Raw genomic sequence first — 46,381 nt, 5'->3', positions numbered from 1 at the left:
GTTCTTGGTGCGGCCGGCGGACTCGTGGTGGCCGGGACAGACCCCGGCCCAGGAGGCGAGGTGCTTGGCGGAGGGGAAGCGGGTCATGTCGCCGCCGGTCTCCGCGATGATCACTTCGGCGACGGCCTGGTTGATGCCGGGGATGGTGTCCAGGAGGTCGAGGGCGGGGCGAAAGGGGGCCATCGTCTCCTCGATCCGTTCGTCGAGCTGCCGGATCGCGGCGGTGAGCTGGTCGTAGTGGTCCAGGTGCAGCCGGGTCAGGAACCCGTGGTGCTCGCGGAAGCGGCCGGTCAGGGCCTCGGTGAGCTCGGGGATCTTGCTGCGGAGCTTGCGTTTGGCCATCTCAGCGAGGACCTGCGGGTCGCGTTCCCCGGCGATGAGGGCTTCGAGCATGGCCCGGCCGGAGACGCCCATGATGTCGGCGGCAACCGCGGAGAGCTTGATCCCGGTGTCCTCCAGCAGCTTCTCCAGGCGCTGCACGATCTGGCCGCGCTCGCGGGTCATCTGGGTCCGGGCTCGGGTCAGATCCCGCAGCTCGCGCACCGGCTGCGGCGGGACGAACGAGGCACGGACCAGGCCGTGGGCGCCGAGCTGGGCCAGCCAGGCCGCGTCCGAGACGTCGGTCTTGCGGCCGGGCAGGTTCTTGACCTGCCGCGCGTTGACCAGGATCACGTTCAACTCGTCGGCCAGCAGATAGTAGAAGGGCTTCCAGTAGTCCGAGGTCGCCTCGATCACCACCAGGGTGACCTGGGCGGCGAGCAGGTGATCGCGCAGGGCGAGCACGGCGTTCGTCGTCGCGCCCCAGGTTGTGGTCTCAGTGGTGAACGACCCGCGCCGTTTCGTACTCGGAGTGCGGATACACGCCTTGGCGTCCTTCTTGCTGACGTCCACACCGACGCAGCGTTCGTGCAGTACGTCCATGTCCAAAGCCCCTCCCCAGGCGGCCGAGCGGTACGCCGTTCCGGGAGGGCCAGGGTGGATCAGGAATTCTGACGCACGTGCTCACAGCAACACTCCACGGTTCCCGTGGACGGCCCTCGGCACCATGCTGACCTGCGAGCTCACCGGCATCACAGAGACCTCGGTTTCGGCCGGAACGAACCCCTCCAGCGTCCCGGACCCGTAGCAACTCACGTCAGGGCAGACAGAAGCACCCCCGGCGCACGCCACGGGATTTACCACGCCCACGGCGCGCGCCGAAGGCGCGCTGCGCTGCTGACCTGCTGCTTTAGCGTGCCCCCGGCAGGATTCGAACCTGCGACACCCGCTTTAGGAGAGCGGTGCTCTATCCCCTGAGCTACGAAGGCGAAGGTGTGGATCTCTGCGAGATCCGGCGTCTAGCCTAGCGGATCCCGGCCGCCGCCCGGCAAGATTCATGTTTCTCCTGTTCAGGGTGTGTGCGGGCCTGGATCGGGGTGGAGTCGGGCCGGGGGTGAGGTCTGGTGGCTGATCAGTCTGGGCTGGGCGATATGCCCCTGTTATGCGGGGAGGTCGCAAGTGGCCGCACGCGTGATCGCCCTCAGGCCCGGCCCCACCCTCTGGGTCGGGACTTCCGTCCCACCTCGCCTACATCGCCACGTCGTCCGGCAGCGGCTCGTCGGTGGGGTCCGGGCTCCGGCGGTTGCAGGAGAAGGTGCCGCCCGGAGAGGGGAGATCCAGGCCGTCGAAGAAGCGGGTGACGTCGGCCGGGGTGCGCTGGGTGAGTTTCGGGGTGCCGTGCTCGTGCCAGAAGGCGACCGCCGCGTCGACGTCCGGTATGGGGGGCTGGTCATGGTGCGGGAGAGCACAGGATGGTCGGCCGTCGGGAGCGTGTCCATGAGGTGCCGTGCTGTCCGGTCGGGACGTCCGCCGGGGCCGGTGAGGCGGTTTCGGTGTGCCTCGTCGTCCCGCACCCGGTTGCCCGTTGCCGCAGGTGGGCGGGGATGTGGAAAGGTCGGTACGGGTGCCGGGCTGCCGGCGGCCGACCAGGGCCCCCGGCCTTGACGGGCCACCGGGCGCGGCATAGCGTCGGCCCGCGAGCTGAGCGAGCGCTTAGGGAGGGACCGTTCATGCCGTTCTCCGGAGATCCTTCGGACCGCCTCACGGCCCCGGGCGCCCCGTTCGCGGTCGAGGACGGGGTGTACGCGTCGGGCCCGCGCACGCTGCGCGAGTTCGTCGAGGCCACGTGGGCGTTCGGGGACCGGCCGTTCCTGGTCGCGGAAAGCGGGACGTACACGTACGGGGAGTTCTTCGCGGCCGCCTCCGCGCTGGCGAACCGGCTCGTGGACGTGCACGGACTGCGGCCCGGGGACCGCGCAGTCGTCGGCATGCGGAACCACCCCGAGTGGCAGATCGCCTTCTGGGCCGCGCAGTTGGCGGGACTGGTGACGGTGCCGCTGAACGCGTGGTGGACCGAGGAGGAGTTCGCGTACGCGCTCGACGACTGTTCGCCGGGCGTGCTGCTCGTGGACGGCGAGCGGCTGCCGAGGGTGCGGGCGTGGGCGTCGCGCAGTCAGGTCCCCGTCGTGGTCTTCCACGACGAGGGGCCGGCCGGCGGTGGTGCCGGGCTGCCGGCGGGTCGGGAAGGGGTCGAGCGCTACGAGGACCTGCCCGTACCGGACCCCGGCACGGCCCCGCCGGATGTGGACGTACGCCCCGAGGACGACGCCACGATCATCTACACCTCCGGCACCACGGGCAGGCCCAAAGGGGCCGTCGCCACCCAGCTCGCGCAGGCGGGCGCGGCGATGAACCCGCGCTACACGGCCGCCGCCTCGGCACTCGCCAGGGGGGTGCTCCCCGGACAGGGCCCGGCGCCCGTCACCCTCATGACCTTCCCCTTCTTCCATGTGGCCGCGTTCACCACGGTCTACTCGGTGATGGCCGTCGGCGGCACGCTCGTCCTCATGCGCAGGTGGGACGCCGAGCAGGCGGCGGCGCTGATCGAGCGGCACGGGGTCACGCACTACTCGGGTGTGCCGACGACCGCGCTCCAACTGCTCGACGCCGTCGAGCGGAACGGGAGCGGGCTGCCGAGCCTCACCCACCTCAACACCGGTGGCGCCGCAGCTCCGCCCGGACTCGTCGCACGGCTCACCGCGCGCTTCGGCGAGCGTGTGGAGCCCCGCAACGGCTACGGCCTGACCGAGACCTGCGGGGGCGTGACGGCCAACTTCGGCGCCTCCTACCGGGAGTTCCCGGACAGTGCGGGCCGGCCGACCCCGGCCACCGAGGTGCGGGTCGCCGGACCGGACGGCGAGCCGGTGCCGGAGGGGGCGGTTGGCGAGCTGTGGCTGCGCGGCCAGTCCCTGGTCCGGGGCTACTGGCGGGACGAGGACGCCACGGCCGGGGCCTTCACGGCGGACGGCTGGTTCATGACCGGAGACCTCGCGACCCTGCGGGACGGCCGGGTCTCGATCGTCGACCGGCTGAAGGACATGGTCGTCCGCGGCGGTGAGAACGTCTACTGCGTGGAGGTCGAGGCCGCCCTGCACGAGCACCCGGCGGTCATGGACGCCGCCGTGCTGGGCGTACCGCATCCCGTCCTCGGCGAGGAGGTGGCGGCCGTCGTCCAGTCGGCGCCGGGCGCCGTCGTCACGGCCGACGAACTCCGGACGCACGTCGGGCGGACGCTCGCCGCGTTCAAGGTCCCGGCGCACGTCCTCGTACGGGAGCAACCACTGCCCCGCAACCCCACGGGGAAGATCCTCAAACGGGAGTTGCGCGAGCCGCTTGCGCGGCAGGTCGCGGGCGGGGGTCACGGGCGGCGGGCTCGCATCGACGGACAGGGCGCGGCGGCGGGCTGAGGCGTCCGAGGCCGTGCCCCTCCGCACGAGGCGCGGAGGTGGGACGCGTGAGGTGGGACGCGTGAGGTGGGACGCGTGAGGTGGGACGCGTGAGGTGGGACGCGTGAGGTGGGACGCGTGAGGTGGGCCGGTGTAGGGCCCTCATGCTCCGCCGGGGTGGTGGTGCCGTCCGGGTGGGGCCGCCGGGCCCGTACGCGTCTTCACGGTGTCACCGGGTGCTGCGTCCGCGCGAGGCCACCGGCTCCGTGCGGTGCCGCTGCGGGACCGCCATCGGGGTGTGCCCGGCGTCGCCGGGCCGCCGCGCGGTCGTGCCGCGGTCAGGAGCGGGTGATCCGCACCCGGTAGGTCCCGTTCGCCTTCTCCGAGAGGACCGTGATCCGGAGCCCGTTCTTCTCGTCGGTGAACGTCTCGCCCGGCCGGTACGGGGCGTCCGACAGCTCCGCGTGCACATTGGGCCGGCGGGTGCAGCCCCCGCTGTTCGTGTCGCTGTCGGCGACGGCGACCGGCCCCTGGCCCGTGTCGACGTCCGTCTTGACGTGGTAGACGAGGACGCCCGGTTTGCAGACGGCCTCGTCGTTGCCGGCCCGGGTGCGGACCTCCAGGGCGTATCCGGTCTCCGAGTCCAGGGGGACGACGACGAGCTTGCGGCCCCCCTTGAGGGCGAGCGGGGTGAGGTCGTACTCGCTGCTGCCGGTGGCGGCGGCGCACTGGATCTGGTCGTTGTCGAGCCAGCCCAGTTTCCACTTGTGCCAGCCGAGGAGATCGTTGTTCGCGCCCCAGTCCTCGGACATGATGTCCCAGTGGCCGACCGCGCCGCCGCCCTCCGCCGTGTAGAGGTCGGGGAGGCCGAAGACGTGGCCGTTCTCGTGCGGCAGCACCCGGTACCCCGTTTCGGAGTAGCTGCCCGAGCCGTCGTCCTGACGGCTGTAGACGAAGCTCGTGTTCGCGAGCGGCACCCCGTCCGCGTACGGCGCCTCGTGGTTGCCCGAGAACGTCACGGACAGCACGGTGTCCAGTGCCGACGGCCCCGCGTTGGGCGTGACCAGCACGTTGACCAGGTCGTACGAGCTGAAGTCCACCTTGTGGTCGGTCGCGGCCACGAGGTCCTGCACGAGCTGGCGGTAGCCCGGCTCGTACGGCGAGCCGCGGTCGATCCCGTAGGCGCTGAACGCCATGGGCATCCGCAGCCAGTCCGGCAGCGGCGTCTCCGGGCGGTAGTCGAGCCGTCCGTAGGAGCTCGTGGCGAACCACTGCTCGGTCTGCGGGAAGAACTCCGCGAACCGGTCCAGCGCGGAGCCCGCCCCCTCGGCGTCCGGGAAGTCGATCATCAGGTTCAGGGCGCGGATCTCGCCCGTGGAGCGCACGTAACCGGACGGGGTCGGGACGCCCTCGGACATCTGCACGCCGGTCGTGGAGGTGAGGCGGCATGGTTCGAGGGCCGATTCCTCCGCCGTGGCGATGGGGCCCGCCGTGGTCCGGGACCCGCCGGGGAGCATCGAGCTCGCCGAGGTGAGGGTGGCGAGCGTGATGACGGCGAGGGCGCCGAGCGTGCCGGGTCTGCGTATCCGTCGGCGGGTCTGCTGCATGCGGTCGTCCGCCTTCGGCTCGGCGGCAGCCGGCCGGGTCCGGGCTGCGCTCGTGCGTTCAGCCTGTTCGGAGGTGTGGCGGGGCGCGCGCCGGGAGGGCCGATCGTGGGACACGCCGGAACGGCAATGTGATTCAGGTCACATCGGATAGTTCGGTGTCGCGGAAATAACCGGGGATCCCTTCCCCGTTTGCCTTCATGTCCGCAGGAACCGGGGGCCCCTTCCCCGGTTCCGCGCGGGCGCCGGACGCGGCCGCAGTCAGGGGCCGTGTCACCCGGTCGACCGAGAGGACATGGAGCCGTGAGCCCCGCCACCGACACCGCGACGCGGCGCGCCACCCGGCCGCGGGCGGACGCCCTGCGCAACCGGGAGCGGATCGTGACGGCGGCCCGGGAGATGTTCGTCGAGTTCGGCCCCGAGGTGCCGCTCGACGAGATCGCCCGACGCGCAGGCGTCGGCAACGCGACCCTGTACCGGAACTTCCCGGACCGTTCCTCCCTCATCCACGAGGTGGTCCTGTCCGTCCTCCGCCGCACCGCCGAGCGCGCCGAGGAGGCGGCCGTGACGGAGGAGGATCCCTTCACCGGGCTCAGCCGCTTCACCCACGCGGCGGCCGACGAACGGGTCGCGGCCCTCTGCCCGCTGCTCAGCGGCGACTTCGACGGGGACCATCCCGACCTGGTCGCCCAGCGCAACCGGCTCGAAGGGGCGGTCCAGGCGCTCGTCGACCGCGCTCACGAGGCGGGCAGGCTGCGCGCCGACGTCGCCGTGGGGGATCTGATGGTCATGCTCTCCCAGCTCACCCGGCCGCTCCCGGGCACCGCCTGCCTGGACATCGACCGGTTCACCCATCGTCATCTGCAGTTGTTCCTGGACGGGCTCGAAGCGCCGGCGCGCTCCGAACTGCCGGGTTCGGCCGTGACCCTGGAGGACCTGAGGCGCTCTCGGTGAAACACACGACCTCGTGACCGGCCGGCCGCGCGGCCGCTTCCGCGCGGCCACATGGCCTCGTGACCGCCTGACCGGCATCGAATCCTTCCGTCCGTTCCATTCCTTCTCCTTTCCGTTCTTTCCCTTCCGTTCCTTTTCTCTGCTTCGCACACCTAGGTGGCTACCCCCATGTCAAAAACGGCCGACACGCGCCTTTCCGACGGTTCCGACGGCTCCGCCGGTCCCGATCCGAGCCGCTGGAAAGCGCTCGTCTTCATCGCCCTCGCCCAGCTGATGGTCGTGCTCGACGCGACGATCGTGAACATCGCACTGCCCTCCGCCCAGCAGGATCTGGGCATCTCCGACGGCAACCGGCAGTGGGTCATCACCGCCTACGCCCTGGCCTTCGGCGGACTGCTGCTCTTCGGCGGCCGCATAGCCGACCTGTGGGGGCGCAAGCGCACCTTCGTCGTCGGCCTGGTGGGTTTCGCCGCCGCGTCCGCGCTCGGTGGCGCGGCGACCGGTGAAGCCATGCTGCTGGGATCGCGGGCCCTGCAGGGCGCCTTCGGCGCGCTGCTCGCACCCGCGGCCCTGTCGCTGCTCGCCGTGATGTTCACCGACGCCAAGGAGCGGGCCAAGGCCTTCGGCGTCTACGGTGCGATCGCCGGCGGCGGTGGAGCGGTCGGTCTCATCCTCGGCGGCTTCCTCACCGAGTACCTGGACTGGCGCTGGACGTTCTACGTCAACATCCCCTTCGCCGTGGTCGCCGCCGCGGGTGCCTGGCTCGTCATCCGCGAACCGGCGGGCGGACGCAACCGCTCGCCGCTCGACGTCCCCGGCGTCCTCCTGTCCACCCTCGGCCTGGTGGCCCTGGTCTACGGATTCACCCGCGCGGAGTCGCACGGCTGGACCGACGCGACGACCCTCGGCCTGTTCGTCGCCTCCGCCGTGCTGCTCGCCGCCTTCGTCGCGGTCGAGGCGCGGGTGGCGTCGCCGCTGCTGCCGCTGCGCGTGCTGACCGAGCGCAACCGCGGCGGGGTCTACCTCTCGCTGGGGCTGGCCGTCATCGCGATGTTCGGCCTGTTCCTCTTCCTGACCTACTACCTGCAGATCGTGAAGGGCTACTCGCCGGTGCGGACCGGGTTCGCCTTCCTGCCGATGATCGCCGGCATGATCACGGGCTCCACGCAGATCGGCGCCCGGCTGATGACCCGGGTGCCGCCCAGGCTGCTCATGGGTCCGGGCTTCCTGGTCGCCGCGACGGGCATGCTGCTGCTGACCCAGCTGGAGGTCGACTCCTCCTACGCCGGCCTCATCCTCCCGGCGCAACTGCTGCTCGGACTCGGTATGGGTACGGCCTTCATGCCGGCGATGTCGCTGTCGACGTACGGCGTCGAGGCGCGCGACGCCGGTGTCGCCTCCGCGATGGTGAACACCTCGCAGCAGGTCGGCGGAGCGATCGGCACGGCCCTGCTGAACACCGTCGCCGCCTCCGCGACCACCTCGTACCTCGCCGCGCACGCGGCCGGCGCGACAGGTGCCGAGGCGCAGCGGCTCCTGCAGTTGGAGGGCATGGTGCACGGGTACTCGAGCGCCATCTGGTGGGCGGTCGGCATCCTGGCGGCCTCGGCCGCCATCGCCTTCACGCTGATCAACTCCGGGCGGCCCGGCGCCACGACCGTCGCGTCCTCCGCCGCCGCTTCCGAGGACGAGGTGAAGATCCCGGTCGTCGCGCACTGACGCCGCACGGGACGAGCGAGCAGTGACAAGAGAGCGAGCGGTGACAAGAGAGCAGTAACGAGAGAGCGAGCAGCGGTAACGGCGGGTCCTCGCCGGTGCGTACGGCACCGGCGAGGACCCGCTCGTGCCCGGGTCGGCGGTCCGCTCGCACCCTCGGCGGTGCGGCTCGCCCGTGCCCGGTCCCGGTGGGGCTGCGGCGGCCGGCGGCCGGCGCGCCGGGAGGGCCTGCGGTCAGCGCGGCGGGGCGGGGGCGGTCAGCGCAGCCAGGGAAGATCGGCGTCGCTGCCGTCCGGCTGGAGGCTCTCCGCCATGATCCGGGTGATCTCGCCCAGCTGGCGCACCTGCTCGGGGCTCAGCCGGTCGAAGACCGCCTGCCGTACGGCCGTGACATGGCCCGGCGCGGCCTTCTCCAGTACCTCCAAGCCCTGGTCCGTCAGGCAGGCGTTCTGGCCGCGCCGGTCGTTCGGGCAGTCCTCGCGCCGCACCCAGCCGTTGTTCTCCAGCCGGGCGATCGCATGGGAGAGCCGGGATCGGGTGATCTTGGCGTGCTTGGCGAGTTCGGTCATGCGCAGACGGCGGCGCGGAGCCTCCGCGAGCTGGACGAGCAGGCCGTAATAGACGTGTGGCATGCCCGCGTCCCGCTGGAGCTGCCGGTCGAGACTGTCCTCGAGGAGCGTGGTGGCATGCAGGTACGAGCGCCACACGTGCTGCTCCTCGGCGGTGAGCCAGCGGGGTTCGCCCGAGTTCGGTGCCGTGGTCATGCATCTATCCTACGAGCCAATTATTGAAGGTTGAACTAGCTTGGCGTAGGCTGTCCCCGGGAGCTTGAAGCTTCAAATCTTCGCTACTCCGGCCCGGGAGGTTCTCGCGTGAACGCCGCTGAGGGGACCCGCACCGCCGGTGCCGCGACTCCCGTGGAGCGGATGCCCGTCCTCTATCTCTCCCACGGTGCCCCGCCCCTCGCCGACGATCCGGTCTGGCCCGGCGAACTCGCCGCCTGGTCGGCGTCGCTGCCCAGGCCCACGGCCATCCTCGTGGTCTCCGCCCACTGGGAGGAAGCCCCCCTGGCGGTCGGCGCGACGCGGAGCGTGCCGCTCGTGTACGACTTCTGGGGCTTCCCCGAACGCTACTACCGGGTGCGGTACGAGGCGCCCGGCGCCCCGGGACTCGCCGAGTCCGTGCGCGGGCTGCTGCGTACCCCTGGCACTCCCGTGCAGGACGTTCCGGACCGCGGCCTCGACCACGGGGCCTACGTCCCGCTCGTCGAGATGTTCCCCGGAGCCGATGTCCCCGTGCTCCAGGTCTCCATGCCGTCCCTCGATCCGCGGCGTCTCCTCGAAATCGGGCGCAGGCTGGCGTCGCTGCGGGACGAGGGTGTCCTGATCGTCGGCAGCGGGTTCTTCACCCACAACCTCGCGGCGCTGCGGCACGCGGGAGTGCCCGGCTGGTCGGCGGAGTTCGACGACTGGGGGCGGCGGGCGCTGGCCGCCGGGGACGTGGACGCCCTGCTGGACTTCGAGCGCAAGGCGCCGGCGGGCAGGCTCGCCCATCCGCGTACGGAGCACTTCGCGCCGCTGTTCGTGACCCTGGGGGCCTCGGAGGGTGATCCTTCGAGCGGTCGCAGTGTCATAGACGGGTTCTGGAGGGGACTGGCGAAGCGCTCGATCCAGTTCGGCTGAGCCGAACGGCGGTCGCGTCACGGCGGTCGTGTCACGGGGGGCGCGTCACGGGGCCCACGCCCGGGGGCTCGGCCGAGTGACGGAATGATCCGGGTCTCCTGGGTACACGGAGCAACCAGGAGTGCGGCCCGCGTCGTCCTGACGGGTGTGGGGGATGCGGTGGCCGGAGGAGCCTCTGACCTGCGCTTGTGAGATGCGCTTCGCGGAGGCCGGCTGCGCGTGTCCGCCCCGAAGCGGGGCCAGGGTACTGCAAGATCACAAAAATCTATGCACCCGTGGGAATTCTGTCCGGATTCCAGTCGTTGTTTCCGTCGGATGCAGGGCACCTGGAAGGGTGTCGCGACCTACTCAGCAAGGGAGCACGCATGGCAACCCGTGCCGTCGCCCGTCGTAAGTCCGCCAAGGGGACCGGGGCCGATGGAGCAGACAGCGTTCGTTCCACGAGCGGGGAGATCGCCGACCGCGATCTGGTCGGCATGTACCTCGACGAGATCGCGCGTACGCCGCTGCTGGATGCCGCCAAGGAGGTCGAGCTCTCCCAGACGATCGAGGCGGGCGTCTACGCCCGGCAGATCCTCGAAGGCGAGGTGGAGAGCGACGCGGCCGGTGCCACACGCGAGGAGCTCGAGGCGCTGGTCGCAGCGGGCGAGCGCGCGAAGGACGTCTTCATCAAGTCGAACCTCCGCCTGGTGGTGGCCGTCGCGCGGCGCTATCCGCGCAGTGGCCTGCCGCTGCTCGACCTGATCCAGGAGGGCAACGCCGGCCTGGTTCGCGCGGTCGAGAAGTTCGACTACACGAAGGGCTTCAAGTTCTCCACGTACGCCACGTGGTGGATCCGCCAGGCCATCACCCGCTCGATCGCCGACCAGTCCCGTACGATCCGCCTTCCCGTCCATCTGGTCGAGGAGCTGGGCCGGATCCGGCGGGTGCAGCGCGAGTTCAACCGGGAGCACGGCCGCGAGCCCGAGCCCGCCGAGGTGGCCCAGGAACTGGGCTCCACTCCGGAGCGGGTCACGGACGTACTGGACTGGGCCCGCGACCCGGTCTCGCTCAACATGTCCGTGGACGACGAAGGCGAGACGCAGTTCGGCGACCTGCTGGAGGACACCTCCGCGGTCTCTCCGGAGCAGTCCGTGCTGACGCTGCTGCGCAGCGAGGAGCTCGACGACCTCATCGACCGGCTCGACCACCGCACCGCATCGATCATCCGGATGCGGTACGGCATCGAGGACGGCCGCGAGCGCACGCTCACCGAGGTCGGCAAGGAGCACGGCCTCACGCGTGAGCGCATCCGGCAGATCGAGAAGCACGCGCTGCTGGAGCTGAAGCGGATGGCCCGTGACACGGGCTTCGACGAAGCGGCATGACGCCGACGGGGCCCGCGCCCCCGCCGCGCCCCCTGAACGACCCCGGCACCCTTCCCCCCCGGTGCCGGGGTCTTCGCTGTCCGGCCCGGCTGGTGGACCGCGACCTGCTCGGTGGACACCCCCACCGCCCCGCGGACCGCGCCCCGTCACCGGCGACTGTGCGGACCGCGGACGGCGCTGCTCGGCTCCCCGCGCCTCGCGCGTCCGTGCCTCGAGAATCCGTGGCCCGCGCCGTTCGCCGTATCCCGCGCCTTTCGCCGAGCCGCGTCCCGCCGGTGAGTCGCGTCCCGCCGGCGGGCCGTGCTCGTCCGCCTCAGCCGCCCGCCCGTGTGAGACGCGCGCCCATCTCCCTCAGGTGCTCGGAGAGAGCGGGCGGGCCGTGGACGGTGAACTCGCAGTCCACCAGGGCGAGCCGCAGCGCGATCCACTCCAGTGAGTCCTGGGAGCGGCTGCGCAGTCGGCAGGTCTCCGGCCCCGTCGGCTCCGGTGCGCCGAGATAGCCGGGCAGCCGGGAGGCGACGCGTTCCGCCGGTGCCGCGAAACTGACGTCCAGCGTCAGTTCCGGCTGGTTCCGGGCCATGGAGGCGGAGAAGAACTCGGCGGCGTCGCCACCGGTCGGCAGCTCGCGCGGGGTGAAGCGGGCGCCGGTCGCGACCGGGTCCGCGACCCGGTCGACCCGGAACGTCCGCCAGTCCTCGCGCCCGAGGTCGTAGGCCACCAGGTACCACCGCCGCCCGGTCGAGACCAGCCGGTACGGTTCGACCAGGCGCTTCGACTCCGTGCCGTCGCCGGAGCGGTAGCCGAAGCGCAGCCGCTCCCGCCCGGTCACGGCCGCCGCGAGGGCGGTGAGGGTGCGCGGGTCGACGGTGGCGCCGTCGCCGCGGGTGAGCCGGATCGTCGCGTTCTGGAGGGTGGACACCCGTCGGCGCAGCCGAGAGGGCAGCACCTGTTCCAGCTTGGCCAGGGCCCGCACGGAAGCCTCCTCCACGCCCTCGATGGCGTGGCCGGCGCCCGCCCGCAGTCCGACGGCGATCGCGACGGCCTCCTCGTCGTCGAGGACCAGTGGAGGCATCGCTGCGCCCGCGACGAGCCGGTACCCGCCCACCGCGCCCTTCGTCGCCTCGACGGGATATCCGAGCTCGCGCAGCCGGTCGATGTCCCGGCGGATGGTGCGCGGGCTGACCCGGAGTCGTGCGGCGAGTTCGCTGCCCGGCCACTCGCGCGGCGTCTGGAGCAGAGACAGCAGATTCAGCAGTCGTGCCGGCGTGTCCGTCATGGCGGCAGACTGCCATGCTTCTAGGACGTCATCTGACCTATACCCGCCCTAGTTTCCTCCGTATGAGCTCCCACGCCGCCGTACCGGATACGGCTCCCGATCGCACCGACGCCCCCGACCGGCGCCGCTGGACCGCCCTCGCCATCGTCATGACCGCGGCCTTCATGGACCTGGTCGACGTGACCATCGTCAACATCGCGATCCCGTCGATCGAGCACGACCTCGGTGCGTCGTTCGGCGCGATCCAGTGGATCACTGCCGGCTACGCGCTGGCTTTCGCCGCCGGCCTGATCACCGGTGGCCGGCTCGGTGACATCTACGGCCGCAGGCGGCTCTTCCTGATCGGCATCAGCGGGTTCACGGTCGCCTCGGCGCTCTGCGGGCTGGCAGTAGGGCCCGAGATGCTGGTCGCCTCGCGGCTCCTGCAGGGCGCGATGGCCGCGATGATGGTGCCCCAGGTCCTCGCGATCGTCCATGTGACCTTCCCCGCCCACGAACGGGGCAAGGTGTTCGGGATGTTCGGCGCGGTCGTCGGTCTCGGGGCCGTCTCCGGTCCGCTCCTCGGCGCCCTGCTGACACAGTGGAACCTGTTCGGTCTGGAGTGGCGGCCGATCTTCCTGATCAACCTGCCCGTCGGGATCGCGGGCCTGGTGCTCGGCCGGAAGTTCATCACCGAGTCCCGTGCGGAGAGGGCGCTCCGGCTCGACCTCGTCGGTGTCGCGCTCGTGACCGCCGGACTGCTGATGCTGATCTACCCGCTCACACGCGGACGCGAGCTGGGCTGGCCGCTGTGGGGACACCTGTGCATGGCGGCGAGCCCGCTCGTGTTCGCCGCGTTCCTGGCCTACGAGCGCCACAAGGCGCGCAAGGACGGGTCACCACTCGTTGAGCTCTCGCTGTTCCGGGTGAAGAGCTTCGCCGCCGGGATCGCCGTCCAACTCACCTTCGGCGTGGTCCTGGGCATCTTCTTCCTGGTCTGGACGCTGTACATGCAGATCGGTCTGGGCTGGAGCCCGCTCAAGGCCGGCCTGACCGGCGTGCCCTTCTCCGTGGCGGTCTCGTTCGCCGCTGGTGTCTCCGTGCAGAAGCTGGTGCCCCGCTTCGGGCGGAAGGTGCTGCAGGCGGGGGTGCTGGCGATGGCGTCGGGGCTGCTCATCTACATCTGGGAGTCCGGCCGGTACGGCACGGGCATCGAACCGTGGCAGATGACGACACCGTTGGTGATCATGGGGCTCGGGATGGGGCTGATCGTGGCGCCGCTGACGGACGCGGTCCTGTCGGAGGTGCCGCGCGAGCACGCGGGCTCGGCGTCCGGACTGATCAACACCACCGGGCAGATGGGCAACGCGCTGGGCCTCGGGCTGGTGTCGGTCGTGTTCTTCACGGTGGTCGACGAGACGCCGCTGACCTCGCAGGCCGCCCTGGGCCGGGCGTTCACGGATGCCTTCCGGGGCTCGCTGTGGTGGGTCGTGGCCGTGCTCGCCGTGATCTTCCTGATCATGTTCGCCCTGCCCGCACGCCCCAGGCGGCATCTCGAGGGTGGCGCGGCCGGCGCCGGTGTCGCGGCCGACGGGATGGGCGTGACCGGCGCCGAGGCGGACGGTGCGGGACCGGACTCCGCCGTTCCGTCGCAGGGGAGCCCGGACTCGGGGTCGGAGGGGGAGCGGCAGCCGGTGCTGTCGCACTGAGCCGTTGCGGGAGGGCACGGCAAGGGGGCTCTCGGTCCGCGGGCACGGTCCGTGTGGCGGCGGTTCCGCGGAGCTGCTGGACTGCCGCCCGCGGGGTCGGGTCGCCGAGGGGTGTGTACCGGGGCCCGGCGCGGCAGGCCGGCCGTCGGTGACGTGTCCGCCCCTCGTCGCCCGTCCCGCGCCGGCTGCCGGACGGAACCCCGCGGTTCGGGGTTTCCGCCCCGCGAGGCCCGGCACCGGGAAACCCCCCGGTGCCGGGCCTCCGCACATACGGGCCCGCACACGACGGGTGCCCGCCCGGGTCCGCGCCGGCCCGAGGGGGCGTGGGGTGGGTGCCCGGTCTGTTGCCGCCCGGTGCCGAGTATCCCTCCGGCCAGACCGGCCGGGTCTATTTGTGCCCGTTTCATGCCCGAATTTATTTACTTTGTGAATGTCGAGGCGTAGCCTGACGATGGAACCACAGATTCGGGCGTGAAATGGAAGTAAACCCACATGTATGCACCGGAGCGCCAGCAGGAGATCCTCCGTCTCGCACGTGAAGGCGGCCGGGTCGAGGTGCTCTCGCTCGCCGGCGAGTTCCAGGTCACCGCCGAGACCATCCGGCGCGACCTGAAGGCGCTTGACCGGGCCGGACTGGTACGCAGGGTGCACGGTGGCGCCATCCCGGCCGGCCGGCTCGACTTCGAGCCCGACCTCGCCGAGCGCGAGTCCACCGCGGCCGACGAGAAGGACCGCATAGCCCGGGCGGCGCTCTCCGAACTCCCCGAGGACGGCAGTGTCATCCTCGACGCCGGTTCCACGGTGGCGCGACTGGCCGCCGCGTTCCCGCTGGAGTGCTCGCTGACCGTCGTCACCCACGCCCTGCCAGCCGCCGCCCGGCTCGCCGACCACCCCGGCATCGACCTGCATCTCGTCGGCGGCCGTGTCCGGCACCGCACCCGTGCCGCCGTCGACGCCTGGGCGCTGCGGGCGTACGGGGAGATCCGCGCCGACGTGGTCTTCCTCGGAACGAACGGTTTCTCCGCAGCCGGCGGGCTCACCACACCCGACCTTGCCGAGGCCGCGGTCAAGCGGGCCCTCGTCGCGGCGGCGCGCCGCGTCGTGCTTCTCGCGGACTCCGCGAAGTACGGCGAGGAGCACTTCGCCCGCTTCGCCGACCTCGCCGACGTCGACCTGCTCATCACGGACAGCGGCCTCAGCCCCGAGGAAGCCGCGGCCGTCGGGGCCGCAGGCACGGAAGTAGTACGTACATGATTCTCACCGTCACCCCGAACCCCTCGCTGGACCGGACGTACGAGATCCCCGGACTGGAGCGCGGCAGCGTGCTGCGGGCCACCGGTGAACGCATGGACCCGGGCGGCAAGGGTGTCAACGTGTCACGGGCGGTCGCGGCGGCCGGGCACCGCACCGTCGCCGTCCTGCCGCTCGGTGGCGCCCCCGGAGCGCTCGTCGCGGAACTGCTGGCCGGGCAGGGCATCGCGACCGCGCCCGTCCCCATCGCCGGAGTGACCCGCTCGAACATCGCCCTCGCCGAGTCCGACGGCACCCTGACGAAGATCAACGCTCCTGGCCCCGAGCTCACGCCGGACGAGTCGCAGGCGCTGCTCACGGCGGTAGCCGCGCAGTCCCGCACCGCCGACTGGATCGCCTGCTGCGGCAGCCTGCCGCGTGGACTGGCGCCGTCCTGGTACGCCGAACTCGTCTCCCGTGCCCGTGAGTCGGGGGCCCGTGTCGCACTGGACACGTCCGGGCCCCCTCTGACGGCCGCCCTCTCCGCGCGGCCCGATGTCGTCAAGCCGAACGCCGCAGAGCTCGCCGAAGCCGTCGGCCGTCCGCTCGCCACCGTCGGCGACGCGGTGAAGGCGGCGGAGGAACTGCGCGAGCTCGGCGCGGGTGTGGTGCTGGCCAGTCTCGGCGCCGACGGGCAACTGCTCGTCTCCGACGCCGGGACCTTCTACGGAGCCGCATCCGTCGCCGCCGTCCGCAGCGACGTCGGGGCCGGCGACGCGTCCCTGGCCGGATTCCTGGCCGCGGGCGGCGACGGTGAGGACGCCCTCACCGCCGCCGTCGCGCATGGCGCGGCCGCCGTCCGGCTTCCGGGCAGCGTGATGCCCACGCCGTCCGATCTCGATCCCGCCGCGGTCCTGGTGACCGCGGACGTCCCCCTGGACCGCGCACTCACCCAGCAAGGGAGCCCGCGATGAGCGACATGATCACCGCGGACCTGGTCGACCTCGACCTGGCCGCCGCTACGAAGGAGGAGGCGGCCCGCTCGCTCGCCCGGCGCATGGTCGCGCTCGGGCGCGTCACCGACCTCGACGGCTTCCTGGCCGATGTGGCCGCGCGCGAGGCCCAGATGCCCACGGGGCTGGACGGCGGCATCGGCATCCCGCACTGCCGCAGCACGCATGTCACCGAGCCCACCCTGGCCTTCGGGCGGGCCTCCGAGGGCATCGACTTCGGTGCGCCGGACGGTCCCGCGGACCTCGTCTTCCTCATAGCCGCCCCGGCGGGCGCCGACGACGCGCATCTGACCATCCTCTCGGCCCTCGCCCGGCGGCTGATGGACACCGAGTTCACCACCGCCCTGCGCGGTACCGCTTCGGCGACGACCGCGGCGGCGCTGGTCCGCGGGGACGTCGAGCCGTCGGCTGCTGCGGCGAACGCGGCCGCAACGGGTGACACGGCCGCGGCCGCGACTGCGACCGCGGAGACGGCGACCGAGGGAGAGGCCGGGGGAGAGGCGTCGGACGGAGAAGCGGCTGCGGCCGCAGCCGCGACGGTACCGGCCGGCGCGGAGGCGCCGGCGCCGGGGGAGCGCCCCGAACACGACGCCACCGGAGCCGTACCTGCCGGCGTCGCGAGGACCGGGACCGCGGATGCCGGGGTGGAGAGGGGTGGGTCGGCGAGTGCCGAACCTCCGGATGCCGGGGCCGGGCCGGGAGGTGCCGGGGCCTCGGCCGCGCCCTTCCGGATCGTCGCCGTCACCTCCTGCCCGACCGGCATCGCGCACACCTACATGGCCGCAGAGGCCATCGAACGCGCCGGCCAGGAGGCGGGGGTCGAGGTCTCCGTCGAGACCCAGGGTTCCGCCGGGTTCGCCAGGCTGGACCCCGACGTCGTCACCGGGGCCGATGCCGTGATCCTCGCGCACGACGTGCCCGTGCGGGAGAAGGAGCGCTTCGACGGCAAGCCCGTCGTGGACGTCGGGGTGAAGGCCGGGATCAACCGCGCCGCCGAACTCATCGACGAGGCCCGGGACAAGGCCGCCCGCGGCGCGGTGGCGCCCGCGGCCCGGCCCACCCCCGTCGAGGGAGCCGGGGAGCCCGGTGAGGGCTATGGAACCAAGCTCCGCAAGTGGCTGATGTCCGGTGTCAGTTACATGATCCCGTTCGTTGCCGCCGGCGGTCTTCTGATCGCGCTCGGCTTCGCCATCGGCGGATACGAGATCGCCGACGCGAGGTCCGTCGCCGACTCCTTCGCCTGGGGCGACCAGTCCAGCTGGGCCGCACTCCTCTTCCAGATCGGGGGGTTGGCGTTCAGCTTCCTGATCCCCGTCCTCGCCGGGTACATCGCCTACGGCATGGCCGACCGACCCGGACTCGTCCCGGGCTTCGTCGGCGGCGCGATCGCCATCACCATAAAGGCGGGCTTCCTCGGCGGTCTGGTGGCGGGACTTCTCGCCGGCGCCGTGGTGCTCGCGATCCAGAAGGTCAGAGTGCCCACGGTGCTGCGCGGCATCATGCCCGTAGTCGTGATCCCGCTGCTCTCCTCGGTGATCGTCGGCTTCCTGATGTTCCTGGTGATCGGCAAGCCGCTCGCCTCGCTCCAGAAGGCCCTCACCGACTGGCTGAACGGCCTCAGCGGTGCGAACGCCGTCATCCTCGGCGCGCTCCTCGGCCTGATGATGTGCTTCGATCTCGGCGGCCCGCTCAACAAGGTCGCGTACACGTTCGCGGTCGGCGGCCTCGCCAGTCCGACCGAGGGCTCGCTGAAGGTCATGGCGGCCGTGATGGCAGCCGGCATGGTGCCCCCGCTCGCGATGGCGCTGGCCACGACGGTCCGTGGCCGGCTCTTCACCAGGGCCGAGCGGGAGAACGGCAAGGCGGCCTGGGTGCTGGGCGCTTCGTTCATCACGGAGGGCGCGATCCCGTTCGCCGCGGCCGACCCGCTGCGGGTGATTCCGTCGGTCATGGTGGGCGGCGCCGTCACCGGAGCGCTGTCGATGGCCTTCGAGTGCACGCTGCGGGCCCCGCACGGAGGCATCTTCGTCGTGCCGCTGATCGGCAACGCGGTCCTCTACCTGCTCGCCATCCTGACCGGCACCGTGATCAGCGCGGCCCTGGTCATCCTGCTGAAGGGGCTGCGGAGGACATCCGAGGCGTCGGCCCGGCCGACGGCCGCGCCCGACAAACCCAAGGTCGTCGCGGCGGTCTGAGCCCAGCCCCGTGGTCTCCCGCCCTTCGGCTCCGGGCACCACGATGTCAGGCCTGCGGTCCCACGATGCCAGGCCTGCGGCCCAAAGACATCAGCCCTGTCCTTCCCGCCCCGGCACTGGGGTGGCCTGGTGCCGTGCGGACGGGCGCGTGTCTCCAGAGAAGGCACCGGAGCCGGCTGGGCGGGTCCCGTGGCGGCACGACCGGCGTACGGGCCCGTGGGGCGCCGTCCGCTGATCCGGGTCACCTGTACGGGGCGTCCGTCAGCGCACCCGGGCGCGGAGCTCCATGGCCTCGCGCGCGGTGCGCTCGTCCTCGTACACCTCGCACATGTGGCGACCGTCGGGTGTGGCCGTGTGCTCGACCTCCCACAGACTCAGCTCCGTGCCGTCGAGCAGCAGGAACGCGTGCTCGTAGAGCGTGAAGACGGCGTCCCGCACATCGGCGGCCGGGCACCGTCGGCCGAACGCCTGCCCGATGTGGTGCGCGAAAGCGGCACGCAGCTGGTCGGCCGTCTCCTCACCGGGCCGGTCCGGGTTCTCGGCCCGGCGCAGCAGTCGCCGGGCATGGTCCGCTGAGTCGTCGGGGACGTAGGTACGTGCCGGGGGCATCGGCGGAGTGGCCAGCAGGCGGCCCAGCAGCTCCAGATCGGCGTCAAGGTCGTCGACGGGCCTCCCGTCCGGGCCGTCGTGGCCGACGCCCTCGGGCGCCGAGCCGAATATCGCGGCGAATTCGTCGGCCTGTCCGCCGTCCGCACCGTCCGCGCCGGGCTGCCGTCCCCGGTCCGGACGCAGCCGGGACGCCGCGAGTCGGGCCTCTCCCTCGTCCACGTACAGCTCGTGCCGTCGGGCGCCGTCACGGCCGGTGCTGTGCACCAGCTCCCACAACGTGAGGGAGGAGCCGTCGGCCAGGAGGTACGCGTGCCGGTAGGTCGAACGGTCCAGGGCCGCGCTGTGGTGTGAGGAGTGCAGCGAACTGTCATGGGCCAGAGCCGAATCGAGCCGCTCCACCACACTGTCGGGAAGGTCGAAGGAATTGAGAGCCCGACCCAGGAGCCGCTCGAGGTGCGTCTCGGTTGTCTCATACGGATCGTTCAAGGTGGATCTCCCGGATCTCCAGGCCGTTGCCACACGTCACTTGATGACTGCTTAACGTAGTCCCTGGGTCTGACATCTCGTCCCGGGTTCGGGAAAACGAACGGCGCACCCGCCGAAGTTCCGCCGCATCCGCGCGCCCCCTCAACTTCCTTGCGCCGCACGTCAGTCAGCGCTCCCGGGGGCCGGGCCCTGCACCGGCCCGGCCCTCGCGACGCCCCCCGTACAGCTCGGTGTACGAAGGGAAGTCCCCTCCCGGCCCGTGCACGCTTTCGGCGGCCAGTACCGCCCGGACGACCGCACGGGTGACGACGTCCGCGCCGGCGGCGAGCACCGCGTTGAGGGCGAGTGGATGGCCGTCGAGCGGACGTGTGCCGGTGGCGAGGGCGAATACGGTGTCCCCGTCGTTGAGGAGATGGACGGGCCGCACGGCGCGGGCGATGCCGTCGTGCGCGGTGCCGGCGAGTTTGTGAGCCTGGGCACGGGTGAGGTCGGCGTCGGTGGCGACGACGGCGAGGGTCGTGTTCAGCGGAGGTGCCCCATTGCGGACGGAGGCCTCGGCCAGCCGGTGCAGCGCCGCCGCGTGGACCTCCGGAGCGGGTTCCACCGGCTTCGCGCCGAAGAAGTGCCGCCCGTAGAGCACACCGGTGTCCGGGTCGAGTGCGGAGCCCGCGGCGTTGGCCACCACCAGCGCGGCGACCGTCGTACCGTCCCCCAGCACCGTGCCCGCGGTGCCCACACCTCCCTTGATCCGGCCTACCACCGCGCCGGTGCCCGCGCCGACGGAGCCCTCCTGGACCGGCGCACCGGACTCCGTGCGCGCCGCCGCCTCCACCGCGGCGCGCCCCGTCGACGCGTCCGGCCTCGCCCGCCAGTCGCCGCCGCGCCCGAGGTCGAAGACGCACGCCGCGGGAACGACCGGCACGACCTGCCCGGGTTCCCGTCCGGCCGGCACCCCGCGTCCCCGCTCCTCCAGCCACGCCATCACGCCCGATGCCGAGTCCAGGCCGAAGGCGCTGCCTCCGGTCAGCACGATCGCCTCGATGCGCTGGACGAGGTTGCGGGGGTCGAGGGCGTCGGTCTCCCGGGTGCCGGGACCCCCGCCCCGGACGTCCACCGCGGCCACGGCGCCGCCTTCGGGCGCGAGGACGACCGTGGTGCCGCTGAGCGCGCCCTCACCGCCGAGCCGGGCGTGGCCGACCCGGATGCCGCTCACATCGGTCAATGCATCGTTGAGTCCCATGACTTCTGCGTATCACGTGGCCGCCGACGGTGAGACGGCCTCGGCGCCGGCGTGGACTCATCGCCGTGGCGTCACTGCCCGGGCCTCATCGCCGTGGCGTCAGGAGCCCGCCGGTGCCACCGGTACCGATCGGCGGGGAGTCGTCACACCCCCGACAGGGGAGTACCGGAGGCCCGCTTCCTCTCGGGGGTGCGACTCGCCAGGGTGACGCCCGTCGCGACCGTGGCCGCGGCCACCAGCCCCGCCGCGAGGACGGCCCAGTGGCCGGCGAGAGTGCAGAGGAGGACCGCGGGGACGGCGACCGGGAGGACCAGTTGCTGCGCCAGCGTCTCCTTGAAGTGCCGTGCGTGCAGGAACCACACCGTCAACAGGTAGATCGCCGTCGGCACGGTCACGGCGGCCGAGGCGGTCGGCGTCGGGATGTGCGCCTTGCCGACGGACTGCTCGACCGCCACCTCCAGGCCCGCCCCGATCGCGGCGGCCGAGGCGAAGATCAGGAAATGGCCGTAACCCCAGGGAATGGATTCGCGGTTGCTCTTGAGGCGTTCATGGGCGGGCACCGCGAAGTAGATCCACCAGGCGGAGAAGATGATCAGGATGCCGCCCCCCGCGATGGGCGCCAGTTCGGAGAACTCCTTGACGTCGCCCAGGGCTGACTGGACCGCCACCGTGGTCGCGAACATCGTCTCGCCGAGCACGATGATCGTGAACAGGCCGTAGCGCTCGGCGATGTGGTGCGGATGCCAGGGCGTCTGATGGCGACTCTCGGCCACGACCGGCACCAGCAACTCGGCCGCCACCAGGATCAGGAAGAGCCAGCGTCTCCAGTCCGCGGGCGCGAACAGCAGGGCGATCCAGCCGAGCTGGCACAGGGCCAGACCGCATGCGTAGATGAGCGCGGTTCTGCGTGCTGGCCCCCGCTCCTCGGACGCGGCGGCGCGGAGCCACTGTGCGGTCAGCGCGATCCGCATCACGACGTAGCCGATGACGGTGATCGTCCAGTCGTTGTCGTTGAACGCCCTCGGCACTCCCGCCGCGTAGATCAGCACCCCGCAGATCGCGAGCAGTGTCGCGATCCGGTACGGCACGTCGTCGCAGTCGTAGGCGGAGGCGAACCAGGTGAAGTTCATCCAGGCCCACCAGACGCCGAAGAAGACGTACAGATAGCCGACGACGCCGTCGGCGACGTGGTTCTCCGCTACCGCGTGCACCAGTTGCAGCCCGGCCTGCCCCACAGCGACGACGAAACAGAGGTCGAAGAACAGCTCCAGCGGAGTCGCCGTGCGATGCGCCTCGTCCCGGCGCCGTGCGTGCATGTGGCGCAGCGCCCCGAAGCCGACGTGCCCGGGGGAAGCGGATGGAGAGGTCGAGGAGGTCATGGATCCAGCACAGCAGGAGGCACCGGATCCGCATCCCGCACCACACCGCCGGCCCGTCCGGTTCCTGCGCGGCCCCGGCAGGCTTCTCGGGCCGGGGCGAGGTGTCCTCCTGTCGGACCTGCTCCTTCGCCGGCCAGGTGGCGCGGGCCGGGGCAGCGATGTGCCGGCTCGCGCCCGCGTACGCTGGTCCCATGAGCACCGCCCCATCCACCGGACCGCGTGATGCGGAGGAACCCCGGCCGCAGGTCCTTCCCAAGCCGGGCCTGATCTTCGACGACCCGCTGGACCAGCAGTCCGCGGACGACACGGACCGCGGGTGGGGCGAGCGGTCTCCGGCGAGCGGTGACAGTGCCGCGGACCTCGCTCGCTTCCTCGACGAGAAGCCCCCGCACCACCTCTGACGGCGGGTCCGTGCCGGCGGGCGAACGGGTGCCTTGCGCACAGGGTCGCGGCTCAGCACAGTGTCACCGCCAGCCGTGAGGTGACCCCCGCGCCGGCCAGCGCCGTGGCCACGGGGCGCGGCACGGCCAGGACGATCAGCGCGCCGCCGTCCCGGAACCCTGACGCCGCCCGTGGCACCTCCGTCACACGGGCGCCCGTCACGATGACGCGTGCGTCGGGGCCCGTGCGCGACGCGCCGCCGATGCCCGCACCTCGGCCGAAAACCGTGCCCGCCGGCATCGCGGGGGCCGCGATCACGTCGACGCGGTCGCCCGGCTCCAGCAGCCGGACGGTCTCCGCGTCCGCGATCCGCACCGGAGCGGACACGATCTCCGCCGACCGAGCCGAAGCGTTTCCCGGCAACGCATCGCCCTGCGCGGCATCGCCGGGCGAAGTGCCTCCCGCCGAAGGGCCTTGTGACGGGCCCGCCGGAGTCGAGGGCGGTGGCGGCGGTCCCTGGGAGGGCGGGGCGTGCCGCGGTAGCGCGGTCGGCTCGCGCGGCGTGTCCGGACCGGGCTGCACTCGGGGCAGCCAGGCCGCCAGCGCGGCGGCGGTGACGGCCAGACCCGCGGCCAGTGCCCGTCGCCTACGCCGCAGCACCCTTCGCAACCGCGTCCGTTGCCACGGCCGTCCGTCCGGCACCCTCAGGGGGGCGAACGCGGGCACCCCGCAGGGTTCCGGCGCGGGAGCCGAGGGCAACCCCGGCCCCCAGGCCGCCGAGGGGCCAACGGCCCTCGTCGAGCGGGGAGGCTTCCAGGCCGCCGAGGAGCTCCAGGAATCCGAGGAGCCCGAGCGGCCGGAGGGGCTGGAGGGGCTGGGGGGAGTGGAGGGCGTGGAGGGCGTGGAAGGTACGTGGCCGTGGGAGGAGGGCGTGGAGAGCAGCGTCATGGTGGTGACCGCCTGTCGTGTGCGGGGAAGTGACGCGGGCGGGGTACGCCCGGCGCCCCTCACGATCCCCGTTCACGCGGCGGCCCGCTCCGGCCTGTGGACGACTTGAGGAGTGTGGAGAACGTCCTCACCCCCACGGGTGACCGTGGCTCGGGCACCGACCCGCCCGCACTCCACGACGCCCGTCCCGCACTACGGCAGCGAGTACTACGGCAGCGCGTATTACGGCAGCGTTATGCCCGTCTTCAGGCCGTTCAGCGCTCTCTTGCAGAGGCAGTCGCGTGCCCCGTTCGCCGGCAGTCCGGCCACCGCGTCGAACAGGACGTCCCTCAGCCGGTCGACGTTCGCGGCGAAGACCTCCAGGACTTCCTCGTGCGAGACGCCCTCGCCGCTCTCCGCCCCGGCGTCGAGGTCCGTCACCAGGTTCATGGACGTGTAGCAGAGCTCCAGCTCACGGGCGAGCGCGGCCTCGGGGTGCCCGGTCATGCCGACCACCGACCAGCCCATGGCCGCGTGCCAGCGGGACTCGGCGCGGGTGCCGAAGCGCGGCCCCTCCACCACGACGAGCGTTCCGCCGTCGACCGGCTCCCAGTCGCGGCCGCGAGCCGCGGTCAGCGCGGCCGTCCGGCCCGCCGGGCAGTACGGGTCGGCGAGCGACACATGGACGACGTTGGGCACCTCGCCGTCCGTCAGCGGCTCACCGTCGAAGTACGTGTCGGCCCGGGACTTGGTCCGGTCCACCAACTGGTCGGGGACCAGCAGGGTTCCGGGTCCGTACTCCGGCCGGAGGCCGCCGACGGCACACGGCCCCAGGACCTGGCGAACGCCCACGGACCGCAGGGCCCACAGGTTGGCGCGGTAGTTGATGCGGTGCGGCGGGAGGCGGTGGCTGCGGCCGTGCCGGGGCAGGAAGGCGACCTTCCTGCCCGCGATCTCGCCGAAGAACAGGGAATCACTGGGGCTGCCGTACGGCGTCGTGATCTCCGCCTCGGTCACGTTCTCCAGGAAGGAGTAGAAACCCGAGCCGCCGATGACGCCGATCTCCGCGCGCTGTGTGCTCTCTGCGTTGGCCATGGTCGTCACAGTAGCCGCGCTCGAACACGGGCCGGTATCCGCCCACGGCCACCCGTCACCGTCGGTGAAACCGCCCACTTCCACGACTCTCACGCCGCCCGCCGCCCGCCGCCCGCCGCCCGCCGCCCGCCACCGGGCCGGCCGGACCGACCGGGCACGACGCCCGTCGCATACGCGAAAGGTCCCCGCTGCCCGAAGGCGGTGGGGACCCTGCGAGAGCTCAGGAGTCAGGCGGCCGTCGTGCTGCCGGACGGGGCCGACGATCCCGACGAGCTGGAGGAGCCCGCGGACGCCTTGGAGTCCGACGACGAGGAGGAACCCGAGGGAGAAGAGGACGCCGAGGACTTCGCCGACGAGGACGACGGAGCGCTGCTCGACGAGGAGCCGCGGCTGTCGTTGCGGTAGAAGCCGGAGCCCTTGAAGACGATGCCGACGGCCGAGAACACCTTCTTGAGGCGTCCCTGGCAGCCGGGGCACTCGGTCAGGGCGTCGTCGGTGAACTTCTGCACCGCCTCGAGGCCCTCGCCGCACTCGGTGCACTGGTACTGGTAGGTCGGCACTTGTCTTCCTCCTGGCACTCTCACTCGATGAGTGCTAACGACGATCCATAGTGACGCATTCCCTCGTCTCAGTCCACCGTCACGGGCACTCGGTGACCGACACCACGTGCGACCGTACGGCTGTGCGGGCGCGGTGCGAGGCGCGACCGCAGTGCCACCACGGTGGCCAGGGCCAACACGGTGCCCACCAGCGGTACGAGGAATCCCGCGGTCGAGCCGTGGGCGTCGGCGAGTCGGCCGGCGACCGTCACCGCGGCCGCCTGGCCGAGCGCCACGGACCCGGTCAGCCAGGTGAAGGCCTCCGTCCGCGCCGACGCCGGAACCAGCGGTTCGACCAGCGTGAAGCCGCTGATCAGCGCGGGTGCGATGAACACTCCGACGACCAGTCCCAGCACGCCGAGCAGCACGGTGGAGTGGGCCGTCCACAGCAGCGACGCGGCGAGCGCCAGACCCGCGTAGCCCAGCACCATGCGGCGCCGAGGACCGGACTTCCAGGCGATCGCACCGACGGCGACGCCCGCGAGCATGTTGCCTGTGGCGAAGAGTCCGTAAAGCAGACCGTTCATACCGGGCTGCCCGATCTCCTCGGTGAACGCGGTGAGCGAGACCTGCATGCCGCCGAACACCGAACCGATGCCGAGGAAGGCGATCGCGAGGACCCGCACGCCCGGCACCGACAGGGCCGACGTGCGGACGGCCGGCCCGCCGATCACGGGGCTGCCGAAGGGGGGCTGAGTGCGGCGCTGGGCGGCGAACAGCAGACCGCCGGCCAGGGTCAGTCCGGCCTCGGCGACGAGACCGGCGGCCGGGTGGACGCCGGTGCACAGGGCGGTGGCCAGCACCGGTCCGATCACGAAGGTGAACTCGTCGGTGACGGACTCGAACGCCGCGGCCGTCGGCATCAGCCGGGACCCGCCGAGCTTCGCCGCCCAGCGGGCCCGCACCATCGGGCCGACCTGCGGCACCGAAGCGCCGGTCGGCACCGCGGCTGCGAAGAGCGCCCACAGGGGGGCGCCCGCGAGCGCGAGCGCGGTCAGTGCGCCGACGGCCGCGGTGTGCACCAGCACACCCGGCACCAAGACGGCCCGCTGCCCGAAGCGGTCGGCGAGCTTGCCGCTCTGCGGGGCGAAGAGCGCCATGGAAACGCCCGTGACGGCGGCGACGGCGCCCGCGCTGCCGTACGAACCGGTGGTGTGCTGGACGAGGAGGACGATGCCGATCGTCAGCATCGCGAACGGCTGCCGGGCGGCGAACCCGGGGAGCAGGAACGTCCACGCGCCGGGAGTGCGGAGCAACTGTCCGTAGCCGGGGCGCCGGCCGCCGGACGGTGCGGAGGGCGGCTGCTTACGTGAGGACCGGGGCGTACCCGTGGACGAAGCCCTGTCGGACGCGACCGGGCGCGTGGACGTAGCCGTGCCGGAATACGGCGTGGGGGGAGTGCTCGAAGGCGTGCCGGTAGACGTGTCAGAAGCGACCGTGGACTCCACGGCCCTTGCCTTTCTGCCGCCTGGTAGCGCTCTCCCGGGGTGCCGGGGATCGCCGAGAGCTGTCCTCTTGCGCGGAACTGCGGTAGATGCCGGGCCCCACTGCGGGGAGTCGTTCGGCCGCCATACGGTCGCGCCAGCTCTGCGTCAGGCAGAGTTGGTCGATCAGTGTGCCTTCATGCTACAGGGGTCGGAGGTGTACCGCCTCGGAATGGGCCGACGTGATGGGAGCCTCACCTGGGATTGGTCGGCGGGACACCTCCACGTCGGCGCCGCGAACCCGGTCCGGCGCCGGCACGAGCGGGCGACCCCCGCGCCCGCTGCCCGAGCCCGCCCAGGGGACACGCACCGTGCCACCGCCTCCGTCCGCTGCCCGCGTCGACCCGAAACTCGTCCGCCGCCCCGCGCCCTCGGGACACGCGCCCGTCCGCCGCCCGGCCCTCTCGGGACGGAACACCTCTCGGGACGGAACACCCGGCCGGCTAGCCGCCCGTCCCCAGCCAGCCGGCCAGCTTTCCGCCCTGGCCCACGGCCCGCAGGCGCGCCTCCGCCGCGTCCCGCACCGGATCGGTGGCCACCACCAGCAGTTCGTCACCGCGCCGCAGTACCGTCGTCGGGCTCGGCACGAAGCTCTCGCTCTCGCGGACGACGAGCGTGACGGCGGCGCCGGCGGGCAGCCGCAGTTCGCCGACCTCGACGCCGTGCATCCGGGACTTCTCCGGGATCGCGACCGACAGCAGATGGCCGCGGAGCCGCTCCAGCGGCGCCGACTCGATGCCCAGGTCCGCGGCCTCCGCGCCGTTCCCGAGCCTCAGTGCCTTCGCCACCCAGGGCAGCGTCGGGCCCTGGATCAGCGTGTAGACGACGACCAGCACGAACACGATGTTGAAGATCCGCTCGCTGCCCTCGATCCCGGACACCAGCGGGATGGTCGCCAGGATGATGGGGACGGCACCGCGCAGACCGGCCCACGACATCAGTGCTCTCTCCCGCCACGGGATGCGGAACGGCAGCAGGCTGACGACGACCGACAGCGGCCGTGCCGCCATCGTCAGCACCAGTCCGATGACCACCGCGGGCCAGAAGTCGCGTACGAGCTCGTGCGGGGTGACGAGTAGTCCCAGGAGGACGAACATGCCGATCTGGGCGATCCAGCCGAGCCCGTCGGCGAATCCCCGGGTGGCCGGCCAGTGGGGGAGCTTGGAGTTCCCGAGCACCATCGCCGCGAGGTAGACGGCCAGGAAACCGCTGCCGTGGACGAGGGCGCCGACGGCGTACGCCGTCACCGCGATGGCCATGACGGCGATCGGGTACAGGCCGGAGGCGGGCAGGGCGACGCGCCGCAGCCCGTACGCGCCGAGCCAGCCGACCGCGAGGCCGATGGCGGCGCCGATCGCCAGTTCCAGCAGGATCGTTCCGACGAGGATGTACCACTCGTCGACCGGTTCCGTGGTGGAGAGTGCGATGACCAGGATGACGACGGGGGCGTCGTTGAAGCCGGACTCGGCCTCCAGCACACCGGTGATGCGGGAGGGGAGGGGCACCCTGCGCAGCACGGAGAAGACCGCGGCGGCGTCCGTCGAGGAGACGACCGCTCCGATGATGACGGCCTGCTGCCATTCCAGTCCGACCAGGTAGTGCGCTCCGGCCGCGGTGACTCCCACGCTCACGGCGATGCCGACCGTGGACAGCATGGCCGCCGCGGGCAGGGCCGGTTTGACCTCCTTCCACTGGGTGCCCAGGCCACCCTCGGCCAGGATCACCACGAGTGCGGCATAGCCGATCACCTGCGTAAGTCCGGCATTGTCGAACTCGACGTTGAAGATGCCGTCCTGTCCTATCGCGACCCCGATGCCCAGATACAGCAGCAGGCTGGGGAGCCCGCTCCGGGAGGAGATGCGCACCGCCGCGACGGCGATGAGCAGAACGAGCGAGCAGATGAGCAGGAGTGCATTGAGCTGGTGGACAGTCAGCGGCCGATCCTTCCCCTCGCGCTTGTCGCCGGATCGTTCCCCCGGCAAGCGACACTTCGTTACCTTACCTAATCTTTAACGAGTTCTTGACGCTCCCATGACGGCTTCCTTCCGATAATCGTCAATGAGTTCGAATGACTGGTGGTTGGCATCGCGTTACTGATACCGCGTCCGGGCCCGTCGATCGCTGCGCCTATGGTTGCTCCAGCACTCCCAGGACCGCACTGCCCTCGAAGGACAGCGATGCCCTCCAACACAACCGCCTCCTCCGCCGAGAAGCCAGTCAGGAGGAGGGGCCGCCGTGGCCGTCTCATCGTGCTCGCCCTGGCCCTGGCGCTGGTCGCGGGTGTCGGCGGCGGTGCGTACTGGGGCGTCAGCACCGTGCGTGCCTCCTTCCCGCAGACCACCGGGACGATCAAGCTCAAGGGCCTGACCGCCCCGGTCGACGTCAAGCGGGACGCGAGCGGCATCCCGCAGCTCTACGCGAGCACCGACGAGGACCTGTTCCGCGCGCAGGGCTACGTGCACGCGCAGGACCGCTTCTGGGAGATGGACGTCCGCCGCCACGTCACCGCGGGCCGGTTGTCCGAGATGTTCGGCGCGGGGCAGGTCGAGACCGACGCCTTCCTGCGCACCCTCGGCTGGCACCGGGTGGCGCAGCAGGAGTTCGACGAGAAGCTCTCGCCCGCGACCAAGAAGTACCTCCAGGCGTACGCCGACGGCGTCAACGCCTATCTGGCGGGCCGTGACAACAGCGACCTCTCCCTCGAGTACGTCGCCCTGGGGCTCACCAACGACTACAAGCCGGAGAAGTGGACACCGGTCGACTCGGTGGCCTGGCTGAAGGCGATGGCCTGGGACCTGCGCGGCAACATGCAGGACGAGATCGACCGCTCGCTGATGACCAGCAGGCTGAGCGAGCAGCAGATCGAGCAGCTGTACCCGGAGTACCCGTACGACCTGCACCAGCCCGTCGTCACGGCGGGTGCCGTGGACGACGACGCCGAGAAGTGGGACCCGGAGGGCGAGCCCTCCTCGGGTTCGTCGGGTTCGTCGGGTTCCTCCGGCTCGTCGTCGCTGGACGGAGGTACCGCCGGCAGCGGCCTGGGTGCCGGTTCCGGCACGGGGCAGGGCGCGCAGACGCAGCTCTCCGGCCTCTCCGACGTGCTCGACCGGGTCCCGGCGCTGCTCGGGCCCAACGGCAACGGCATCGGATCCAACTCCTGGGTCGTCTCGGGCAAGTACACGACGACCGACAAGCCGCTGCTCGCCAACGACCCGCACCTCGCGCCGCAGCTGCCGTCCCTGTGGGCGCAGATGGGCCTGCACTGCCGCGCCGTCTCGGAGAAATGCTCCTTCGACGTCGCCGGGTACACCTTCTCCGGCATGCCGGGGGTGGTCATCGGCCACAACCAGGACATCGCCTGGGGCTTCACCAACCTCGGTGCGGACGTCACCGACCTCTACCTGGAGAAGGTCTCGCAGGCGGGCTGGACGTCCGGCAGCCGGGTGAAGCCGTTCAAGGTCCGTGAGGAGACCATCAAGGTCGCCGGCGGCGGCAGCAAGAAGATCACCGTCCGGGAGACCGACCACGGCCCGCTGATCTCCGACCGCAGCGCCGAGCTGGAGCGCGTGGGCGAGCGGGCGCCGGTCAGGACCCCCGCACCCGACCGCGGCAACGGCTTCGGGGTGGCACTGCGCTGGACCGCGCTGGACCCGGGCAACTCCATGGACGCCGTGTTCAAGCTCAACCGGGCGAAGGACTTCCAGGGCTTCCGCGCCGCGGCGAAGGACTTCGACGTCCCCTCGCAGAACCTGATCTACGCGGACGTCAAGGGCAACATCGGCTACCAGGCGCCGGGGCGCATCCCGGTCCGCGCCGAGGGCTTCGACGGCTCGATGCCGACCCCGGGCTGGAACCCGACCTCGGGCTGGGAGGGTTACATCCCCTTCGACGAGCTTCCGTACGAGTACAACCCGAAGCGCGGCTACATCGTCACCGCCAACCAGGCCGTCGTGGACGCCGAGAAGTACCCGTACCTGATCACCAAGGACTACGGCTACGGCTCCCGCAGCCAGCGGATCAACGACCTGATCGAGTTGAAGATCAAGGACGGTGGGAAGATCTCGACCGACGACATGCGCACCATGCAGATGGACAACCAGAGCGAGATCGCCAAGCTGCTGACGCCCCATCTGCTGAAGATCGACGTCTCCGACCCGTATGTGCGCGAGGCGCAGAAGCTGCTGGAGGGCTGGGACTACAGCCAGGAGCCGGACTCCGGGGCCGCGGCCTACTTCAACGCCGTCTGGCGCCATGTGCTCAAGCTGGCCTTCGGCAACAAGCTCCCCAAGGAGCTGCGGATGCGGGGCGAGTGCCTCAACGTCCGTCCGGCCGACAGCACCGGACCGGTCGACGACCTGAACGCCCTGGTGCGCGAGTGCGGCCAGCGCGACTCCGACTCGGCCCAGCCGGACGGCGGCGACCGCTGGTACGAGGTGGTCCGCGGGCTGATCGACGACGAGGACAGCGAGTGGTGGCAGGCGCCGAAGACCCGCAAGGACGTCGCGACGACCACCCGTGACGAACTGCTCGCCCGGGCCATGAAGGACGCCCGCTGGGAGCTGACGGCCGAGCTCGGCAAGGACGTCGGCAGCTGGAGCTGGGGCAGGCTGCACCAGCTCACGCTGAAGAACCAGACGCTCGGCACCGAGGGCCCCGGCGTGCTGCAGCGGATGCTCAACCGCGGCCCGTGGAACCTGGGCGGCGGCGAGGCCGCGGTCAACGCGACCGGCTGGAACGCGGCCGGCGGCTACGACGTGATCTGGGTCCCGTCGATGCGGATGGTCGTCAACGTGGGCGAGTGGGACAAGTCCCGCTGGATCAATCTGACGGGCGCCTCGGGCCACGCCTACAGCGCGCACTACACCGACCAGACCGACAAGTGGGCCAAGGGCGAACTGCTCGCCTGGGCTTACAGCGACAAGGCGGTCGAAGCGGCGACGGAGGACACGCTGGCGCTCAGGCCGTAGGCCGGGCCGCGAAGCGGCGGACGCCCTCCGGGGTCACCACGGCATGGACGGGGTGGTCGTGCGGTTCCTCCGGGACCCGCGCGACCACCTCGTTCGCGTACAGGAGCACGACGAGCGCGGGCCGGGCCGCGGCCGCCTCCAGCCTGGCGAGGACCCGGTCGTAGGAGCCTCCGCCGCGGCCGAGCCGCATGCCGCGCTCGTCCACCGCGAGCCCCGGCAGCAGGACGGTGTCCGCCTCCAGTACGGCCTTGTGGCCGAGCAGTGGCCCGTCCGGCTCCATCAGTCCGCGGCGGGCCGGCACCAGCCGACCGGGCCCTTCGTACACCGCCCACTCGAGATCGCTGTCGTCCAGCAGCACCGGCAGGAGCACCCGTACGCCCCGCGCGCGCAGCGCGTCGAACAGCGCGCGGGTACCGGGTTCACGCCCTACGGAGACATAGGCGGCCACGGTACGGGCCGTGGCCAGCTCGGGGAGCTCCAGCGCGTGCCGGGCGAGAACCAGCGAGGCCTCACGGGCGTCTTCAGGGGACAGCAGGCGTCGTGCGTCGAGCAGTTCACGTCGAACCGTGCCCTTTCCGGACATCTCGGGGTCCACGGCAACCTCGCAATCCACTGTCAATATGCCTGTATGAGGAGAAAGTTAACCGGAGACTAATCTTCCGCCCATAGGTACCGGATATGGTGCCCACATGAGCGAGTCGCACCCCCGGATCAGCAAGGCTGTCATCCCCGCCGCAGGCCTCGGCACCCGGTTCCTGCCGGCCACCAAGGCCACTCCCAAGGAGATGCTGCCCGTCGTCGACAAGCCGGCGATCCAGTACGTGGTCGAGGAGGCCGCCGCCGCCGGCCTCTCGGATGTTCTCATGGTCACCGGGCGCAACAAGCGGCCCCTCGAGGACCACTTCGACCGCAACTACGAGTTGGAGGAGGCGCTGAGCCGCAAGGGCGACGCGGAGCGCCTCGAGAAGGTCCAGGAGTCCAGCGACCTCGCCACCATGCACTACGTACGCCAGGGTGACCCCAAGGGTCTCGGCCACGCCGTCCTGTGCGCCGCCCCGCACGTCGGCGACCAGCCCTTCGCGGTACTCCTCGGCGACGACCTGATCGACCCGCGCGACCCGCTGCTGTCCCGGATGGTCGACGTCCAGGAGCGCGAGGGCGGCAGCGTGATCGCCCTGATGGAGGTCGAGCCCTCCCAGATCCACCTGTACGGCTGCGCGGCCGTGGAGACCACCGGCGAGGACGGCGTCGTCCGGGTCACCGGACTGGTCGAGAAGCCCGACCCGGCCGAGGCGCCCAGCAACTACGCGATCATCGGCCGCTACGTCCTGGACCCGGCCGTCTTCGAGATACTCCGCAAGACCGAGCCGGGCCGCGGTGGCGAGATCCAGCTCACCGACGCCCTGCAGATGCTCGCCGCCGACGAGAAGATCGGCGGGCCAGTACACGGCGTCGTCTTCAAGGGCCGCCGTTACGACACCGGCGACCGAGGCGACTATCTGCGTGCCATTGTCAGACTCGCGTGCGAACGTGAAGACCTGGGCCCGGACTTCCGAGCCTGGCTTCGCCGTTACGTCACCGAGGAGATGTAGCACGTGAGCAGCACGGCAACACCCGGCACGGGCTCCGGCCCCGCCACCCCGGCCGGCGCCGGCCCGGCCGGTGACGCCCCCGGCGGCCGACCGGCGCTGTGGTCGGTGGACGGCCATCTGGAGGACATCCTCGGCGCGCTCCACCCGCTGGACCCGATCGACCTCCCGCTGTCGGACGCCCAGGGCTGCGTGCTCGTCGAGGACGTCACCGTCCCCGTGGCCCTGCCCCCGTTCGACAACAGCTCGATGGACGGGTACGCGGTCCGCGTCGCCGACGTCGCGGGTGCGAGCGAGGACTTCCCCGCCGTGCTGACCGTCATCGGGGACGTGGCCGCGGGCGGTGACGAGACGCGCACCGTCGGCCCCGGGCAGGCCGCCCGGATCATGACCGGCGCCCCGCTCCCGCCCGGCGCCGAGGCCGTCGTCCCCGTCGAGTGGACCGACGGCGGCACGGGCGGCGGGGCCGCCACGTCCATGCGGCCGGCCGGCACCGCCCCCGAGGGCGCGACCGGCGAGGTGCGGGTCCACCGGCCGGTGGAGCCCCGAGCCCATGTGCGCGAGCGCGGCAGTGACGTCCGGGCGGGGGACCTCGCCCTGACCGAGGGCACGGTCCTCGGGCCTCCGCAGATCGGTCTGCTGGCCGCGATCGGCCGCGGCACGGTCCGGGTGCGCCCGCGCCCGCGTGTCGTCGTCCTGTCCACGGGCAGCGAACTCGTCCAGCCCGGTGAGGAGTTGGGCGAGGGCAGGATCTACGACTCGAACAGCTTCGCGCTCACCGCCGCCGCCCGTGACGCCGGGGCGATCGCCTACCGTGTGGGCGCGGTCACCGACGACGCCGACGAACTGCGCGCCACCATCGAGGACCAGCTCATCCGCGCCGATCTGATCGTCACCACGGGCGGGGTCAGCGTCGGCGCGTACGACGTGGTCAAGGAGGCGCTCTCCTCCGTGGGCGACGAGGACGAGCCCGGCGGCGGGGTCGACTTCCGCAAGCTGGCCATGCAGCCGGGCAAGCCCCAGGGCTTCGGCTCCATCGGCCCCGATCACACGCCGCTGCTCGCCCTGCCGGGCAATCCCGTCTCCTCCTATGTGTCGTTCGAGCTGTTCGTCCGTCCCGCGATCCGCACCCTGATGGGGCTGCAGGACGTGCGGCGGCCCCAGGTGCGCGCGACGCTCCGCACGGACAAGACGCTGACGTCGCCCGAGGGGAAGCGGCAGTTCCTGCGGGGTGCCTACGATGCGGAGAAGGGCATCGTCACCCCCGTCGGGGGCAGCGGCTCGCATCTGATCGCGGCCCTCGCCCAGGCGAACGCGCTCATCGTCGTCCCCGAGGACACGACCTCCGTCGAGCCGGGCACGGAGACGGAGGTGGTCCTGCTCGGATGAGCGCGCGGCCGTGGCGGTAGCGTGTCTCACCACACAGTGACCGGGAGCCACAGCCATGAGCGCGCAGCAAGGACTCACACACATCGACGAGGCCGGCGCGGCCCGTATGGTCGACGTCTCGGAGAAGGACGTCACCGCGCGCACCGCGCGCGCGAGCGGCCGGGTCCTCGTCTCACCGCGTGTCGTGGAGTTGCTGCGTGGCGAGGGGGTGCCGAAGGGCGACGCCCTCGCCACCGCCCGGATCGCGGGAATCATGGGCGCGAAGCGCACACCGGACCTGATCCCGTTGTGCCATCCGCTTGCGGTGTCGGGGGTGAAGCTGGATCTGTCCGTGGCCGACGACGCCGTCGAGATCCTCGCCACCGTGAGGACGACCGACCGCACGGGCGTCGAGATGGAGGCCCTGACCGCGGTGTCCGTGGCCGCGTTGACCGTCGTCGACATGGTCAAGGCGGTCGACAAGGCCGCGGTGATCACCGACGTCCGGGTCGAGGAGAAGACCGGCGGGAAGTCCGGCGACTGGGTCCGTGAGGAGGCCCGGCGATGACCCCCCGCGCCGGGGAGGTCCACAGCCACGCCCACGCCGGACAGACCGGACCCGGGGGAGCCGGACCCGGGCGCCCGCCGCGCCGCGCGCTCGTCGTGACCGCCTCCAACCGGGCCGCCGCGGGGGTCTACGAGGACAGGGGCGGCCCGCTCCTCGCCGAAGGACTCGCCGGGATGGGCTTCCAGGTCGACGGTCCCCGGGTCGTCCCGGACGGAGACCCGGTCGAAGCGGCCCTGCGCGACGGCGTGGCCTCGGCGTACGACGTCATCCTCACCACCGGTGGCACCGGGATCTCACCCACCGACCGCACCCCCGACGTCACCGCCCGGGTCCTCGACTACGAGATCCCCGGCATCCCCGAGGCGATCCGCGCGCACGGTCTCGCGAAGGTGCCCACCGCGGCGCTGTCCCGGGGCCTCGCCGGGGTCGCGGACCGCACCCTGATCGTCAATCTCCCCGGGTCCGCGGGCGGTGTGCGCGACGGGCTCGCCGTTCTGTCGCGAGTGCTGCCGCACGCCGTGGACCAGTTGCACGGCGGCGACCACCCGCGGCCCGCCGAACCCGCCGGCCCCTCGGGTTCTCCAGGGAGTCCCCGCTGAACACTCACTCGTGGCCCGTGGTCCTGGCGGACGGTGATGTCACCCTCCGCCCGATAAAGCTGCGTGACCAGCGGGCGTGGCGGGAGGTGAACCGGCGCAACCGGGACTGGCTGCGCCCCTGGGAGGCGACGATCCCGCCGCCGGCCCCCGGCGGCCCCGTCGCACAGCGCCCCACGTACCGCCAGATGGTGCGCCATCTGCGCGCCGAGGCCCACGCCGGGCGGATGCTGCCGTTCGTGGTCGAGTTCCGCGGCGTGCTGGTCGGCCAGCTCACCGTCGCCGGCATCACCTGGGGCTCGATGTGCTCGGGTCATGTCGGCTACTGGGTCGACCGCGAGGTCGCGGGACGCGGGGTGATGCCCACGGCCGTGGCGCTGGCCGTCGACCACTGCTTCGGAAGCGTCGGGCTGCACCGCGTCGAGGTCTGCATTCGCCCCGAGAACGGGCCGAGCCGCAGGGTCGTGGAGAAACTCGGATTCCGCGAGGAGGGGCTCCGCCCGCGTTATCTCCACATCGACGGCGCCTGGCGGGACCATCTGGTGTTCGCGCTCACGGCGGAGGAGGTGCCCGGGGGGCTGCTGCGCCGCTGGCACCAGGCACGACCCGCGCGACATGAGAAATGAAATAATTGTTCGAATTCCATCCCCACTCGATCGCTCGGTGATCTGAAGAGTCACAAAAAAAGTCAGTGGTATCAGCCAGATCGTGCGACACACCGGGCCAATTGGCCGATGCCCTGGTGCGAATCCCTCTACGGTGTGATGCGTGAGCAGCAGCGGCCTCATCTACGCAGTCATCGTCGGGGCCTGGGCCGCCTACCTGGTGCCGATGTGGCTCCGCAGGCAGGACGAGCTCAACGAAGCCCGTCCGACGGAACGCTTCAGCACCGCCATCCGGCTGCTGTCCGGACGGGCGGGAATGGAGCGCCGGTACGCCAAGGAGCTGCGTGAACGCACCACCGAGGACGACCCCGCCACCGACGCCGACCCGGAATCCGAGACGGACCGAATGAGTTCCGTCGACGTCCGGGCCTTCGCCGCGCCCCCGGCCAGGACCGAGGCGCGGCTGGACGTGCCGGCCGCCCCGGCCAGGGCACGCAAGGAGCGGGCACCCAGGCCGAGCGGCACGCCCGCCTCGGAACGCGCACGGCGCACCAAGGTCCTGGCCCGGCGCCGGCGCACCACCGTTCTCCTCTTCCTGGCCTTCTCCCTCGGCGCGATCGTCGCGGCCGTCGGGGGGCTGGGCCTCCTGTGGGCGCCGGCGGTTCCGGCGGTCCTCCTCAGCACCTACATCGCGTACCTGCGCGCCCAGGAGCGGCGCCGCTTCGTGTACGTGATGGACCGGCGCCGTGCCGAAGCCGCGGCACGGCGGCTGCGCGAGACCCACGTGCGGCGGCGGCCGGCCGCCGCGAAGGAACTGGACGAGGCGGCCCCGGCGCGGCCCGAGCCCGAGCCGGCGCCCGCGGTCTCGCCGCAGGAGGCCGGCCGCCGGGCCCTGGTCGAGCAGACCGACCACGCGGAGTGGGTGGACCAGCAGCGCGACCCGGGCCCCGGGCGCGGCGACAGCTGGGACCCGGTCCCGGTGCCGCTCCCCACGTACGTCACCGCACCGGTCGCCCCGCGCGCCACGAGCGGCATCGATGTCACGGACCCGGAGACCTGGAGTTCGGCCCGCTCCTCCACGGCCGATCCGGCCACGCCCGCCGCCCCGCAACCCCCGCGGCAGCGCACCACCCCGCCGCGCCGCACCCGCGAGCACGGCCGCACCCCGCTCTTCGACCAGTACGAGGACGAGGACCGGCCCCGCGCCGCCAACGAGTGAGACGGGGCCGGGCGGGCGTCCGGACCTTCGGAACCCTGCCCGGCCCGACCAGCGAGGAACGGATTTCCAAGCACCCCGATCGGGGTGCTAAGGTTTCACTCGTTGCAAGGGCCTGTGGCGCAGACTGGTAGCGCACCTCGTTCGCATCGAGGGGGTCAGGGGTTCAAATCCCCTCAGGTCCACAACCGGCTGTTCCTGAGTCAGCTCAGGAATGGTGACGAGATCCCGTCCGATCGAAAGATCGGACGGGATCTTCGTCGTTTCGGGGGTCGTTCGATGCCTGTTCGGGGTGGTGGATGGCGGCGTATCGGGTCTGGCGGGTTGCTCGGCAGGTGCCTGGCCGCCGCCGGGGCATGCGAACCGGCCCCGGTCGCCCGGGGCTGGTGATGGTGCTGTGCGGCTGTGATGCTGCCCGATCAGAGGCTGGCCGGCGGATGCCGTCCCATGTCGAGTGGTGTGGGGGCGGAAGACGAGTCGCGACCTGGGGCAGCCGGAATGGAATCGAAGTCGGCGTCGGAAAGGCGGCTGCCGGTGCGCTCGTAGAGCCAGGTTTCCAGGATGTCCAGGTTTCCGATGGCCAACATGATCGCGATCAAGATCGTCTGGGCCACCTGGCCGGGTGCTCGGCGGTGCATCGGGTTGCCGATGTCCATGTAGGCGCCCTTGAGGCGGCCGTTGAGGCCCTCGTTGTGGGAACGGATCGGCCTGTAGATCCGATCCCAGGCGAGGCTGAGGTAGTGGCTGTCCTGCCGGAACTTGGCGATCTTCAGGTCTCCGGCCGCGTCGACGGGGACGCTGATCGCGGAGGCCCCGCAGACGGCGGGCAGCGCCTCCTTGCCGGGAGGGTCCGTCCACTCTCTGTCAGGGAGCTGGACGGTCGGGCGAGCCGAGGCGTGGCTGGCGCGGGAGCGGAGATCCGCCAGTTTGATCACGGTCTGAGGCGGGCCCGAGGCGGTCGGTCGAGCAGGGCGGAGGCGTTCTCGGCGTGGACAGTTCACCGAAGGGGACGGCCCGGCCGCCGGGCATTGCAGGCGCACGGTTCCGCGGGCGTCGGCGTTCTGCTTGAGCTTGAGGAAGTAGGGCAGTCGCTCGGCGACCAGAGGTTTCAGATCGTCGAGCCGTCGGCGGAAGGTCTTGTCGTCCATGCCGTGAGTGGCCTGAGCCAGGGCGTTGGGGATGTGTGGGCAGGCGAGGGAGCCGTCGATCAGTACGGCTCCTTGCCAGCTGCCCTGGATGCCACGGTCGGCCGCCTTGTAGTCCAGGGCCAGGCGGTAGCCGAGTCGGCGTACCGGAACCTGAAAGTTCTCCGGCGAGCAGCCGGTGTAGGCCCGATCTGCGGCACAGATACCTGTCGGCAGTCGAAGCTCGGCGAGGTGATTCAACACGGTGACCGCGTTCTCGCCCGTACGGACGGTCGGAGTGTCCAGGCTGAGGCCGAGGCAGAGTTGCGGGTAGGAGGGCGCGCGGCGGCCCTTCGTGGCTCCTTCGCCCGTGCGGGAGTGGGCGGCGACGAGCAGGCTCGCGCTGTAGCCGAAGATGCCCTTGTCGGAGCCGCCGCTGAAGTGCCAGCCGGCGGTGATCTCGACGGAGGCCGTGCCCGAGTAGTCGCTATCAGGGTTGGCCAGAACCGGGATGGAGGTGGCGTCCACGCCCACGTCACCGGCCCAGTTCCGCAGGTATCCCCGTTGCTGTGCCAGCCGGACCGGGACCAGTACGAGATCGTTCGCCAGCCGTTGGAGCCGGTTCGCGGCCGCGCGGCCGACAGCCTCGTCCCAGGCAGCGGAGTGGATGTCCGCCTCCGCTTGGTCCAGGCGCCGGCGCCGGTCGCAGCGTGCCGGGTCGAGCGCGGTGGTGATCCGGTCCAGCCCTCTGTAGAGGCGACGACTGGCAGCTATGCACGCACGTGCCGTGGACGGCGGAACCTCGGGGATGCCGAGCCACGCGCGGGCTGCGGGCTGGAGACGGAAGTGCAGGATCCGCCAGGCGTCGGAGACCGTGGCTCGGCCCGTGTAGTACACGGCGAGCATCAGGCCGGCCAGTACGGTCCTCGGCCGCACGCCTGGTGGCCCAGGACGGCCTCGCAGCATGTCTTCCAGCTGCTGGGGCAGGCCGGAGCGGTCGAGGACGGTCAGCAGCTGGCCGACCTTCGAGTCTGGGATCTCGGTGAGCCGTCCAGGCCGCAGTCGTGGTCGCGCATGGCGGGCGGCCAGCTGATCGGCTTCAGGTCGCGCCCTCACGAGCGGCAGCCACGCAGCAATCGGATCACCTCCGCCCTGGGTAGTGGGGGCACCCAGTGGTGGTAGCCCGCCAAACCGGCAGGGGAGGCCATGCCCGCGGCGGAAGCGACCGCCTCCGGACTGATGCCCTCGGAAAGCCGGCCGACGATCCACGTCGACCGCAACCGCCGAGCGGAGAGCGGCGGCAGACCCGCGTGGGGCCGATGGCGGGCAGGCCAGGACGAGACGAGGTTCTTGGCTGCCGCGACCTTCCGTCCCGGCCGGAAGAGGAATCCGGGTCCGGAGGTCTCTGCCAGCTCGGCCAGCGTGCCTTCCCAGTCGGAGTGGCACGCCACGAGTCGGCCGAGCAGCTTCTCCTCCAGCACCGCGACCCCGCCGGAGGTCACGCGAACATGGCTGCCTCGCATGGGCGGGACCTCGCCCGGCATCAGGCCACACCCGGCTCCGAGCGTCATGAGGGCGAGGCCGTCGAGTCGAGCCTGGGCCGGCAGATGATTCGCCCAATCCCGCAGGCGAGCCAACTCCCCGGCACCATAAGGCGGCTGAGGCGTGCGAGGCGAGGGGCTACGGACAGTCTGTGCCACCAGTGACTGCAGCTGCCGGAGCAGAAGCGCTCGCGGCGCCGTCCGTCGGCGATCGCGAGCACCGCGATCAGCAGCCGGAACGCCTTGCGGCGTTCGTCGAGAGGCGCGAGACCGGCGATCTTTCCCAATTGTTCGTCTATCCGGCCTCGTGAGATCAGCACTGCGGGTGTATGCGTCGGGCGCAGCCCGGCACGGCGGATGCTCTCTGGTGCGTCCTCGGTGACTGCGCGCGCCTGGACGCAGTGATGGCGCAGGAACAGCAGCACCTCGGACTGCTCTTCCTGGCCGAGGCCGTCGAACCATTCGATGCCCTCTGACATCGGGCGCAGCCCTTGCGCGAGCTTGTTGAGCAGGACATCGCGTTCGTTCACGACTGCCTCCCGTGGGACAGACGCCGCTCCGCAGCGGTGATCAGGATTCCGAGCAGCACCGCCAGATCGGCCGCGCCTTCTGTGTCGTCGGCCCAGCGGGCGGTCTGCAGTGGGTGAACCTGGTCGAGGAGGACGCCTTCGCGGGCCAGGACGAAGGCCAACGCCAGCATGGCCGCGCGGGCGTTGCCGTCCTCGAACGGATGGAAGAAGAGGATGTCGAGGTAGGTCCGGGCAGCACGTGACGGGAGGGACAGATCAGGTTGAGAGCGATCGGACAGACAGCGCCCGAACAGCGCCTGCGTATCGGGTGCAAGACCGTAGCGCTCCCGTCCGCCCTTCGCGAAGGCCGGCATCGTGCGGAAGCCGACCAGGTCGTGGCCCAGCACAGCCCGCTGCCACTTCGCCATGAGGGCGAAGGTCAGCGGCCTACCCTGCTCAGCGTCGGCGAAGGCCAAGTCGAGAGCGGTCAGGACCCGTGCGGTTCCCTCGCTGTCACGTCCGCCTCGCGTTGCCATGAAGAAATTCCGGAAGCCGTCGCGGGCCGGCGCCTCCGAGACGAGGCGTGCGCCGCGCCAGGGCGGCCAGGAGATCTCCGGCCGGATGAGCAGCCAGTCGGCAAGGCTGTCCTTCGGTTGGCCGGGACCGGAAGTCATCTGATGCCGCCCACGCCTCTGGCGAACCGCGAGCTCACTGCGTCGACCACCGGAACGTCAGGTGCGATCCAACTGCCGAACTGGCCGCCGACCGCGTTCTCGACGATCTCCTCGGCCTGGCCCTCGTCGATGCCGTTGTAGGCGAGAAACCATCGGAGGACTTGCATGCAATGCCCGTACCAGCCGCTATCGGCCTGGGTGCGGTCAGCTACCACGGTGACCAGGCGCGTGCACGCCCGCTCCCAGTACCAGAGGTCCGCCGAAGACGCCGCGGTGTTCTCCGGCGGGGCCAGGGCCGCGAACCGCTCCGCCAGGTCCTCCAGCCAACCACGCCATTCCCGAAGGGCGTCAACAACCAGCGGGGCAGTCGCATCTGGAGTCGTCACGGAGTCGGATGAACAGCACCAGACCCCGACGACACCTCCGTCGACGTCACCCTCGCCGACCGACCAGTTCCATCCGCAGGCCCATCGGCCGTACCGGCCCGCCAGGAACTCGGTGACCGGCTCCAATGAACGCCAGCGATCCTCGCGAGCGACTTCAGCGCTGGGCAGCAAGGGCACGACAAGGCCCGCCAACTCCTCCGCCGCATCGGCGTCCATCTCGAACGAATGTCGAGCCGGATCCACATCTGCCCACGTCAGGGCATGCGCCCACAGTTCACTCACCGTCCCACTCTGCCGTGCGCAGCCACCCTGACTCCACTCCATATCGGCCCTGCGTTCCCGAGGCTGTCGCCATGGTCTAGCTGCGCTGACGATCGATCCCATTGGCCGTCGTTGTCGGCGGTCATGTAGTCGTTGGAGCGTTGTCGTTCGCTTCGGGGACGTAGCCGCAAAGGTGCGGTGCGCATTCGGCGTTGTGGTCCCGGCCCCAAAGGGAGGTGTCTCGCTCGATCGAGCGGACGCAGTGGACGAGTCGCAACTGGGCTTTGCGGGGCAGAGTCGAGGGCAACGCTGTGAAGGTCTCCGGGAGTACGGCGACCATGCCGCTGACCTGCTCTCCGTTGTGCATCTGCAGCAGCGTGGTGCACTGCCACCAGTCGATCTTGCCGCCGCGACCGTCTGGGGTGCCGGGCCAGTAGTAGTGGGCCGGGTCCGGGAGCGGATAGTGGACTCCGTCGGGGGCCAGGTGGGCCCGGAGCCATGCCGCCCCTCCACCCAGGCCGAGCCGGAGCCGTCGGGCCTCGTCGTGCAGGGCGCAGATCGCTTCGGTGTCGAGGACCTTGAGAACGTTCGCCACCGGAGGCAGTGGCTGGCGCCCGGCTGGGGCCTTGACAGGCCAGCGCCTGAGCAGAAGGCTGGCCCATTGCTGCGGCGTCCTCGGGGACGGGTCCTTGCGGGACGCAGGCAGTGGCGGGGGTGGCGTCCAGGTTCGTCCTGCCTGTTCGATGTGACGCAGCATCCATGCCCGCGCCTCCGGGCCGGCGGTGTTCCAGACCCAGCTCATCGGTCGTTCGGCCATCGCCTGATCGAAGCTCCCAGGGGACTTGCCCCGACGGGACGGCTTCCTGGGGGTTGGCCGTGCGACGCCCGGAAGATTGTGGCTCAAGTTGGCCAGGAATCTGATGCGGTCCAGAGCCTCGTCAGGAGAGTTGTCCTGCGCCACGTGCTGTGCGCTTCCGGCCAGATGGCGGATCTCGGTGAACGCCCTGGCCGCCAGAAGCGCGGCTATGTCCCGGTCGAGCTCGGCCTCCTGGCTCCTCATGCCGATCCGTCCTTACCGCCGCCCTGAGGGCGGGTTGTGCGGGCCTGGGCGTGCGACAAGGCAATGCGGCGGCGCGCGGTGTCGACCTCAATGATTTTCACGGTGAGGGCGTCACCGACCTCGATGTCTTTCTTGGACGATTTATTCAGCTCGCTGGTGTGCACCAGCCCCTGGAAGCCGTCCTCTCGGTCTTCGATGCGGACGAAGACGCCGAACGGGACGATCTTGGTGACCGGTCCGGTGACCACCTGTCCGATCCGCTGCGCTACCTGCGGCCACGGGTCCTCCTGTACCGCTCGCAGCGACAGCGGTACCCGTTCCCGGACCATGTCGACGTCGAGGACTTCGGCTGTGATCTCCTGGCCGACGCTGACGACATCGGACGGGTGGTCGAAGGGACGCCAGGACAGCTCCGGAATGTTGATCATCGCGGTGAAGCCGCCGATGTCCACGAAGGTGACGCCGAAGTCGGCGATGGTCGTCACCGTGCCGGTGACGACCTGGCCGCGCCGCAGGGTCTTCAGGAACGCCCAGTCCCGGTCGCTGGGCGTTGGCTCGGTCTGCCAGCGAGCGCGCAGGACACCGTCACTGTCCGGCAGTACAGCTGTGAACAGGGGGAGACCTTCACCGGCATCCATGGATACAACACCGGCAGCATGCGCGCTGGCGAGCTGGGAGGCCACCGCCTCGAACTGGGTCTCGTCCACGACCGTGCTCGTGATCTGTCCGTCCTTGTCTTCCCAGACGACCTCCACCATGCCTTCGTCGGGCAGAGCAGCCACGGCCGTGTCGACGTCGGTGAGCAGGTCCGGCCAGACCGCCAACTGGGAGCGTGGGGTCAACTCGGAGCGCACGGTCTCGATGGTGTCGCGGGTCAGGCGGTGCCATCGGGAGGCGTTGGTGGCGAAGACCTCCTCCAGGAACACGGCACGGTGGGCGCTGACAGTCCAGCGCAGGCGGGCCCAGAAGTCGGCGTCGGCCGGGCGCTGTACGTGCTGTGGGTCATCGGGGGCGAAGTCGTACGGCGATGCGTGCACGCGTTCTGGGAAAAGTCCGAGCGAGCGGGTGCGGGCCAGCGCCGCTTCGCAAGGGCGGCTGCTGCCGACGTAGAGGTACTGGTCCCAGCCGACGTGCACGGTGAATGCCCCCTCCGCCTCCAGACGGCACCAGGCGCCGTTGTCGCGGAGCATGGCCCTGACGAGTTCCAGGCCGACGGCCATCGATACCAGGGCACCGTCGTGGAACCCGGTGAGGCCGGCTGGGAAGACGTCGGTCAGGCCGTAACCGTCGACCGGTGGCTCCAAGCCGAAGTGGCAGAATCCGCCGATCTTCGGCTCGCGGACGGCCAACTGGTCGACACCGGATTCTTCGGCAAAGGCGGCGATGGCCTGTAGGTATGCGGTTTCGACCCGTCCGTGGTCACTGGTCGCAGGCTCGACGCCGACGTAGTGGCCGTGCTGATCGCGGTCGGCAGGGTCGTACTTGGTGACCTGATAGACGTATGGCTGCACGTCACTGCCCCCGGAGGTTGAAGGCGCTGCTGCTGGGGCCTGGTGGCGTTCAAGGACGTGGTACACCGTGCCGGGTCAGCCGTCGATGCGGTGAAGGATTTGCGTGAACTCGTCGGACTCGATCAGGCCGGTGAGTACCTGGGCCATGTTGCTGATGCCGGGATCGCGGACGATCAGACCGTCCGAGCACCAGAAGTAGCGGCCTCCCAAGGCTTCCCCGCTTTCGGCCCATCTCGCCATGATGGCCTCGACTTGTCCGAGGGTGATGATGGTCGCGCTCCAGCGGGATCCGTCCTTCAGGTCCACGAAGACGTCGATGTTGTCCACAGATTCCAGATCCTCGCCGGAGTTCGGCAGGAAAGCGGCTTCGAAGTGCTCAGTGCGAACCCGGTACCAGGGCCCGTCCCAGCGGCCCGGTTGTGTGCTGTGGCTCATCGGGCGAGTGTGCCGGGCTGAACCGTCCGGCTCAACTGAGTTCTCCGGGCACCCTTCACGTCGGGGTGTGGTTCACAGGTCAGGTTCGTACGGTGGGATGGTCCAGCGCAGTACCGTTTCGCCTGCGCGGGCTTCGAGGGTGGCGGGGTAGACCTGTCCGTGGCCCCGCTCTCCGTGGTGGCGTATGGAGTGGTCCCCGGGATCCCAGCCGAGACCGAGAATTGGACATCCGTCGAGGTCGATGGCACCCGCCAGCAGTGGGTGGCTCCAGCCGGCTCGGTTGAATCGGTGGAAGTCGGTGTGGGCGTCGACGGAGACCATCAGCCCGTTGCCGGGGCCTTCTTGGGTCCAGGCGCGGAGCCGTTCGGCGATTGCTTCGGCCTCGGCCAGGGGGAGGTCGAGCCACCCGCGCGGCCCGTGTCCGCTGGGGTGCTGCGGGATGCGGTCACCGCCGAACTGCGCATGGACGGTGTCTTCGTACTTGCCCCAGTAGGTGACGTCCGCGAGACCGTCGGTGGACTGTCCGTCCAGGCCGGTGAAGTCGTCCAGTGCCTGAGCGTCGCCGAGGACCATGCCACATCGGTCGACTGGCAGGTCGCCGAGCTGCAGGGCTTCGCCGTCCTCGGGGCCGGCCCAGGGCAGGGCGAGGTCGACCTCCAGGACGGTGATCGTCGGTTCCCCGTCGAAGGGTGAGGCCGATGTCTGGGCCCGAACCTGCAGGGGCCGGTCTGGGGCGGCTGCTACAGCGATCGCCTCGCACATCCAAACAGATGGCTCACTGTTCTCGGGTCCGTGCAAGTGCCCGCCGCCGGTGGCTACTACGATCCGGGCCCGCTCGGACAGCGCCCGGCCCACCTGCGGCCAGAAGTCGATCCCGCCCGCCATCCCCAGCACGAGCATCCCGGAGGGCGCGGTGACGGTGCCAAGGTCGACATCAGTCTCAGTCATCTGCAGATTGAACAGGCACGAAACCGAAAGGATCAAGATGCCGTCGCGTCCGCGGTCCGCGCGGAGTGGCCCTGCGGGGCGCGCTGCTGAGGCAGGAGCGAGCCGAGGTGCAGGTGGCGGTCCGGTCCCTGAGGCGGGACGCGAGCGGCCCCGGCAGCGGGGAACGATCTTCGGGTAACTGGGAAGCGATCTTCAACCGCTTCTGTCCCGCCTGGTCAGAGACACTCGTGAACACCCCACAACAGCGCCGTTCACGAGTTAGCTCGTAGGCGGTTCACGAGATCCCGTCCGATCACTTCGATCGGGCGGGATTTCGTCGTTTCTGGGCTTGTCG

The 46,381-nt window shown here is 71.1% G+C and carries 41 protein-coding genes, 2 tRNA genes and 1 pseudogene (1 of these 44 running past the window's edge); 19 read left to right on the top strand and 25 right to left on the bottom strand.

Going from position 1 to position 46,381, the window contains the following annotated elements:
- From QMZ92_RS19970 to QMZ92_RS19960, 3 genes and pseudogenes are all read right to left on the bottom strand, one after another.
- The coding region (locus QMZ92_RS19970) for an IS110 family RNA-guided transposase (protein ID WP_283298728.1) at window positions 1-921 on the bottom strand (921 nt) is incomplete at its 3' end.
- Window positions 922-1,234: 313 nt separating this feature from the next.
- Window positions 1,235-1,307, bottom strand: a tRNA-Arg gene (locus QMZ92_RS19965).
- A 212-nt stretch (window positions 1,308-1,519) separates the two neighbouring features.
- Window positions 1,520-1,826: pseudogene (locus QMZ92_RS19960) on the bottom strand (SAM-dependent methyltransferase); the annotation flags it as partial.
- 222 nt (window positions 1,827-2,048) lie between these two features.
- On the opposite strand from QMZ92_RS19960, the gene QMZ92_RS19955 reads away from it, so the two are divergent.
- The gene (locus QMZ92_RS19955; protein ID WP_283298727.1) at window positions 2,049-3,785 is read left to right on the top strand and encodes a class I adenylate-forming enzyme family protein; all 1,737 of its coding nucleotides are present in this window, start codon (window positions 2,049-2,051) and stop codon (window positions 3,783-3,785) included.
- A 317-nt stretch (window positions 3,786-4,102) separates the two neighbouring features.
- Here the strand turns inward: QMZ92_RS19955 and QMZ92_RS19950 are convergent, their stop codons facing one another.
- The gene (locus QMZ92_RS19950) at window positions 4,103-5,371 is read right to left on the bottom strand and encodes a M6 family metalloprotease domain-containing protein (RefSeq protein ID WP_283298726.1); all 1,269 of its coding nucleotides are present in this window, start codon (window positions 5,369-5,371) and stop codon (window positions 4,103-4,105) included.
- 300 nt (window positions 5,372-5,671) lie between these two features.
- Here QMZ92_RS19950 and QMZ92_RS19945 point away from each other — a divergent pair, with 300 nt between their 5' ends.
- A complete protein-coding gene (locus QMZ92_RS19945) occupies window positions 5,672-6,322 on the top strand; it encodes a TetR/AcrR family transcriptional regulator (RefSeq protein WP_283298725.1) in 651 nt (216 codons plus the stop codon).
- Between the two features lie 168 nt (window positions 6,323-6,490).
- Window positions 6,491-8,041 (top strand): MFS transporter, encoded by a 1,551-nt coding sequence (locus QMZ92_RS19940; protein ID WP_283298724.1) that lies wholly within the window; start codon window positions 6,491-6,493, stop codon window positions 8,039-8,041.
- Window positions 8,042-8,295: 254 nt separating this feature from the next.
- Here the strand turns inward: QMZ92_RS19940 and QMZ92_RS19935 are convergent, their stop codons facing one another.
- Window positions 8,296-8,802, bottom strand: a complete 507-nt coding sequence (locus QMZ92_RS19935; protein ID WP_283298723.1) for a MarR family winged helix-turn-helix transcriptional regulator — start codon at window positions 8,800-8,802, stop codon at window positions 8,296-8,298.
- A 162-nt stretch (window positions 8,803-8,964) separates the two neighbouring features.
- On the opposite strand from QMZ92_RS19935, the gene QMZ92_RS19930 reads away from it, so the two are divergent.
- Both QMZ92_RS19930 and QMZ92_RS19925 read left to right on the top strand, forming a co-directional pair.
- Window positions 8,965-9,720: a dioxygenase family protein gene (locus QMZ92_RS19930; protein ID WP_283298736.1), complete on the top strand. Its 756-nt coding sequence runs from the start codon at window positions 8,965-8,967 to the stop codon at window positions 9,718-9,720.
- Window positions 9,721-10,085: 365 nt separating this feature from the next.
- Entirely contained in the window at window positions 10,086-11,087 is a 1,002-nt protein-coding gene (locus QMZ92_RS19925; RefSeq protein WP_283298722.1) for a sigma-70 family RNA polymerase sigma factor, read from the top strand.
- Window positions 11,088-11,400: 313 nt separating this feature from the next.
- On the opposite strand, the gene QMZ92_RS19920 is transcribed toward QMZ92_RS19925, so the two are convergent.
- Entirely contained in the window at window positions 11,401-12,363 is a 963-nt protein-coding gene (locus QMZ92_RS19920) for a helix-turn-helix transcriptional regulator (protein ID WP_283298721.1), read from the bottom strand.
- 62 nt (window positions 12,364-12,425) lie between these two features.
- On the opposite strand from QMZ92_RS19920, the gene QMZ92_RS19915 reads away from it, so the two are divergent.
- The 4 genes from QMZ92_RS19915 to QMZ92_RS19900 all read left to right on the top strand — a co-directional run bounded on the left by QMZ92_RS19915 (window position 12,426) and on the right by QMZ92_RS19900 (window position 18,489).
- Complete coding sequence (locus tag QMZ92_RS19915; protein WP_283298720.1) at window positions 12,426-14,051, top strand: MFS transporter; 1,626 nt, start codon at window positions 12,426-12,428, stop codon at window positions 14,049-14,051.
- Between the two features lie 492 nt (window positions 14,052-14,543).
- On the top strand, window positions 14,544-15,305 hold the full coding sequence (locus QMZ92_RS19910) for a DeoR/GlpR family DNA-binding transcription regulator (RefSeq protein ID WP_283298719.1): 762 nt from the start codon (window positions 14,544-14,546) through the stop codon (window positions 15,303-15,305).
- Window positions 15,302-16,255, top strand: coding sequence for a 1-phosphofructokinase (gene pfkB / locus QMZ92_RS19905; protein WP_283298718.1), 954 nt, complete (start codon window positions 15,302-15,304; stop codon window positions 16,253-16,255). The genes QMZ92_RS19910 and pfkB overlap by 4 nt, the downstream gene beginning before the upstream one ends.
- Complete coding sequence (locus tag QMZ92_RS19900) at window positions 16,252-18,489, top strand: PTS fructose transporter subunit IIABC (RefSeq protein ID WP_283298717.1); 2,238 nt, start codon at window positions 16,252-16,254, stop codon at window positions 18,487-18,489. The genes pfkB and QMZ92_RS19900 overlap by 4 nt, the downstream gene beginning before the upstream one ends.
- Before the next feature lie 261 nt (window positions 18,490-18,750).
- On the opposite strand, the gene QMZ92_RS19895 is transcribed toward QMZ92_RS19900, so the two are convergent.
- From QMZ92_RS19895 to QMZ92_RS19885, 3 genes are all read right to left on the bottom strand, one after another.
- Window positions 18,751-19,584: a DUF6227 family protein gene (locus QMZ92_RS19895; protein ID WP_283298716.1), complete on the bottom strand. Its 834-nt coding sequence runs from the start codon at window positions 19,582-19,584 to the stop codon at window positions 18,751-18,753.
- Window positions 19,585-19,750: 166 nt separating this feature from the next.
- Window positions 19,751-20,824 (bottom strand): P1 family peptidase, encoded by a 1,074-nt coding sequence (locus QMZ92_RS19890; protein WP_283298715.1) that lies wholly within the window; start codon window positions 20,822-20,824, stop codon window positions 19,751-19,753.
- Window positions 20,825-20,967: 143 nt separating this feature from the next.
- Window positions 20,968-22,203 carry a low temperature requirement protein A gene (locus QMZ92_RS19885; RefSeq protein WP_283298714.1) on the bottom strand — a complete coding sequence of 412 codons (1,236 nt, stop codon included), beginning with the start codon at window positions 22,201-22,203 and terminating at the stop codon, window positions 20,968-20,970.
- A gap of 191 nt (window positions 22,204-22,394) precedes the next feature.
- Here QMZ92_RS19885 and QMZ92_RS19880 point away from each other — a divergent pair, with 191 nt between their 5' ends.
- Window positions 22,395-22,604 carry a hypothetical protein gene (locus tag QMZ92_RS19880; RefSeq protein WP_283298713.1) on the top strand — a complete coding sequence of 70 codons (210 nt, stop codon included), beginning with the start codon at window positions 22,395-22,397 and terminating at the stop codon, window positions 22,602-22,604.
- Between the two features lie 52 nt (window positions 22,605-22,656).
- Here QMZ92_RS19880 and QMZ92_RS36075 read toward each other — a convergent pair whose 3' ends face one another.
- On the bottom strand, window positions 22,657-22,971 hold the full coding sequence (locus QMZ92_RS36075; protein WP_349307742.1) for a hypothetical protein: 315 nt from the start codon (window positions 22,969-22,971) through the stop codon (window positions 22,657-22,659).
- Between the two features lie 226 nt (window positions 22,972-23,197).
- Here QMZ92_RS36075 and QMZ92_RS19870 point away from each other — a divergent pair, with 226 nt between their 5' ends.
- Entirely contained in the window at window positions 23,198-23,641 is a 444-nt protein-coding gene (locus QMZ92_RS19870) for a hypothetical protein (RefSeq protein ID WP_283298737.1), read from the top strand.
- Between the two features lie 113 nt (window positions 23,642-23,754).
- On the opposite strand, the gene QMZ92_RS19865 is transcribed toward QMZ92_RS19870, so the two are convergent.
- From QMZ92_RS19865 to QMZ92_RS19850, 4 genes are all read right to left on the bottom strand, one after another.
- Window positions 23,755-24,606, bottom strand: coding sequence for an S-methyl-5'-thioadenosine phosphorylase (locus tag QMZ92_RS19865; protein WP_283298711.1), 852 nt, complete (start codon window positions 24,604-24,606; stop codon window positions 23,755-23,757).
- A gap of 227 nt (window positions 24,607-24,833) precedes the next feature.
- Window positions 24,834-25,166: an FmdB family zinc ribbon protein gene (locus QMZ92_RS19860; protein WP_283298710.1), complete on the bottom strand. Its 333-nt coding sequence runs from the start codon at window positions 25,164-25,166 to the stop codon at window positions 24,834-24,836.
- A gap of 68 nt (window positions 25,167-25,234) precedes the next feature.
- Window positions 25,235-26,395 (bottom strand): MFS transporter, encoded by a 1,161-nt coding sequence (locus tag QMZ92_RS19855; RefSeq protein WP_349307743.1) that lies wholly within the window; start codon window positions 26,393-26,395, stop codon window positions 25,235-25,237.
- Window positions 26,396-27,132: 737 nt separating this feature from the next.
- Window positions 27,133-28,671, bottom strand: a complete 1,539-nt coding sequence (locus tag QMZ92_RS19850; protein WP_283298708.1) for a potassium/proton antiporter — start codon at window positions 28,669-28,671, stop codon at window positions 27,133-27,135.
- Window positions 28,672-28,866: 195 nt separating this feature from the next.
- Here QMZ92_RS19850 and QMZ92_RS19845 point away from each other — a divergent pair, with 195 nt between their 5' ends.
- Window positions 28,867-31,656: a penicillin acylase family protein gene (locus tag QMZ92_RS19845; RefSeq protein WP_283298707.1), complete on the top strand. Its 2,790-nt coding sequence runs from the start codon at window positions 28,867-28,869 to the stop codon at window positions 31,654-31,656.
- Here the strand turns inward: QMZ92_RS19845 and QMZ92_RS19840 are convergent.
- Window positions 31,646-32,239 carry a 5-formyltetrahydrofolate cyclo-ligase gene (locus tag QMZ92_RS19840; protein WP_283298735.1) on the bottom strand — a complete coding sequence of 198 codons (594 nt, stop codon included), beginning with the start codon at window positions 32,237-32,239 and terminating at the stop codon, window positions 31,646-31,648. The genes QMZ92_RS19845 and QMZ92_RS19840 overlap by 11 nt on opposite strands.
- Window positions 32,240-32,345: 106 nt before the next feature.
- Between QMZ92_RS19840 and galU the strand changes: the two genes are divergently transcribed.
- The 7 genes from galU (at window position 32,346) to QMZ92_RS19805 (ending at window position 37,783) form a co-directional block, all read left to right on the top strand.
- Window positions 32,346-33,248, top strand: a complete 903-nt coding sequence (gene galU / locus QMZ92_RS19835) for a UTP--glucose-1-phosphate uridylyltransferase GalU (protein WP_138054735.1) — start codon at window positions 32,346-32,348, stop codon at window positions 33,246-33,248.
- A gap of 96 nt (window positions 33,249-33,344) precedes the next feature.
- A complete protein-coding gene (gene glp / locus QMZ92_RS19830) occupies window positions 33,345-34,634 on the top strand; it encodes a molybdotransferase-like divisome protein Glp (RefSeq protein ID WP_283298734.1) in 1,290 nt (429 codons plus the stop codon).
- A gap of 55 nt (window positions 34,635-34,689) precedes the next feature.
- On the top strand, window positions 34,690-35,181 hold the full coding sequence (gene moaC / locus QMZ92_RS19825; protein ID WP_283298706.1) for a cyclic pyranopterin monophosphate synthase MoaC: 492 nt from the start codon (window positions 34,690-34,692) through the stop codon (window positions 35,179-35,181).
- On the top strand, window positions 35,178-35,780 hold the full coding sequence (locus QMZ92_RS19820) for a MogA/MoaB family molybdenum cofactor biosynthesis protein (RefSeq protein WP_283298705.1): 603 nt from the start codon (window positions 35,178-35,180) through the stop codon (window positions 35,778-35,780). The genes moaC and QMZ92_RS19820 overlap by 4 nt, the downstream gene beginning before the upstream one ends.
- 17 nt (window positions 35,781-35,797) lie before the next feature.
- Window positions 35,798-36,403 (top strand): GNAT family N-acetyltransferase, encoded by a 606-nt coding sequence (locus tag QMZ92_RS19815; RefSeq protein ID WP_138054739.1) that lies wholly within the window; start codon window positions 35,798-35,800, stop codon window positions 36,401-36,403.
- Window positions 36,404-36,545: 142 nt separating this feature from the next.
- On the top strand, window positions 36,546-37,601 hold the full coding sequence (gene sepX, locus QMZ92_RS19810; RefSeq protein WP_283298704.1) for a divisome protein SepX/GlpR: 1,056 nt from the start codon (window positions 36,546-36,548) through the stop codon (window positions 37,599-37,601).
- Window positions 37,602-37,709: 108 nt separating this feature from the next.
- Window positions 37,710-37,783, top strand: a tRNA-Ala gene (locus QMZ92_RS19805).
- A gap of 234 nt (window positions 37,784-38,017) precedes the next feature.
- Here the strand turns inward: QMZ92_RS19805 and QMZ92_RS19800 are convergent.
- From QMZ92_RS19800 to QMZ92_RS19755, 10 genes are all read right to left on the bottom strand, one after another.
- Window positions 38,018-39,838, bottom strand: coding sequence for a hypothetical protein (locus QMZ92_RS19800; protein ID WP_283298703.1), 1,821 nt, complete (start codon window positions 39,836-39,838; stop codon window positions 38,018-38,020).
- Window positions 39,835-40,245 (bottom strand): hypothetical protein, encoded by a 411-nt coding sequence (locus tag QMZ92_RS19795; protein ID WP_283298702.1) that lies wholly within the window; start codon window positions 40,243-40,245, stop codon window positions 39,835-39,837. Before QMZ92_RS19795 ends, QMZ92_RS19800 begins: the two co-directional genes overlap by 4 nt.
- A 44-nt stretch (window positions 40,246-40,289) precedes the next feature.
- The gene (locus QMZ92_RS19790; RefSeq protein ID WP_283298701.1) at window positions 40,290-40,793 is read right to left on the bottom strand and encodes a DUF5958 family protein; all 504 of its coding nucleotides are present in this window, start codon (window positions 40,791-40,793) and stop codon (window positions 40,290-40,292) included.
- Window positions 40,790-41,446, bottom strand: coding sequence for a Fic family protein (locus QMZ92_RS19785; RefSeq protein WP_283298700.1), 657 nt, complete (start codon window positions 41,444-41,446; stop codon window positions 40,790-40,792). The genes QMZ92_RS19790 and QMZ92_RS19785 overlap by 4 nt, the downstream gene beginning before the upstream one ends.
- The gene (locus tag QMZ92_RS19780) at window positions 41,443-42,114 is read right to left on the bottom strand and encodes a hypothetical protein (RefSeq protein ID WP_283298699.1); all 672 of its coding nucleotides are present in this window, start codon (window positions 42,112-42,114) and stop codon (window positions 41,443-41,445) included. The genes QMZ92_RS19785 and QMZ92_RS19780 overlap by 4 nt, the downstream gene beginning before the upstream one ends.
- A gap of 121 nt (window positions 42,115-42,235) precedes the next feature.
- Window positions 42,236-43,153 carry a hypothetical protein gene (locus tag QMZ92_RS19775; RefSeq protein WP_283298698.1) on the bottom strand — a complete coding sequence of 306 codons (918 nt, stop codon included), beginning with the start codon at window positions 43,151-43,153 and terminating at the stop codon, window positions 42,236-42,238.
- A complete protein-coding gene (locus tag QMZ92_RS19770; RefSeq protein ID WP_283298697.1) occupies window positions 43,150-44,664 on the bottom strand; it encodes a S1 RNA-binding domain-containing protein in 1,515 nt (504 codons plus the stop codon). The genes QMZ92_RS19775 and QMZ92_RS19770 overlap by 4 nt, the downstream gene beginning before the upstream one ends.
- A gap of 75 nt (window positions 44,665-44,739) precedes the next feature.
- Window positions 44,740-45,099 (bottom strand): hypothetical protein, encoded by a 360-nt coding sequence (locus tag QMZ92_RS19765; protein WP_283298696.1) that lies wholly within the window; start codon window positions 45,097-45,099, stop codon window positions 44,740-44,742.
- Between the two features lie 72 nt (window positions 45,100-45,171).
- On the bottom strand, window positions 45,172-46,047 hold the full coding sequence (locus tag QMZ92_RS19760) for a hypothetical protein (RefSeq protein WP_283298695.1): 876 nt from the start codon (window positions 46,045-46,047) through the stop codon (window positions 45,172-45,174).
- Between the two features lie 251 nt (window positions 46,048-46,298).
- Window positions 46,299-46,381, bottom strand: the end of a protein-coding gene (locus QMZ92_RS19755; RefSeq protein ID WP_283298694.1) for a hypothetical protein. It continues 1,243 nt past the right edge of the window; 83 of the gene's 1,326 nt are visible here — the last part of the coding sequence; the start codon falls outside the window, past its right edge — the gene reads right to left on this strand; its stop codon occupies window positions 46,299-46,301.

The sequence above is a fragment of the Streptomyces sp. HNM0645 genome (assembly GCF_030056615.1).
Classification (GTDB): domain Bacteria; phylum Actinomycetota; class Actinomycetes; order Streptomycetales; family Streptomycetaceae; genus Streptomyces; species Streptomyces marianii.
This window is presented reverse-complemented; position numbering and strand designations above follow the sequence as displayed.

Bases quoted from the DNA above. Each gene is read 5' to 3' on its own strand.
- QMZ92_RS19955 (WP_283298727.1), top strand. From the start codon at position 2,049: ATGCCGTTCTCCGGAGATCCTTCGGACCGCCTCACGGCCCCGGGCGCC.
- QMZ92_RS19950 (WP_283298726.1), bottom strand. From the start codon at position 5,371: ATGCAGCAGACCCGCCGACGGATACGCAGACCCGGCACGCTCGGCGCC.
- QMZ92_RS19940 (WP_283298724.1), top strand. From the start codon at position 6,491: ATGTCAAAAACGGCCGACACGCGCCTTTCCGACGGTTCCGACGGCTCC.
- QMZ92_RS19935 (WP_283298723.1), bottom strand. From the start codon at position 8,802: ATGACCACGGCACCGAACTCGGGCGAACCCCGCTGGCTCACCGCCGAG.
- QMZ92_RS19930 (WP_283298736.1), top strand. From the start codon at position 8,965: ATGCCCGTCCTCTATCTCTCCCACGGTGCCCCGCCCCTCGCCGACGAT.
- QMZ92_RS19925 (WP_283298722.1), top strand. From the start codon at position 10,086: ATGGCAACCCGTGCCGTCGCCCGTCGTAAGTCCGCCAAGGGGACCGGG.
- QMZ92_RS19920 (WP_283298721.1), bottom strand. From the start codon at position 12,363: ATGACGGACACGCCGGCACGACTGCTGAATCTGCTGTCTCTGCTCCAG.
- QMZ92_RS19915 (WP_283298720.1), top strand. From the start codon at position 12,426: ATGAGCTCCCACGCCGCCGTACCGGATACGGCTCCCGATCGCACCGAC.
- QMZ92_RS19910 (WP_283298719.1), top strand. From the start codon at position 14,544: ATGTATGCACCGGAGCGCCAGCAGGAGATCCTCCGTCTCGCACGTGAA.
- pfkB (WP_283298718.1), top strand. From the start codon at position 15,302: ATGATTCTCACCGTCACCCCGAACCCCTCGCTGGACCGGACGTACGAG.
- QMZ92_RS19900 (WP_283298717.1), top strand. From the start codon at position 16,252: ATGAGCGACATGATCACCGCGGACCTGGTCGACCTCGACCTGGCCGCC.
- QMZ92_RS19890 (WP_283298715.1), bottom strand. From the start codon at position 20,824: ATGGGACTCAACGATGCATTGACCGATGTGAGCGGCATCCGGGTCGGC.
- QMZ92_RS19885 (WP_283298714.1), bottom strand. From the start codon at position 22,203: ATGACCTCCTCGACCTCTCCATCCGCTTCCCCCGGGCACGTCGGCTTC.
- QMZ92_RS19880 (WP_283298713.1), top strand. From the start codon at position 22,395: ATGAGCACCGCCCCATCCACCGGACCGCGTGATGCGGAGGAACCCCGG.
- QMZ92_RS19865 (WP_283298711.1), bottom strand. From the start codon at position 24,606: ATGGCCAACGCAGAGAGCACACAGCGCGCGGAGATCGGCGTCATCGGC.
- QMZ92_RS19855 (WP_349307743.1), bottom strand. From the start codon at position 26,395: ATGCTGACGATCGGCATCGTCCTCCTCGTCCAGCACACCACCGGTTCG.
- QMZ92_RS19845 (WP_283298707.1), top strand. From the start codon at position 28,867: ATGCCCTCCAACACAACCGCCTCCTCCGCCGAGAAGCCAGTCAGGAGG.
- QMZ92_RS19840 (WP_283298735.1), bottom strand. From the start codon at position 32,239: ATGTCCGGAAAGGGCACGGTTCGACGTGAACTGCTCGACGCACGACGC.
- galU (WP_138054735.1), top strand. From the start codon at position 32,346: ATGAGCGAGTCGCACCCCCGGATCAGCAAGGCTGTCATCCCCGCCGCA.
- moaC (WP_283298706.1), top strand. From the start codon at position 34,690: ATGAGCGCGCAGCAAGGACTCACACACATCGACGAGGCCGGCGCGGCC.
- QMZ92_RS19820 (WP_283298705.1), top strand. From the start codon at position 35,178: ATGACCCCCCGCGCCGGGGAGGTCCACAGCCACGCCCACGCCGGACAG.
- QMZ92_RS19795 (WP_283298702.1), bottom strand. From the start codon at position 40,245: ATGCGAGGCAGCCATGTTCGCGTGACCTCCGGCGGGGTCGCGGTGCTG.
- QMZ92_RS19785 (WP_283298700.1), bottom strand. From the start codon at position 41,446: ATGACTTCCGGTCCCGGCCAACCGAAGGACAGCCTTGCCGACTGGCTG.
- QMZ92_RS19775 (WP_283298698.1), bottom strand. From the start codon at position 43,153: ATGAGGAGCCAGGAGGCCGAGCTCGACCGGGACATAGCCGCGCTTCTG.
- QMZ92_RS19765 (WP_283298696.1), bottom strand. From the start codon at position 45,099: ATGAGCCACAGCACACAACCGGGCCGCTGGGACGGGCCCTGGTACCGG.
- QMZ92_RS19760 (WP_283298695.1), bottom strand. From the start codon at position 46,047: ATGACTGAGACTGATGTCGACCTTGGCACCGTCACCGCGCCCTCCGGG.